Origin of the sequence: Rathayibacter sp. PhB179 (genome assembly GCF_004345345.1) — a bacterium.
In the GTDB taxonomy this organism is placed as follows: Bacteria; Actinomycetota; Actinomycetes; order Actinomycetales; family Microbacteriaceae; genus Rathayibacter; species Rathayibacter festucae.
In genome coordinates, this window is sequence record NZ_SLVD01000012.1 from 109928 (window position 1) to 150876 (window position 40949).

Consider the following 40949-nt stretch of genomic DNA (forward strand, 5'->3'; position numbering starts at 1 on the left):
GGTCGCCGAGACCGCCGACGGCGAGCGGATCGGCGCCTGCTGGTTCCGCCTCTTCAGCGCCGCCGCACCCGGCCGCGGGTTCGTCGCCGCGGGCGTGCCCGAGCTGACCCTCGGGGTGCGGCCGGTCTGGCGCGCGCAGGGCATCGGCCGCGGGCTGCTGCGCGCCGCTCTGGACCAGGCACGCACCGCCGGCTACGCGCGGGTCTCGCTCAACGTGTCGACGGACAACTTCGCCCGACGGCTCTACCGGAGCGAGGGCTTCAGCGCGGTGGCCGACCGCGGCGACGCGGAGACGATGGTCGCGACGCTGCGCTGACCGCACGAGGTCCGGGCCGCGCGGCCGCCGCCCCCCGGCGCGGGTCCGCGGCGATGACGGAGGCGGCGGGTACGGTGGCCCTATGGCGACGACTCCGAAGACGACCTCCCGCGCGAAGGCGAGCGCCCCCGCGCGCTCGAGCACTCCGCGCTCCGGCCGCGGCTCCGGGCGGGGATCGTCCGAGAAGAGCACGGTCGCGTTCAGCTCGACCCCGCGCACGAATCCGCTCGTCACCGTCTGGATGGCGCTGGCGCACCTGGCCGGCGGTGCCGCCCGCGCACTCGGTCCGGAGCGCCTGGCGAAGGAGGAGCGCCGCGACGGCGTCCCCTTCCTGCTCCTGCTGCTCGCGATCACCGGCGCGGTGGTGGAGTGGTTCCTCGCGACCGACCCGGTCGCCCTCGTGCTCGACGCCTGGAGCTTCGGCGGCCTGTTCGGCCGCGTCGCCTACGTCCTCCCCGTGGTGCTGCTGCTCTTCTCGCTCTGGCTGTTCCGTCACCCGCGCTCGGTCGACGACAACGGCCGCATCGGCGTCGGCCTCGCCGTCCTGCTGATCTCCTCCGCCGGGCTCTGCCACGCGCACCTCGGCGCGCCGCAGCCGGGCTCGGGCATCGACCAGATGGCCGCCGCCGGCGGTGTCCTCGGCTGGCTCGTCGGTGCGCCGCTCGTGGCGATCGCGACCGTGCCGGGCGCCACGGTGCTCCTCTCCCTGGTCGTCCTGCTCTCCCTCTTCATCATCACCAAGACCCCGCCGAACCGGATCGCCGCCCGCTCGCGCGAGCTCTACGGCTACCTCTTCGGCGCCCCCGTCCTCGACGACGAGGAGCGCGCGCGCCTCAAGGCGGAGAGGGCGGCGAGCAAGGCCGCCGCGAAGGCCGAGAGCGAGAAGGCCGAGGACGAGCAGGAGGACGGCGGCGAGCTGCCCTGGTGGCGCCGCACGGACTCCGGTCGCGAGGACGAGCCGACCGTCCAGGCCGAGCTGCCGATCGACGCGCTCGGCGACGACGACGAGGCGCCGAAGGGCCGGAAGGGCCGCGGCCGCGCGAAGGGCTTTGACACCGCGCTCGAGGAGCCGGCGTCCGCCGAGCGTGACGAGCCGGCCGACCCGCCCACCCGCTCCTACGCGACCGAGGTGATCTCCGAGGCCGAGTCGGCCGAGGCCGCCCTGGCCCGCCACGATCAGAGCGCGACCACCCGCATCCCGCTGGGCGTGGTGGACGACGACGCGACCGGCGTCATCGCGCTCGACGACCTCGACGTCGCCCCTGCGGTCCCGCTCCCGCCGGTGATCGAGACCGGTCCGATCGCGCCGATCGCCGCCGACCCCACCGCCGACTTCGACTCCTCCTTCGAGGAGGAGACCCCGTACCGCCTGCCGTCCGCCTCCGCCCTCTCCACCGGCACGCCGTCGAAGGCGCGCTCGGCGGCGAACGACGAGATGGTCCGTGCGCTCACCGAGGTGCTCCAGCAGTTCAACGTGGACGCGACGGTCACCGGCTTCTCCCGGGGCCCGACGGTCACCCGCTACGAGATCGAGCTCGGCCCGGGCGTCAAGGTCGAGCGCGTCACGGCGCTGAGCAAGAACCTCTCCTACGCGGTCGCCAGCAACGAGGTCCGGATCCTCTCGCCGATCCCGGGCAAGAGCGCGATCGGCGTCGAGATCCCGAACACCGACCGCGAGATCGTCTCGCTCGGCGACGTCCTGCGCTCCGCCGCGTCGACGACGTCGACCCACCCGATGACGATCGGCGTCGGCAAGGACGTCGAGGGCGGCTACGTCGTGGCCAACCTCGCCAAGATGCCGCACCTCCTCGTCGCCGGCTCCACCGGCTCCGGCAAGTCCAGCTTCGTGAACTCGATGATCACGAGCCTGCTGATGCGCGCGAGCCCGCAGGACGTCCGGATGGTGCTGATCGACCCCAAGCGCGTCGAGCTCACGATCTACGGCGGGGTCCCGCACCTGATCACGCCCATCATCACGAACCCCAAGAAGGCCGCCGAGGCGCTGCAGTGGGTCGTGAAGGAGATGGACATGCGGTACGACGACCTCGCGTCGTTCGGCTACCGGCACATCGACGACTTCAACGCGGCGGTGCGCAGCGGCGAGATCAAGCTCCCCGCGGGCAGCAACCGCGTCCTCCGGCCCTACCCCTACCTCCTGGTGGTCGTCGACGAGCTCGCCGACCTGATGATGGTCGCCCCGCGCGACGTCGAGGACTCGATCGTCCGCATCACCCAGCTCGCCCGGGCCTCCGGCATCCACCTCGTGCTCGCCACCCAGCGGCCGAGCGTCGACGTCGTCACCGGCCTGATCAAGGCCAACGTGCCCAGCCGCCTGGCCTTCGCCGTGACGAGCGTCACCGACTCGCGGGTCATCCTCGACCAGCCCGGCGCCGACAAGCTCATCGGCCAGGGCGACGGCCTGTTCCTGCCGATGGGCACGAACAAGCCGATGCGTGTCCAGGGCGCCTGGGTCCGCGAGGAGGAGATCGCCAAGGTCGTCGAGCACGTCACGCGGCAGGCCCAGCCGGAGTACCGCCAGGACATCACGGTCCAGGCGCAGCGCAAGGAGATCGACTCCGACATCGGCGACGACCTCGAGCTGCTGATGGCTGCGGCCGAGCTCGTGGTCAGCACGCAGTTCGGCTCGACCTCGATGCTGCAGCGCAAGCTCCGCGTCGGCTTCGCGAAGGCGGGCCGCCTGATGGACCTGCTCGAGTCCCGCGAGGTCGTCGGCCCCTCCGAGGGGTCGAAGGCGCGCGACGTGCTGGTGACCGCCGAGCAGCTGCCGGGGGTCCTCTCGCGGATGCGCGGCGAGGAGCCCGGCGAGCACTCCGCCGCGCCGTCGCCTACCGCACCCGACGCCTACGCCGATCCGCTGGCGGAGCCCTCGGGCCCGGTCGCGACCGACTACCACGACGACGACGAGGGCTCCGATGACGACGCCTGGGCGCTCACGGGGCGCGACTGAGCGATGACCACGCCGCCGAATCGACCGATCACGAGGAACGGCTCAGACCGATGACCAGCCCCACCGCGCACGCCGACGCCGCCCCGAGCAACTGGAACCTGCCCAACGCGATCACCGTGGTGCGCATCCTGCTCGCCCCGGTGTTCTTCTGGCTGCTCCTGGCCGACAACGGCGAGGACGGCGGCGTGCGCATCGCGGCCGCGCTGCTCTTCATCGTCGCGATCGCGACCGACGGGATCGACGGCCACATCGCGCGCAGCCGCGGGCTGGTCACCGACCTCGGCAAGCTGCTCGACCCGATCGCGGACAAGGTGCTCACCGGCGCCGCGCTGGTCGGCCTCTCGATCCTCGCCGAGCTGCCCTGGTGGGTCACGATCGTCATCCTCGTCCGCGAGATCGGCATCACCGTGTTCCGGATGGCCGTCCTCTCGGACCGGGTGATCCCCGCCTCCCGCGGCGGCAAGCTGAAGACGATCGTGCAGTCCGTCGCGATCTCGCTCGCGCTCCTTCCGCTCTGGACCTTCCTGGGCGAGTGGGTGCACTGGCTGAACGGCATCACGATGACGGCCGCGGTCGTCCTCACCGTCGTGACCGGCATCGACTACCTGGCCGACGCGGCGCGCCAGAGTCGCGCGGCCCGCGGGCGCCGATGAGCGCCGAGGAGCTGCTGCAGGCACTCGCGGAGCGCGGTCTCGCGCTGGCGGTCGCGGAGTCGCTGACGGGCGGGGCGCTGAGCTCCGCCCTGGTCGAGGTGCCCGGCGCCTCCGCCGTCTACCGCGGGGGAGTGGTGTCCTACGCCACTGATCTGAAGCACCGCCTGCTCGGGGTCGACGCGGACCTCCTGGCGCAGGAGGGACCCGTCCACCCCGTGGTCGCCGTGCAGATGGCGCGCGGCGCCGCCCGGCAGCTCGGCGAGGCAGGCGCGAGGACCGTCGGCGTCGCGACGACGGGGGTCGCGGGCCCGGAGCCGCAGGGCGGAGCGGCCGTCGGCACCGTGTTCGTCGCGGCGGTCCTGGGCGAGGCCGAGCTCGTGCGCGAGCACCGCTTCGACGGCGGGCGGCCCGAGATCCGCGCCGCGTCCGTCGCCGCGGCACTCGATCTGGCCGGCGAGCTCGCGGCCTCGGCCGTGTGACGTCCGAGAGTCCCCGAACCGCCTCGGAATCGTGGAATGCGCAGGGTTTCGGCCGGGTTACATCTGACGTCGCTCACACGCAAAGTCCAGTCATCCGGTATTAGAGTCGACTCACACGAGCCGGGTAGTGAACAGCTATCCGGCTCTCTCGTACACATCCCCTTCGAACCCGATGCTCCGGCATTCCTCGAAGCGGTGCGCGAGAAGCGGTTGACGTGGAGAAGGAGGGTCCAGTGGTTCTAGTTCGTCAGGAGATCGGCGATGTCCTCAGGGACTTTCGCCTGCAGAAAGGTCGCACCCTGCGCCAGGTGGCGAGCAAGGCGAGTGTCGCTCTCGGCTACCTCAGCGAGGTCGAGCGCGGTCAGAAGGAGGCGTCGTCCGAGATCCTCGCTTCGGTGGCCGATGCGCTCGACACTCCGATCTCGGTGATCATGCGCGAGGTCGGCGACCGTCTCGCGGTCATCGAGGGGATCGACACGATCCCCGACACCATCCCGGCCGACATGGTCGCCGGATTCGACGCGGACCTCGTCTCGCAGTAGCGGATCCGTCCTCTTCCCACCCACCGCACCGCACCTCGCGAAGGGCGCCCGAGCTCCGGCTCCGGCGCCCTTCATCGTTCCCGGAGACGCACCCGCCCGAACCCTCCAGGCTTCCGCCCCGGTTCGGCTTGTTACCGTGGACGCATGCGCCTGAGCGAGTTCCAGCAGCTGGTCGATGACGAGTTCGGCGACGCGTACGCGCGCGTCCTCGTCTCCGACCTCGTGCTGACCGAGCTCGGCGGGAGGACCGCGCAGAAGGCCCTCCGCGACGGCGCGGAGCCCCGAGAGGTCTGGATCGCGCTGTGCCGCGCCAACGACGTCCCCGAGGGCCGCTGGCACGGGATCGACCCGGCGAAGCGCCGGCACTGACGCCGGGCGGCTCGCGCTGTCGCCCGCCGCCCGAAGTCGTGTTCGACACGCCGGGCGCGCCACCATCGAATCCCTGTTCGAACGGGTCTAAGCTCCTCACCAGAAGCAGGATCGCCTCCGTCTCCACAGAAGCGGTCCGGCTCGGCGCCGATGTCGGTGGTCGGGCCTACCGTCGACATCAGTCACACGGACTGCTTCACCGCCTTGTCGCAACCGGCCGGGACCGCATTCAGGGGCACTCGCCCGCGAACGGCTCCGGTACGACACGACAGCCTGTAGGCGATACCACCACGACACGAGAGCGAGACGGCCATGCCCAGTTCCTCAGACCGCGAGAAGTCCCTCGAGACCGCACTCGCCCAGATCGACCGCCAGTTCGGCAAGGGCGCCGTCATGCGCCTCGGCAGCGACGACCGCGCCCCCGTCGAGGTGATCCAGACCGGCTCGATCGCGCTCGACGTCGCGCTCGGGATCGGCGGACTCCCGCGCGGCCGCATCGTCGAGATCTACGGCCCCGAGTCCTCGGGAAAGACCACGCTGACCCTGCACGCGATCGCCAACGCCCAGCGCAACGGCGGCATCGCGGCCTTCATCGATGCGGAGCACGCGCTCGACCCCGAGTACGCCAAGAAGCTCGGCGTCGACATCGACTCGCTCCTCGTCTCGCAGCCGGACACGGGCGAGCAGGCGCTCGAGATCGCCGACATGCTCGTGCGCTCCGGCTCCATCGACCTCATCGTCATCGACTCCGTCGCAGCGCTCGTGCCCCGCGCCGAGATCGAGGGCGAGATGGGCGACTCGCACGTCGGCCTCCAGGCCCGCCTGATGTCGCAGGCCCTCCGCAAGCTCACCGGTGGCCTGAACACCACGAACACCACGATGATCTTCATCAACCAGCTCCGCGAGAAGATCGGCGTCTTCTTCGGCAGCCCCGAGACCACCGCGGGCGGCAAGGCGCTGAAGTTCTACGCGTCGGTCCGCCTCGACATCCGCCGCATCGAGACGCTGAAGGACGGCACCGACGCGGTCGGAAACCGCACTCGCGTCAAGGTCGTCAAGAACAAGATGGCGCCGCCGTTCAAGCAGGCCGAGTTCGACATCCTCTACGGCATCGGTATCTCCCGCGAGGGCAGCCTGATCGACTTCGGTGTCGAGCACGAGATCGTCCGCAAGTCGGGCGCCTGGTACACCTACGACGGCGACCAGCTCGGCCAGGGCAAGGAGAAGGCGCGCCAGTTCCTCATCGACAACCCGGACATCGCGGCGGAGATCGAGAAGCGCATCCTGATCAAGCTCGGCGTCGTCGCCGACCCGAACGCCGTGGTCGACGCCGCCCCGGTCGCGATCGAGACGAAGCAGCCGGTCCGCGAGACCAAGCCGCCCGTCCGCAAGGGCGCCTAGCCCGTGGGGGAGAAGGCTGCGGAGGGGGCACAGGGTCGGCCCGTGGCCTTCCTCCCCTGGGTCAAGGACGACGGGGCGGCCGCCGAGGCGGTCGAGCCCGCCGTCGACGCGATCGCGGAGCTCTCGGCGCACGTCGCGCGGCGGGACGCCGCGCCCTCGAGGGCTCCGGGCCGGTCGTCCCGATCGGACGACTCCGCGGCGGACGTCGCAGAGGACGACTCCCCGGAGGAGGACTCCTTCGCGGAGGATCTCCCCGAGGAGCCCGACCCCGAGCAGATCGCCGACCGCATCGTCCGCGGCCTGTCGCGCAAGAGCCTCTCGGTCGCCGAGGTCGAGGCGCGCCTCTACACCGAGGGCGTCGCCGAGAAGGACGCGATCGACATCCTCGAGCGCTTCACCCGCTTCGGCTACCTCGACGACTACAAGATGGCGGAGTCGCTGGTGATCCAGCTGCGCGAGCGCAAGAAGCTCGGGCGCTCGTCGATCATGCAGGAGCTGCGCGCCCGCAAGCTCGACCCCGACGCGATCGCGACCGCGCTGGACGAGTTCGACGGCGACGACGAGTACCGCACGGCGATGGAGCTCGCGCGCAAGCGCCTGCCGAGCCTGCGGTCGCTCTCCGACGAGGTCGCGGAGCGCCGCCTCTCCGGGTTCCTCGCGCGTCGCGGCTACGCCGGCGCACTGGTCCAGCGCGTCGTCCGCGAGACGGTGCGCAAGCCCGGCTCGAGCGTCCGCTTCCGCTGAACGACCGCGCCGCCCGGTCGCCGAGAGGCGGCCGGAGCGGCGCGTAGAATCGCACACCATGAGCACGCTCGGTCCGGTGACCTCCCCCCTCGTCGATGCGCGGCCGAGGACCTACGAGGTCCGCACCTTCGGCTGCCAGATGAACGTCCACGACTCCGAGCGGCTCAGCGGCTCGCTCGAGGCGGCCGGCTACGTCTCGGCCGACGGCGCCGAGGCCGACATCGTCGTCATCAACACCTGCGCGGTCCGCGAGAACGCGGACAACAAGCTCTACGGCAACCTCGGCCACCTCGCCTCGGTCAAGCGCCGGCACGAGGGGATGCAGATCGCCGTCGGCGGCTGCCTCGCGCAGAAGGACAAGAACGTCATCCTCGAGAAGGCTCCGTGGGTCGACGTCGTCTTCGGGACGCACAACATGGGGGCGCTGCCGAGACTGCTCGAGCGGGCCCGGCACAACGACGAGGCCCAGCTCGAGATCCTCGAGTCGCTCGACGTCTTCCCCTCGACGCTGCCGACCAAGCGCGACTCGACGTACAGCGGCTGGGTCTCCATCTCCGTCGGCTGCAACAACACCTGCACCTTCTGCATCGTCCCCGCCCTGCGCGGCAAGGAGAAGGACCGCCGTCCCGGCGACGTGCTCGCCGAGATCCAGGCGCTCGTCGACGACGGCGCGATCGAGGTGACCCTCCTCGGCCAGAACGTGAACTCCTACGGCGTCGAGTTCGGCGACCGGCAGGCGTTCTCGAAGCTGCTCCGCGCCGCGGGCACGATCCAGGGCCTCGAGCGGATCCGCTTCACCAGCCCGCACCCGGCCGCCTTCACCGACGACGTCATCGACGCGATGGCCGAGACGCCGGCCGTCATGCCGCAGCTGCACATGCCGCTGCAGTCCGGCTCCGACCGCATCCTCAAGGCGATGCGCCGCTCCTACCGCTCCGAGCGCTTCCTCGGGATCCTCGACCGCGTCCGCGGCCGGATCCCGCACGCGGCGATCAGCACCGACATCATCGTCGGCTTCCCCGGTGAGACCGAGGCCGACTTCCAGGAGACCCTCCGTGTGGTCGAGGCGGCCCGCTTCGCCTCCGCCTTCACCTTCCAGTACTCCATCCGCCCGGGGACGCCCGCGGCGACGCTGCCCGACCAGATCCCGAAGGCGGTCGTCCAGGAGCGCTTCGAGCGCCTGGCCGCGCTGCAGGACTCGATCAGCGAGAGCGAGAACCGCACGGTCGTCGGGCGCCGGGTGGAGGTGCTCGTCGCGACCGGCGAAGGCCGCCGCGACAGCACGACGCACCGCCTCAGCGGCCGCGCCGAGGACAGCCGCCTGGTGCACTTCGATGTGCCCGCCGGCTCCGAGCAGCCGCGCCCGGGCGACGTCGTCAGCGTCGAGGTCACCCGCGCCGCACCCTTCTACCTGATCGCCGACTCGACCGACGGTGCTCCGCTGCAGGTCCGCCGCACTCGCGCCGGCGACGCCTGGGACCGCGCGCAGGCGGAGTCGTGCGGAGTCCCTGCGGCTCCGGGCGCCAGCGGCGCACCGAAGGTCTCGCTCGGCCTGCCGTCGCTCCGCCTCCGCCCGATCACGCCGGTCGCGCCGGAGACACTGACCACGCCGATCTACGACGTTCTCGATGGCGAGCGCTGAGCGGGCGGCGCCCGCCCTCCTCACCGTCGTCGGCGCCACGGGCACCGGCAAGTCCGACCTCTCGCTCGCCCTCGCCGGCTCGATCCGCGCGTCCGGCGGTGCCGCGGAGGTCGTCAACGCCGACGCGATGCAGCTCTACCGCGGCATGGACATCGGGACCGCGAAGCTCCCGCCGGAGGAACGCCAGGGCGTTCCGCACCACCTGCTCGACGTCCTCGACGTCACCGAGGACGCCTCCGTCGCCCGGTACCAGCGCGAGGCCCGCGCGGTGATCGACGGTGTCCTCGCGCGCGGCGCGACCCCGATCCTCGTCGGCGGGTCCGGTCTGTACGTCTCGAGCGTGATCTTCGAGTTCTCCTTCGCCGGCACCGACCCCGCGCTCCGGCGGTCCCTCGAGGAGACGGCCGAGCGCGAGGGGTCCGCGGTGCTCTTCGAGCGGCTCCGCGCCGTCGACGCCGAGGTCGCCGCCCGGATCGGCCCGCACAACGTCCGACGGATCGTGCGTGCTCTCGAGATCACCGAGCTCACCGGCTCGCCGAACAGCGCGCTGATGTCGGACACCCCCGTCCCGTGGCGCCCGAGCACGGTCCTCGCGCTGGCCGCGCCGCGGGACGTGCTCGTCGAGCGGCTCGACCGCCGCGTCGAGCGGATGTGGGCGGGCGGCATGCTCGACGAGGTCGAGCGCCTCGTGCCGCTCGGCATCGAGCGGGGCGTCACCGCCAGCCGCGCCATCGGCTACGCCCAGGCGCTCGCACAGCGCTCGGGGGAGCTGACCGAAGCGGAGGCCGTCGCCTCCACCCAGGCGCTCACCCGCCGCTACGCCCGCCGGCAGAACAGCTGGTTCCGCCGCTACCAGGCGGCGCACTGGCTCCCGTTCGACGCTCCGGACCTCCTCGAGCAGGCGCTCGCCCTCGCCCAGGTCGGGGCTCGAGCGCCTCGGTAGGCTGAGCGCCATGACGATCGAGCTGCACTTCACCAAGGGCCAGGGCACCGGCAACGACTTCGTGCTCTTCAGCGACCCGGACGGTGAGGTCGACCTCTCGCCCGCGCAGATCGCGATGATCTGCGACCGGCACTTCGGCGTCGGTGCCGACGGCATCATCCGCGCGGTCCGCTCCCGGTCCCTCGCCGACGGTGCCGCCGCCCTCGAGCAGGAGCCGGAGGCGGAGTGGTTCATGGACTACCGCAACGCCGACGGCTCGATCGCCGAGATGTGCGGCAACGGCATCCGCGTCTACGCGGCGTTCCTGCTCGCCGGCGGTCTCGCGGCCCTCGAGCAGGGCGACACCCTCCCCATCGGCACGCGCGCCGGGGTCCGCGACGTCACCCGCAGCGGCGCCGGCTTCCAGGTCGACCTCGGCCGCTGGGAGCTGGCCGGCGGCGAGCCGCTCGTGCGGGCCAAGGAGCTGAAGGTGCCGCGTCCCGGTCTCGGGCTCGACCTCGGCAACCCGCACATCGTCGTCGCGCTGAGCAACGACGAGGAGCTCGACGAGGCCGACCTCAGCTACATCCCGCAGATCGAGCCGGAGCCGGCCGACGGGGCGAACGTCGAGTTCGTCGTGCCGGGCGAGCCGCTGGTGCACGACGGCATCGGCCGGATCCGGATGCGCGTCCACGAGCGCGGCAGCGGCGAGACGCTCAGCTGCGGTACGGGCGCCGCCGCGGCGGCCCTCGCCGTGCGCTACTGGGCCGGAGCGCGCGCTCCGCAGTCCTGGCGCGTGGAGGTCCCCGGCGGCACGCTGGGCGTCACGATGTTCCCGACCGAGGAGGGCGAGCACGTCGGCCTGTCCGGCCCGGCCGACCTCGTCTACACCGGCACGATCCGGATCGACTAGCTCGGGATCGGCCGGTCGAGCGATCGATCGACCGGCGCGGCACCGATCCGTTCCGGCGCGCGCGGCCGACTCCTGCGATCAGGCGGTGCGCGTGGTGCGGATGACGCGGAAGCCCTTGGCCGAGGAGATCCGATCGACCTCGAGCCGGCCCTCGAACGTCTCGGTCAGCCAGGTCAGCAGCGAGTCGGCGCCGAGGTTGCGCTGCACGACGAGCCAGCCCTCCGCATCGGGCTCGAGGCGCGGCAGCCAGCGCTCGAGCAGCGCGTGCAGCTCGGCCTTGCCGACCCGGATCGGCGGGTTCGACCAGACGGCGGCGAAGCGGACGTCCTCGGGAACATCCTCGGGCAGCACGGCGTTGACGTTGGAGACACCGAGTTCTGCGCAGTTGCGGCGGACGAGCTCGAGCGCCCGCTGGTTGACGTCGACCGCCCACACCCGGGCGTCGGGGGAGCCGAGCGCCAGGGCGAGCGAGATCGGTCCCCAGCCGCAGCCGAGATCCAGGAGGTCCCCGCTCGCGGGGGCGTCGGGGACCGCGTCCAGCAGGACCCGGGTGCCGAGATCGACGTGGCCGGGGCTGAACACCCCGCCGGCGGTCGTGACCTCGAGGTCGCGGCCGGCGATCCGGGCGCTGATCCTCCGGGGTCGGAGGTCGCCGTCGGGAGTGCTGGTGAAGTAGTGCTCGGCGGCCATGAGAAGTGAACTTATCAACAGCTGAGGAGTTAGTGTTATCCGGATGACGGAAGACCTGAACGAGACCGACACGACCGAGGCCGTGGACGTCGTCTCGCGGGTCCTGGCGAACGCGCAGTCGCGCTCGTCGGGATATTCGCGGTTCGTCGCGGGCGGAGCCCAGGCGCTGCAGAGCGCCGGAGGCGACGTCGAGCGCGACGCCGAGCAGACCAGCGACGGCGATCAGTTCGATCGCGAGGACCGGCAGGCGCTGCGGCGCGTGGCCGGCCTCTCGACCGAGCTCGAGGACGTCACCGAGGTCGAGTACCGCCAGCTGCGCCTCGAGAACGTGGTGCTGATCGGCGTCTACTCGCAGGGCTCGATCGAGGACGCGGAGAACTCGCTGCACGAGCTCGCCGCCCTGGCCGAGACCGCGGGAGCGACCGTCCTCGACGGCCTGCTGCAGCGCCGGCCGCACCCCGACCCGAGCACCTACCTGGGCAAGGGCAAGGCGGAGGAGCTCGCCGGGCTCGTCGCCGCCCTCGGCGCCGACACGGTCGTCGCCGACACCGAGCTGGCTCCGAGCCAGCGCCGCTCGCTGGAGGACGTGGTGAAGGTCAAGGTCATCGACCGCACGGCCGTCATCCTCGACATCTTCAGCCAGCACGCCACGAGCCGCGAGGGCAAGGCGCAGGTCGAGCTCGCGCAGCTCGAGTACCTGCTGCCGCGCCTGCGCGGCTGGGGCGAGTCGATGTCCCGCCAGGCCGGCGGCCAGGTCGGCGCCGGCGCCGGCATGGGCTCGCGTGGCCCGGGTGAGACGAAGATCGAGCTCGACCGCCGCCGCATCCACACCCGCATGGCGCGCCTGCGCAAGCAGATCACCGCGATGAAGCCCGCCCGGGAGGCGAAGCGCGCCAACCGCAAGCGCAACGCGGTGCCGTCGGTCGCCATCGCCGGCTACACCAACGCCGGCAAGTCCAGCCTGCTCAACCGGATGACGCACGCGGGCGTGCTCGTCGAGAACTCGCTCTTCGCGACCCTCGACGCGACGATCCGCAAGTCCGAGACCCCGGACGGGCGCGGCTACACGCTCGCCGACACCGTCGGCTTCGTGCGCGCCCTGCCGCACCAGCTGGTGGAGGCGTTCCGCTCGACCCTGGAGGAGGTCACCGACTCGGACATCATCGTCCACGTCGTCGACGCCTCGCACCCGGACCCCGCGGGGCAGATCGCGACGGTCCGCGACGTCATCGGCGAGGTGGGCGCACGGAGCATCCCCGAGATCATCGCGTTCAACAAGTCCGATCTCGTCGACGAGGGCCAGCGGCTCGTGCTGCGGGGTCTCGCCCCCGGCGCCGTCTTCGTGTCGGCGCGCACCGGCGAGGGGATGGACGAGCTCCAGGCGAAGATCGCCGAGATCCTGCCGGAGCCGCAGATCGAGATCGACCTGCTCGTGCCCTACGACCGCGGCGACGTGGTCTCCGCGCTGCACCGCAACGGCCGGATCCTCTCGACGCAGTACGTCGAGGGCGGCACGCACGTCCACGCGCTCGTGCACGAGGACCTGGCCGGCTCGCTGGGTGAGTTCGCGGCCCCCGTCGCCGCCGTCGAGGCGTAGCGGCGGAGCCGGCACCCGCGCCCGAAGCGCCCGCGACCACGGATCACCTCCGCGGTCGCGGGCGCTTCGTCGTCACGCTGCGCGAGCTGCTCGCCGTGCGTCCCGGTGAATGCAGGAGGGGCGGACGGCTCGATGCCGTCCGCCCCTCCTGCGCGTGTGCGCCGCCGCGTCAGACGGAGCGGAGCACCGCGACGATCTTGCCGAGGACCTCGGCCTCGTCGCCGAGGATCGGCTCGAAGTTGGAGTTGCGGGGGAGCAGCCAGGTGTGGCCGTCGCGCTGGCGGAGGACCTTGACGGTCGCCTCGCCGTCGAGCATCGCGGCGACGATCTCGCCGTTCTCCGCGGTGCGCTGCGAGCGGACGACGACCCAGTCGCCGTCGCAGATGGCGGCGTCGATCATCGACTCGCCGACCACCTTGAGCATGAACAGCTCGCCCTTGCCGACCAGCTGGCGGGGGAGCGGGAAGACCTCGTCGATCTGCTGGTCCGCCATGATCGGCACGCCGGCCGCGATCCGGCCCACCAGCGGCACCATCGCCGCGTCGGCGACCGTCGCCGTCGACTCGAACGAGCCGTCGTCCTCGGTCGAGCTCGGCACGTCGATGAGGATCTCGAGCGCCCGGGGGCGGTTGGGATCGCGGCGCAGGTAGCCGCTCAGCTCGAGCTGGTTGAGCTGGTGGGTCACGCTGGAGAGCGAGGCGAGCCCGACGGCGTCGCCGATCTCGCGCATGCTCGGCGGATAGCCGCGGCTGGACACCGAGCGCTGGATGGCGTCGAGGATCGCGAGCTGCTTCGCGCTGAGGTTCTTCCGGCGGCGGCCCGCCGCGGGCTTCGCCGCCTTCGCCTTCGGCGCCGGAGTCGTCGTCCTGGCCGCCTTCGCCCCGGCCGTCTGCGCGTCGCTCACGATCGTCCCTCTCTCGGTGCGCACGCCGCGTGCGCGCCCTCTCCGTCCGCGTCGAGCACCGATGTCGGTGGTCGCTGCTGTACTGACTGCGGACTCTCGAAACTGTATCCGGCGGGGGTCCGCGTTCGAAACATTCGTTCGAGTGTGTCGCGCGATCCGGCAACGGATGCGACGCGACCGGGTCTTGCCCGGCGCGGTATTCGAAGATATATTCGGAACAGAGGTTCGGACCGGGTCCTCCCGGCCGAGGACCCGGCCCGAACCCCTGCTGAAAGGAGCGATCACCATGACCGCACAGCCCTCCACCATCGCGCAGCACCAGAGCTCCGCACAGCACGTCACCGCTGCCGAGCAGCCCGGTGCGCGCACCCGCTTGCGCCTGACCCGTCGTGGCCGCGCCGTCCTCGCGACGCTCGGCGCCCTGCCCCTCGTCGCGGGCGCCTTCGTCTTCGGACTCAACGGCGGCGGAGCCGTCGCCTCGGGCGAGAGCGCCGACGTCGAGTTCCAGTACGTCACCGTCCGCGCCGGCGAGTCCCTCTGGTCCCTCGCGGAGGAGCTCGCACCGGACTCCGACCCGCGCGACGTCGTCTACGACATCCAGTCGCTCAACCAGCTGGCGAACGCCGGCCTCGAGCCCGGGCAGCGCCTCGCGATCCCGGCGCAGTACGACCTCGCGGACTGATCGAGCGCATCGAGTGCCCCGGTACCATTCCGGGGTGACGACTCTCGACGATCTCCCCCTCCGCGACGGCCTGCGCGGTCAGCAGCCCTACGGCGCTCCGCAGGCCGTCGTGCCCGTGGCCCTCAACGTCAACGAGAACACCCACCCCGTTCCCGACGACGTCATCGCCGACATCGTCGAGCGGGTGTCCGTCGCCCTCCGCACGGTGAACCGCTACCCCGATCGCGAGTTCCGGGAGCTGCGCGACTCCCTGGCCGGCTACCTCGGCCACGGCCTGACCGCCGACTCGATCTGGGCCGCCAACGGCTCGAACGAGGTGCTCCAGCACATCCTGCAGGCCTTCGGCGGCCCCGGACGGTCGCTGCTCGGCTTCTCGCCGACCTACTCGATGTACTCGATCCTCGCCTCGGGCAGCGGCACGCGCTGGATCGGCGTCGAGCGCGAGGCCGACTTCCGCGTGTCGGCTTCGTACGCCGCCGCCGCGGTGCGCCGCGAGAGCCCCGACATCGTCTTCCTCTGCGCGCCGAACAACCCCACCGGAACCCCGCTCGACCTCGAGACGATCGCCGCCGTCTACGACGCGACCGACGGCATCGTCGTCGTCGACGAGGCCTACGCCGAGTTCGCCGGACGCGACGCGCCGACCGCCCTCAGCCTGCTCGAGGGCCGCCCGCGCCTGCTCGTCTCCCGCACGATGAGCAAGGCCTTCGCCTTCGCCGGCGTCCGCCTCGGCTACCTCGCCGCGGACCCCGCCGTCGTCGACGCTCTCCGCCTGGTGCGCCTGCCGTACCACCTCTCCGCGCTGACCCAGGCGGCCGCGACCGCGGCGCTCGCCCACGCGGACGAGATGCTCGCGATGGTCGGCGAGATCATCGTCCAGCGCGACCGGATGATCGACGGACTGCGCGAGCGCGGCTACACCCCGCACGAGACCGGCAGCAACTTCGTCCTCTTCGGCGGCGTCGCCGACCCCGGCGCGATGTTCGAGGCGCTCCTCGCCCGCGGCATCCTGATCCGCGACGTCGGCATCCCGAACCACCTGCGGGTGAGCGCGGGCACCGAGGCCGAGACAACCGCCTTCCTCGAGGCGGTCGCCGCGCTGCCCGCCCCGTCGGTGGACCCCGCGGTCGCCCTGGCCCGCGAGTAGCCGCCCGGAGGGTCGGCGGCCCCCGAATACACTGGAGACCATGACCTCCTCGAGCGCCGCTCCCGGGCGCACCGCCTCCCTCCGTCGTGCCACCAGCGAGTCGAGCATCGAGCTGTCGATCGACCTCGACGGCACCGGTGTCGCGGACCTCTCCACCGGCGTGCCCTTCTTCGACCACCTGCTGACGGCGTTCGCGAAGCACTCGCTGACCGACCTGACCGTCCGCGCCACCGGCGACATCGAGATCGACATCCACCACACCGCCGAGGACATCGGCATCGTGCTCGGCACCGCGATCAAGCAGGCGCTCGGCGACAAGGCCGGCATCTCCCGCTTCGGCGACGCCCTCGTGCCGCTCGACGAGGCGCTCGTCCAGGCCGTGGTCGACATCTCCGGCCGCCCCTACCTCGTGCACGGCGGCGAGCCGGAGGGCTTCGCGCTGCACCTGATCGGCGGCCACTTCACCGGATCGATGGTCCGCCACGTCTTCGAGGCGATCGCCTTCAACGCCGGCCTGACCGTGCACGTCACCGTGCTCGGCGGGCGCGACCCGCACCACATCGCCGAGGCCGAGTTCAAGGCGTTCGCGCGGGCGTTCCGCCAGGCCAAGGCCTTCGACCCGCTGGTCGCCGGGGTGCCGTCGACGAAGGGCGCGCTGTGAGCGGCGCCCGGCCGTCCGTCGTCGTCTACGACTACGGCTCCGGCAACGTCCACTCGGCCGTCAAGGCGCTCGAGCTCGCCGGCGCCGACGTCGAGCTGACCTCCGACCGCACCCGCGCCCTCGAGGCCGACGGCCTGCTGGTCCCGGGGGTCGGCGCGTTCAGTGCGGTGATGTCGGCGCTGACCGCGGCGCGCGGTGGCGAGATCATCGAGAAGCGCCTCGCCGGCGGTCGCCCGGTGCTCGGCATCTGCGTCGGGATGCAGGTGCTCTTCGAGCGCGGCGTCGAGCGCGGCGTCGAGAGCGAGGGCCTGGGGGAGTGGCCGGGGACGGTCGACCTGCTCCCCGCCGAGGTCGTGCCGCACATGGGCTGGAACACCGTCGCGGTGCCGACCGGCTCGCGGCTGTTCGACGGCATCGAGGACGAGCGCTTCTACTTCGTGCACTCGTACGGCGCCCGGGAGTGGACGCTGGACGTCATGCCGCCGTTCCCGCGTCCGGCCGTCACCTGGGCCGACCACGGCGGCCCCTTCATCGCCGCGGTGGAGAACGGCCCGCTCTCGGCGACGCAGTTCCACCCCGAGAAGTCCGGCGCCGCGGGCCTGCGCCTGCTCTCGAATTGGCTGGGCGGGCTCCGCACGAACTAGGATCGGCCGGTGGTCGGCGGCTCCGGTGGAGCCGCGGCCGCACCAGCTCCGAGACTGAGGATGACGATGAGCGAGTTCACCAAGGCCCCGGGCCTGGTCCTTCTCCCCGCGATCGACGTGGCCGGCGGCAAGGCCGTCCGCCTGACGCAGGGCGAGGCGGGTACCGAGACGAACTACGGCGACCCGATCGACGCGGCCGGCGACTGGGCCGACCAGGGCGCGGAGTGGATCCACCTCGTCGACCTCGACGCCGCCTTCGGCCGCGGTGACAACCACGGCATCATGAAGAAGGTCATCCGCCAGGTCAAGGGCGTCAACGTCGAGCTCTCCGGCGGCATCCGCGATGACCGCAGCCTGGAGTCCGCGCTCAACGCCGGGGCGAAGCGCATCAACCTCGGCACCGCCGCCCTGGAGAACCCGGAGTGGGCCGCCAGCGTCATCGCGCAGTACGGCGACCAGATCGCCGTCGGCCTCGACGTGCGCGGCACCACCCTCGCGGCCCGCGGCTGGACCAAGGAGGGCGGCGACCTCTGGCAGGTCCTCGAGCGCCTCGAGGAGGCCGGCTGCACCCGCTACGTCGTCACCGACGTCACCAAGGACGGCACCCTCAAGGGCCCGAACCTCGAGCTGCTCGAGCAGGTCATGGCGCGCACCCACCGCCCCGTCATCGCCTCGGGCGGCATCTCCAACCTCGACGACATCGCCGCGCTCCGCGACCTCGTGCCGCAGGGCCTCGAGGGCGCGATCGTCGGCAAGGCGCTCTACGCCGGAGCGTTCACGCTCGCCGAGGCGCTCGACGTCGCCTCCGAGTGACCGGATCGCCCTCGGGTGAGGGCCGGGCGCTCCCCGCGCACCTGACCGACTCGGCCGGGACCCCGTGGGCCGGCCGCCACTTCGAGCAGAGCGCCTCGACGGACGACGACGGCAGCGCGCCCGAGGCCCTGGTCCGGGCCCTTCGCTCGTTCGGCGCCGGCGACGCGGGCCCGGAGGAGGTGGTCGACGCGCTGCGCGTCTCGCGCCTGCTCATCCCGCTGGTCGCAAAGCTCGGCGAGGAGGCCGAGGGTGTCGACGGCCTGCGTGCCGACAAGTCGCAGGAGCTCTCGATCGTGACGGTCGCCGGTCCGGACGGCCGCACCGTGCTCCCGGTCTTCAGCGACGTCGAGGCGATGCGGCGCTGGGACCGCCTCGCACGCCCCGTCCCGGTCGACGGCCGGCGCGCGGCGCTGGCCGCAGTGGCGGAGGAGACCGAGCTGATGGTCCTCGACCCCGCCTCGCCGCACGAGTTCGCCGTCCGGCGCCCCGCGCTCTGGGCGATCGCCGAGGGCTCGCCGTGGCGGTCGAGCCCGGCCGATCCGGAGGTCCTCGCCGCGCTGCGGGCGAGCGCCGAGGGGGAGGACGCCGTCGTCTCGCTCGCCGTGCGGCCGGGCGACGCCCGTCAGCGGCTGACGGGACCGGAGCTCGTCATCGTGCTGGAGCTGCGGCCCGGCCTCGACCGCGCGGCGCTCGGCGAGCTGGTCGCGCGACTGGGCGAGCGCTGGGCCGCCGACGAGATCGTCGCCGCCCGAGTCGACTCGATGACCCTCCAGCTGGCGTCCGCTCCTCCGAGCTGACGCGGGGCCTCCCGACTCAGGTGACCGGGCCGGTCCACTTCTCGCCGGGGCCCTTGCCGATCGGGTCGGCGATCGGGGAGGCCTCGCGGAAGGCGAGCTGCAGCGTCCGGAGTCCGTCGCGCAGGCTGCGCGCGTGCATGTCGCTGATGTCGGGGGCACCGGCCGTGACCAGTCCGGCCAGGGCGTTGATCAGCTTGCGCGCCTCGTCGAGGTCGACCTGCGCGCCCGGCTCGTCGGCCAGACCGCACTTCACCGCGGCGGCGCTCATCAGGTGCACCGCGGCGGTCGTGATGATCTCGACCGCCGGCACCTCGGCGATGTCGCGGGCCGCCCCCACGTCGGAGTCGTCGCCGAACCGTCGGGCGTAGTCGTCGTCGTGCTGAGCCATGGGTCCCTCGTTCGGTGAGTCCGGCGCTCGCGAGGACCCCGAGGCGGTGCTCGAGGGGGCGCTCGCGGGGGAGGGCGAGTGGCGGGCGCCGCCCGCTGCCCTTCCGGCCGGAAGTCTGCTATGGTGATGCGGGCTCCGAGGCATGTCCTCGGTTCGAAAGTGGAGATTCTCCCACCCGCGCTTGACCGCTTCACTAGGTTACCGGGTCAGAAGCACTCCGCCTCCGGCAACGGGGGCAGGGCTGCGGTCCTCGAGACACGTCTCGGGGAGCGCGTCGTAGGGTGCAGCGCAGCGCAGTAGACGCGCTTCGCACAGGGAATCACCTCTCTCGGGATGCGCCGGACGAAGAATCCGGCCGCAGAGCAGCAACTCACCGAGATCAGAGGAGAAACGCAATCAGCGATCCCCGTACCAACGACCGAATCCGCGTCCCCGAGGTCCGCCTCGTGGGTCCCGCCGGAGAACAGGTCGGCGTCGTGAAAATCGAGGTCGCCCTGCGACTCGCGCAGGACGCAGACCTGGATCTGGTCGAGGTTGCTCCCAACTCCAAGCCTCCCGTCGCCAAGATCATGGACTACGGGAAGTTCAAGTACGAGCAGGCCCAGAAGCTCAAGGAAGCCCGTCGCAACCAGGCGAACACGATCCTCAAGGAGGTCCGTTTCCGCCTGAAGATCGACAAGCACGACTACGAGACCAAGCGCAAGCGCGCCGAGGGCTTCCTGAAGGCCGGTGACAAGGTCAAGGCCATGATCCTGTTCCGCGGTCGCGAGCAGTCCCGCCCCGAGATGGGCGTGCGGCTCCTGCAGCGCTTCGCGGAGGACGTGTCCGAGTTCGGCCAGGTCGAGTCCACCCCGACCATCGACGGTCGCAACATGGTGATGGTCATCGGCCCGCTGAAGAACAAGTCCGAGGCGAAGGCCGAGGCGAACGCCGTCCGCGCCGCTCGTCGCGAGGCCAACACCCCCGAAGAGGAATCGGCCGAGTCCGAATCCGTCTGATACTTCGCCGCCCCGTCCTCGGGGCCGGTGGACGCCCCGCTCGCGGGGCACCAGTTTCGCCCGCCGAGTGCGCGTGCGACGTCGACAAGGAGAGAACATGCCCAAGATGAAGACCCACTCGGGTGCCAAGAAGCGTTTCAAGGTCACGGGCTCCGGCAAGCTCATGAAGCAGCAGGCCGGCATGCGTCACAACCTGGAGTCGAAGTCCAGCGTGCGCACCCGCCGCCTGAACCAGGACCAGGTCCTCGCCCCGCAGGACGCCAAGGTCGCCAAGAAGCTTCTCGGCCTGTAGTCGACCACCGCGGCAGCCCGCTGCCGCCGTAGTCCTCGACAACCGACCCGGATCGTAAGGAAGAAAGAGAAATGGCAAGAGTCAAGAGGGCGGTCAACGCCCACAAGAAGCGTCGCGTCATCCTCGAGCGCGCCAAGGGCTACCGCGGCCAGCGCTCGCGTCTGTACCGCAAGGCCAAGGAGCAGGTCACCCACTCCCTCGTCTACTCGTACCGCGACCGCCGCGCGAAGAAGGGCGAGTTCCGCCGCCTCTGGATCCAGCGCATCAACGCCGCGTCCCGCGCCAACGGCCTGACCTACAACCGCTTCATCCAGGGCCTCGCCCTGGCCGGCATCCAGGTCGACCGCCGCATCCTCGCTGACCTCGCGATCACCGAGCCCGCGACCTTCACCGCCCTCGTGGCGAGCGCGAAGGCCGCACTGCCCGCCGACACCTCGGCCCCGAAGGCCGCGTAGTCCGCAGCACTTCCCCGGAGGGGGTCACGACGAGAGTCGTGGCCCCCTTCGTCGTTCCCGCAGGACCCGGTTCTCGCAGGACCGCGTTCCCGCGGGTCGGCCTTCCCCGCGGGCGACGTGTCGACCGGGCCCCGCGACGGTGCGCCGATAGGCTCGCCGCATGCTCGACAACCCCCGTTCTCCCCGTGTCCGCTCCGTCGCCAAGCTCACCCGGCGTCCGGCACGGCAGGAGTCGGGGCTCTTCCTCCTCGAGGGCCCGCAGGCGATGTCCGAGGCGCTGCGCTACCGGCCCGAGCTGCTGATGGAGTCGTTCGCGACGCCCACGGCGCTCGAGCGCCACCCCGAGATCGTCGCCGCGGCCGAGGAGGCCGAGGTCGAGATCGAGTACGTGACCGAGGACGTCCTCGACTCGATGGCCGACACCGTCACGCCGCAGGGCTTCGTGGCCGTCTGCCGGCAGTTCCCGACCTCGCTCAAGGACGTCGTCGCCTCCGAGCCGCGCCTCGTCGCCGTGCTGGAGGAGGTCCGCGACCCCGGGAACCTCGGCACGATCATCCGCGCGGCCGACGCCGCGGGCGCCGACGCCGTCGTGCTGACGGGCCGCTCGGTCGACCTCTACAACCCCAAGGTCGTCCGCTCGACCACGGGCTCGCTGTTCCACCTCCCCGTCGCGGTCGGCGCCGAGCTGCCCGACGTGCTGCAGCGGCTGCGCTCCGCGGGCCTTCGCGCCGTCGCCGCCGACGTCAAGGGCGAGGGCCTGCTCGACGTGCGCGCCCGGGGCGACCTCGCGCAGCCGACGGTCTGGGTGTTCGGCAACGAGGCCCGCGGCCTCGAGGACGAGTCGCTCGAGCTGATGGACGGCGTCGTGGCCGTGCCGATCTACGGCGCCGCGGAGTCGCTGAACCTCGCCACCGCCGCCTCGGTCTGCCTCTACGAGAGCGCCTTCGCGCTCCGCTCCTGACGACCCGACGCGCAGTCGACCTGAGACGTTTCACGCCAGAACTGAGAGAAGACCACCTCGGCATGGTATGAGGCTGGGAGCGAGCCTCGGTTGTTGCGCTCTGGTTAAGAATCCGCTCATGATTTGACCCACCCATGCCCGTGTGATTCTCTGACGGAATGGAAGCACCCTCCCAGGCCGGGCGATCGTCCGCTGCCGCCCGCGAGCCCCTCGTCGTCCTCGACGGGGTCCAGAAGCACTACGGCGAGTTCCAGGCGCTGAAGGACATCGATCTGGCGATCAACCGCGGTGAGGTGGTCGTGGTCCTCGGTCCCTCCGGGTCGGGCAAGTCCACGCTCTGCCGCACGATCAACCGCCTGGAGACCATCTCCGGCGGCACGATCTCGATCGACGGTCAGACGCTGCCGGAGGAGGGCAAGGGGCTCGCCGCCCTGCGCGCCGACGTCGGCATGGTCTTCCAGTCCTTCAACCTCTTCGCGCACAAGACGATCCTCGAGAACGTCACGCTCGGGCCGATCAAGGTCCGCAAGCTCTCGCGGAAGGCGGCCGAGGCGGAGGCGCAGGCGCTGCTCGACCGCGTCGGCGTCGGGCACCAGGCGGGCAAGACGCCCGCCCAGCTCTCCGGCGGTCAGCAGCAGCGCGTGGCCATCGCCCGCGCCCTCGCGATGAAGCCGAAGGTGATGCTCTTCGACGAGCCGACCTCGGCGCTCGACCCCGAGATGATCAACGAGGTCCTCGACGTCATGGTCGGCCTCGCCGAAGAGGGCATGACGATGATCGTCGTCACCCACGAGATGGGCTTCGCCCGGAAGGCCGCGCACCGGGTCGTCTTCATGTCCGACGGCGAGATCCTCGAGGACACCGACCCCGAGTCGTTCTTCACCGCCCCCCGGACCGACCGCGCCAAGGACTTCCTCTCGAAGCTGATCACCCACTAGGTCTCCGGCGCCGCGGACGGACTCCGCCTCGGCCGCCGTTCGACAGGTCGCCCCCCGAACCCCCGGGAGCGACCGGACATCGCCCGCTCCAGCGGGCCACACCCCAGGAAGGACGATCATGCGCACCAAGCTCATGTTCATGACCGCGGGACTCGCCGCAGCGGCCCTCACCCTCGCCGGCTGCGCCGGTGACTCCGGCACCGGCGGCGGCTCGGACTCCGGCTCCGAGGGGAGCGGAGCGGCCTACGAGGTCGCGACCGACGTCACCCTCGAGGGCAGCCCGACCTTCGACGCCATGACGGAGGACGGCACGGTCACCATCGGCGTCAAGGAGGACCAGCCCGGTCTGGGCTACCTCGACGCCGCGACCGGCGAGCGCTCCGGCTTCGACATCGAGATCGCGAAGTGGATCGCCGCCTCCCTCGGCTTCTCCGAGGACAAGATCGAGTACCAGCCGATCCCCTCGGCCAACCGCGAGGCGTCGATCGTGAACGGCGACATCGACTACTACGTCGGCACCTACTCGATCACCGACAAGCGCAAGGAGCAGGTCGGCTTCGCCGGACCGTACTTCGAGACCGGGCAGCAGCTGCTGGTCGCGGCGGACAACGACACCATCACGGGTCCGGACGACCTCTCGGCTGACACCACCGTGTGCTCCGCGACCGGCTCCACCCCGATCCAGAACATCCGCACCAACTACCCCGAGGTCCCGACCGAGGAGTTCGACACCTACTCGCAGTGCGTCGACGCCCTGGCCGACGGCCAGGTCGACGCGGTCACCACCGACGGCGCGATCCTGATCGGCTACGCCGCCCAGCGCCCGGACGACCTGAAGGTCGTCGGCGAGCCCTTCAGCACCGAGCTCTACGGCATCGGCCTCGCGAAGGACGACACCGCACTGCGCGGCTTCATCAACGAGATGCTGACCGACGGCGGTGACACCTGGAGCGCGATCTACGACGAGACCCTCGGCCAGTCCGGCACCACGGTCGAGCAGCCCGCAGTCGACGCGTACTAGGCCGACACCCCTGAGGAGTCCCGGGGCGGCGCGTCGCGCCTCGCCCCGGGACCTCCTCTGCCCCGCGCCGCACCGGCGACCGCTTCCACCTCCCCGATGAAAGGGCACGCAGCATGGATGTTCTCCTGAACAACCTCGACGTGTTCGTCCCCGCGTTCGGCAACACCCTGCTGCTGTTCGTCGTGTCGCTCGTCTTCGCCCTCCTCCTCGGCACCGTGGTCGGAGCGATGCGCGTCTCGCCCGTCCCGATCGCGCGAGCGGTCGGCACCGTCTACGTCAACACCATCCGGAACACGCCGCTGACGCTGCTGATGTTCTTCTTCGCCTTCGGCTACCCCAAGCTCGACCTGCCGGACGTCGAGTACACGAACCTCGCGATCGCCGCCCTGAGCATCTACACCGCGACCTACGTCGCCGAGGTGCTCCGCTCCGGGATCAACACCGTGCCGATCGGCCAGGCCGAGGCTGCTCGAGCGATCGGCCTCGACTTCGGACTCACGATGACCCAGGTGGTGCTGCCGCAGGCGTTCCGCTCGGTCATCCCACCGCTGATGAGCGTGCTGATCGCCCTCCTCAAGAACACCACCGTCGCCGCCGGCTTCTCGGTCGCCGAGGCCGGGACGATCGTCCGCGTGCTGAACGAGCGCGGCGAGAACAGCCTTATCGTCGTGCTCTGGGTCGCCCTGGTCTTCGTGGTCCTCGTCACCGCGCTCTCCCTCCTCCAACGTCAGCTCGAGAAGAAGTGGAGGGTCGCCCGATGAGCTCCGTCCTCTTCGACAACCCCGGACCCCGCGCGGTCGCCCGCAACCGCGTCATCGGCGCCGTCGTCGTCCTCGTCCTCGTGGCGCTGCTGGCCTTCGTGCTCTGGCGCTTCGCCGAGTCCGGCCAGTTCTCGCCGGCCAAGTGGCGGGCGTTCGGCTACCCGCTGGTCTGGCAGAGCATCGGCGCCGCTCTCGGGCAGACGCTCGCCGCCTTCGCCACCGCCGGCGTCGCGAGCATCGTGCTCGGCCTGCTGCTGGCGATCGGCCGCCTCTCCGACCGCCGCTGGATCAACATCCCGGTCACGCTCTTCATCGAGCTGTTCCGCGCCATCCCGGTCCTCATCCTGATGATGCTGATGTACTACGGGCTCCCGTTCGTCGGCCTCAAGCTGACGCCGTACCTCGCCGTGGTCATCGCGCTCACGCTCTACAACGGCTCCGTCTTCTCCGAGATCTTCCGCGCCGGCATCGAGGCCCTCCCGCGCGGCCAGAAGGAGGCGGGCTACGCGATCGGCCTGCGCAAGGCGGGCGTCATGCGCCTCATCCTCTTCCCGCAGGCGATCCGCTCGATGCTGCCCGTGATCATCGCCCAGCTCGTCGTCGCCCTCAAGGACACGGCGCTCGGCTCGATCATCACCTACAACGAGCTGCTCTACTACGCCCGCTACCTCGGCAACCAGCCGAGCCTGGACAGCCCGATCATCCCCGCCGCCATCGTCGTCGGCGCGATCTACATCGGCATCTGCCTGATCCTCTCCGGCATCGCCAAGTGGGTCGAGATCCGCACCAAGACCGGCGGCCGCAAGGGCACCGGCCACCCGGCCGCCCGCGCGACGACCGACACGGCACTGATCGCCGCCCAGGACTGAATCCGATGGTGGGGATCGCCTGCGGCGATCCCCACCGCGGTCGGCCACCGAGGCGGTCGCACTGGGAAGAGCGTCGTGCGTCCGGCTAGCGCGAATCGCTCGTACGCGATTCACACGTTCGCCTCGAGGGCGATCGGCGATCTGCAGGGTTCCTGCCCGGTGTCCGCACACATGCTGGTCGAGTAGCCCTGGAGGGGCGTATCGAGACCCACCGCTCCGCGAGGAGGACTGGCGGCAGCCCGTCCTTGTCGAGACGAATCTCCGAGGAACGATCACCTAGTCCGCAGAGGAAAGCCATGCTGATCGAGTAGCCCGCAAAGCGGGCGTATCGAGATCCATCATCGTCAAAAGACGAGTCTGCAGACCGCCCATGCTGGCAACGGCGGGTCTCGATACGCCCCTGCGGGGCTACTCGACCAACATGACGCGGCGCAGTTGCGTCCTTTCCCTCACCACCGAAACGCGAAGCGGCTTCCCCGCTCGATACGCCGGCCGCGCCGGCGAGCGAGCGCGTCCGCCCGCCGCAGCGAGCGGGCCGCGCGAGGCATCCCTACACTGGGGGATCGTGTCTGACAGCAACCCGATCACCGACGAGGCCGTCTCGGCGGCGACCGCGGAGGCGCTCACCGCGATCCGCGCGGCCGCCGATTCCGCCGCCCTGAAGGCGGCCCGCACCGCCCACCTCGGCGAGGGCTCGGCCCTCGCCCGACTGAACGCGCTGATGCGCTCCGTGCCGCCGGAGTTCAAGGCGGCGTCCGGCAAGCTCGTGGGCGGCGCCCGCAAGCATGTCGGCGACGCGTACGCCGAGCGCGAGGCGGAGCTGGTCGAGGCCGAGCAGGCCGCGGCACTCGATGCCGAGCGCGTCGACGTCACCGCCGGCGCGAGCTTCGTGCGCCAGGGCGCCCGCCACCCGCTCTCGCTCCTCCAGGAGTCGATCGCCGACGTCTTCGTCGGCATGGGCTGGGAGATCGCGGAGGGGCCGGAGCTCGAGAACGAGTGGTTCAACTTCGACGCGCTGAACTTCGACGAGGACCACCCGGCCCGCGCGATGCAGGACACCTTCTTCGTCGACCCGGTCGAGTCGCACCTCGTGCTGCGCACCCACACCTCGCCGGTGCAGATCCGCTCGATGCTCGAGCGCACCCCGCCGATCTACGTGATCGCGCCCGGCCGCGTCTACCGCACCGACGAGCTCGACGCCACGCACACCCCTGTCTTCACGCAGTTCGAGGGCCTCGCCGTCGACCGCGGCCTGACGATGGCGCACCTGCGCGGCACCCTCGAGCACGTCGCCCGCCTCCTGTTCGGCGACGAGGCGAAGATCCGCCTGCGCCCCAACTACTTCCCCTTCACCGAGCCGAGCGCCGAGCTCGACATCTGGCACCCGACCTTCGTCGGCGGTGCCCGCTGGATCGAGTGGGGCGGCTGCGGAATGGTGAACCCGAACGTCCTGCGCTCGGTCGGCATCGACCCGGACGAGTACTCCGGCTTCGCCTTCGGGATGGGGATCGAGCGGACCCTGATGTTCCGCAACGACGTGAAGGACATGCGCGACATGGTCGAGGGCGACGTCCGCTTCAGCAAGCAGTACGGGATGGTGATCTGATGCGCATCCCGCTGAGCTGGCTGGGTGAGTACGTCGACCTCGAGCAGGGCGTCACGACCGAGGCCGTGCACGCGGCCCTGGTGTCGGTCGGCCTGGAGGAGGAGGACGTCCACCGCTTCGAGGTGTCCGGCCCCGTCGTGGTGGGCGAGGTCCTCGACCTCGTGCCCGAGCCGCAGAAGAACGGCAAGACCATCAACTGGTGCACCGTCCGCGTCGCGCCCGAGGGGGAGCGCGCGGCCGACGGCGGCGACGACGTCCGCGGCATCGTCTGCGGAGCGCACAACTTCGCCGCCGGCGACAAGGTCGTGGTCTCGCTGCCCGGCGCCGTGCTGCCCGGCCCGTTCCCGATCTCGGCGCGGAAGACCTACGGTCACGTGTCCGACGGGATGATCGCGTCCACCCGCGAGCTCGGCCTCGGCGACGACCACGAGGGCATCCTCCGGTTGGCGAGCCTCGGCATCGACCCCGAGGTCGGCACCGACGCGATCGTGCTCCTCGGGCTGGACGACGCCGCCGTCGAGGTCAACGTGACCCCGGACCGCGGCTACGCCTTCTCGATCCGCGGCATCGCCCGCGAGTACGCCCACGCGACCGGCGCCGACTTCCGCGACCCCGCGCTGGCGATCACCGCGCCCGAGCGGCTCGACTCCGCCCCCGTCTTCCCCGTCGCGGTCGAGGACGAGGCGCCGATCCGCGGCCGCGTCGGCTCGTCCGTCTTCGTGACCCGCGTGGTGCGCGGCATCGACCCGTCGCTGCCGACCCCGCCGTGGATGATCGCGCGCCTGCGCCTGGCCGGCGTGCGCTCGATCTCGCTGGTCGTCGACATCACCAACTACGTCATGTTCGAGCTCGGGCAGCCGCTGCACGGCTACGACCTCGAGCGCCTGGAGGGCGGCATCGTCGTCCGCCGCGCTCGCGTCGGCGAGACGCTCGAGACGCTCGACGGCCAGACCCGCCGCCTGCACCACGAGGACCTCCTGATCACCGACGACGGCGGGCCGATCGGGCTCGCCGGCGTGATGGGCGGTGCCCGCACCGAGATCACGGACACCACCGCCGACGTCCTGATCGAGGCCGCGAACTTCGATCCGGTCTCGATCGCCCGCACGGCCCGCCGGCACAAGCTGCCGAGCGAGGCCTCGCGACGCTTCGAGCGCGGCGTGGACCCGCTGGTCGCACCGGTCGCCGCCGCGCGCGCGGTGCAGCTGCTGGTCGAGCTCGCGGGCGGCACCGCCGACGAGCTCGGCTCGGTCCTCGCTGACGCGGCCACGGCTGCGGCGATCGAGCTGCCCGACGGCTACATCTCCGGCCTGATCGGCCTCGAGTACACGCCCGAGGAGATCCGCGGCGCCCTGGTCGAGATCGGCGCGAGCGTCGAGGCCGGGGGAGCGGGCCTGCTCGTCACCCCGCCGAGCTGGCGGCCCGACCTGACCGACCGCTCGACCCTCGCGGAGGAGGTCGCCCGGATCACCGGGTACGACCGCATCCCGTCGATCCTCCCCGTCGCGCCTCCCGGTCGCGGCCTCACGCCCGGTCAGCGCCTGCGCCGGACGGTCGCGCAGTCGCTGGCGGCCGCCGGGCTCACCGAGGTGCTGTCCTACCCGTTCCTCTCCCGCTCGATCAACGACCGCTTCGGCTCCGTCGACGGCGCGCCGGTGCAGCAGGTCTCGCTGGCGAACCCGCTGGACGCGACGGCGGGACAGCTGCGGCTCTCCCTCCTCCCCGGACTCGTGCAGGTCGCGGCCCGCAACCGCTCGCGCGGTCTCGTCGACCTGGCCGTCTACGAGATGGGCTCGGTCTTCCTGCCGCAGAGCGGCGCTCCGTTCGGCTCCGAGGGGCTGCCCCTCGCCGGCGCGCGTCCGTCCGCGGAGATCGAGGCGGCGCTGAACGCGGGGATCCCGCGGCAGCCGCTGCACGTGGCCGCGCTGCTGACGGGCTCGGCGCTCGAGCGTCAGCCCGGAGTGGCCGCGCGCGACTTCGACTGGCGCGACGCGCTCGACGTCGTCCGCGACGTCGCGGCGGCCTCGGGCGTGCAGCTGGAGATCCGGCAGGGCTCGCACGCCGCCCTGCACCCGGGCCGCACGGCCGAGGTGCTGCTGGACGGCGCCGTGGTCGGCCACGCCGGCGAGCTGCTCCCGTCGCTCGCCGACGACCTCGACCTGCCGCACCGCGTGGCGGTGGTCGAGCTCGACCTCGATCCGCTGATCGCCCGCGCCGGCCGCCTCGTGGTGGCGCGCCCGGTCGGGGCGCTGCCCGCCGCGACGCAGGACCTCTCGCTGGTCGTGCCCGTGGCCGTGCCGGCGGCCGACCTGCAGGCCGCCGTCGCCGAGGGCGCCGGCGAGCTGCTCGAGGCGATCCGCCTGGTCGACGACTACCGCGGTGCGGGCGTCCCCGAGGGCTCGAAGTCGCTGACCTTCGCGCTGCGCTTCCGTGCCGCCGACCGGACGCTCACCGCCGCCGAGGCCAGCGCGGCGAAGGAGAGCGGCACCGCGCTCGCCGCCGAGCGCTTCGGCGCGAGCCCGCGCGAGTGAGCGGGCGGCCGCCGGCTCCGGTCGGCGGCCGCCCGCGGCGACCGGGCCAGGGCGGGTCCCGCCAGCGACTAGGCTCTCGGGCATGACTTTTTCCGTGGCGGTGGCCGGAGCGAGCGGGTACGCGGGCGGCGAGCTGCTCCGCCTGCTCGCCGATCACCCCGAGTTCGAGGTGCGCACGGTCACGGCGCACTCGAACGCCGGCCAGCCCCTCGCCGCGGTGCAGCCGCACCTGCGCTCACTGCGCCACCTCGAGCTCGTCGACACGACGACCGAGAACCTGGCGGGCCACGACGTCGTCTTCCTCGCCCTGCCGCACGGCAAGTCCGGCGAGATCACGGCGACGCTCCCCGACGACGTGCTCGTCGTCGACTGCGGCGCCGACCACCGGCTGACCGACGAGCAGGACTGGGCCGACTACTACGGCGGCGAGTTCGCCGGCGCCTGGCCCTACGGGCTGCCCGAGCTGATGCTGCCCGGCACCGGCAGGCAGCGCGACGTGCTCGCCGGGGCCCGCCGCATCGCGGTGCCCGGCTGCAACGTCACCGCGATCACGCTCGGCCTCGCGCCGGGGCTGCACGCCGGCGTGATCGAGGCCGCCGACCTGGTCTCGGTCCTCGCCGTCGGCCCGTCCGGGGCGGGCAAGAGCCTGCGGACCGATCTGCTCGCGAGCGAGCTGCTCGGCTCGGCGCACGCCTACGGCATCGGCGGCGGGCACCGCCACAACCCGGAGATCCGGCAGAACCTCGCGCTCGCCGGTGCCGGTCCCGTCTCGATCTCGTTCACCCCGATCCTGGTGCCGATGTCGCGGGGCATCCTCGCGACCTCGACCGCTCGGCTCACGCCGGGCGTGTCCGCGCGGGAGGTGCGCGCCGCGTGGGAGTCGGCCTACGCCGACGAGCCCTTCGTCCAGCTGCTGCCGGAGGGGACCTTCCCGCGCACGGCCGACACCGTCGGCGCGAACACGGCGCTGATCGGGGTCGCCGTGGACGAGCGCGCCCGCCGCGTCGTGGTGGTCACCGCGCTCGACAACCTGGTCAAGGGCACCGCCGGCGCCGCGATCCAGTCGACCAACATCGCCCTCGGTCTCCCGGAGACCCTCGGCCTGAGCACGAACGGAGTCGCGCCGTGAGCATCACCGCCGCAGCAGGATTCGCCGCGGCCGGCGTCGTCGCCGGTCTCAAGTCGACCGGCGCCCGCGACCTCGCCCTCGTGCACAACCTCGGCCCGCTGCAGAACGCCGCGACGGTCTTCACCAGCAACCGCTGCAAGGCGAACCCGGTGCTCTGGAGCGAGCAGGTCATGCGCGACGGCGTCGTCTCGGCGATCGTCCTCAACTCCGGCGGCGCCAACTGCTACACCGGCGCCGCGGGCTTCCAAGTCACCCACGCGACGGCCGAGGCCGTCGGCGGGAGCCTGGGCGTCTCAGCCGGCGATGTGCTCGTCTGCTCCACCGGTCTCATCGGCGATCAGCTCGACCTCGGCAAGCTGACGGCCGGGGTGACCGAGGCGTCGGCGGCTCTTCCGGGCGCGACCGGTCCGGAGGCGGGCGAGGACGCGGCCCGCGCGATCATGACGACCGACACCGTGCCCAAGCAGGCGACCGTCCGCTCCGAGCAGGGCTGGACCGTCGGCGGCATGGCCAAGGGCGCGGGGATGCTCGCTCCCGGGCTGGCGACGATGCTCGTCGTGATCACCACCGACGCGGTCCTCGACTCCTCCGAGCTCGACACCGCGCTGCGGGCGGCGACCCGGGTCACCTTCGACCGCCTCGACTCGGACGGCTGCATGTCGACGAACGACACCGTGGCGCTGCTGGCGAGCGGCGCGAGCGGGGTGCGCCCCGAGGCGGCCGACTTCACCGCCGCGCTCACCGACGTCTGCCGCGATCTCACCCTCCAGCTCCAGGCCGACGCCGAGGGCGCCGCGCACGACGTCGCGATCCGGGTGCTGAACGCGGCGACCGAGGACGAGGCCGTCGTCGTCGCCCGCGCGGTCTCGCGGAGCAACCTCTTCAAGGCCGCGATCTTCGGCAACGATCCGAACTGGGGCCGGGTGCTGGCCGCGGTCGGCACCACCGATGCGCAGTTCGACCCCTACGGCATCGACGTGGCGATGAACGGCGTGCAGGTCTGCCGGGCCGGCGAGCCCGACGCGAGCCGCGACCTGGTCGACCTCGCCCCGCGCAAGGTCTCGGTCGACATCGATCTGCACGCCGGCGACGCCACGGCGACGATCTGGACCAACGACCTCACCCACGACTACGTCCACGAGAACTCGGCGTACTCCAGCTGATGGCCGACGAGAATCCGAGGGGCTCCGAGAACCCGGTGAGCACCGGGAACCCCACCGAGGCCGAGGCGCTCGCGCTGCACGACGCCGTGGCCGTCAAGGCCGGCACCCTGATCGAGTCGCTGCCCTGGCTGCAGCGGTTCCACGGCAGGACGATGGTGATCAAGTTCGGCGGCAACGCCATGGTGTCGGAGGAGCTCCAGCGCGCCTTCGCGCAGGACATCGTCTACCTGCACTACGCGGGCATCCGCCCGGTCGTCGTGCACGGCGGCGGCCCGCAGATCTCCGCGATGCTCGACCGGCTCGGCATCGCCAGCGAGTTCCGCGGCGGCTACCGGGTGACCAGTCCCGAGGCGATGGACGTCGTGCGGATGGTGCTCACCGGCAGCATCAGCCGCGACATCGTCCGCCGCATCAACGAGTACGGGCCGCTGGCCGCCGGCATCTCCGGTGAGGACGCGGGCCTCTTCGTCGGTCGCCGCCGCGGCGTCGTCCTCGACGGGGTCGAGCACGACCTCGGCCTGGTCGGCGACGTGATCTCCGTGGATCCCGCGGCCGTCCTCGCCCAGCTCGACGCCGGCCGCATCCCGGTGGTCTCCTCGATCGCCCCTGACTCCGACGACCCGACGCAGTCGCTCAACGTGAACGCCGACGCCGCCGCGGCCGCGCTCGCCGTCGCCGTCGGCGCCGAGAAGCTCGTGATCCTCACCGACGTCCCGGGTCTCTACGCCGACTGGCCCGACCGCGGCTCGCTCGTCTCGCACATCGCGTCCGACGAGCTCGCGGCGCTCCTGCCGTCGCTCGAGTCGGGGATGATCCCCAAGATGACGGCCTGCCTCGACGCGGTCCGCGGCGGCGTGCCGAAGGCCGCGATCATCGACGGCCGCGTTCCGCACTCGATGCTGCTCGAGGTCTTCACCTCCGAGGGCGTCGGCACCGAGGTCGTCGCCTCGGCCGACCCCCGCGACCGGGAGCGAACGTCGGGCCGCTGACCACCAGCGGCCCCGGCTCCGAGCGCCGCCCCGACGGGGTGCGCGCACCGACGGCCCTCCCGGCCGGACCGCTTCTGCTCGAAAGGCTCGACATGTCCACCGATACCGCTCCCGGCGGCCCCGCGCCCGAGGTCCCCGCCTCCGATCCCGCACCCGTCTCCACCCGCACCGCCGAGGCCCGCGACCGCTACGCCGCCGCGATGATGCAGACCTTCGCCGCTCCGCTCGCCGTCCTCGAGCGCGGCGAGGGCTGCCGGGTCTGGGACGTCGACGGCCGCGAGTACCTCGACTTCCTCGGCGGGATCGCGGTGAACTCGCTCGGCCACGCGCACCCGGTCTTCGTCGAGGCCGTGAGCCGCCAGGCCGGCGCGCTCGCGCACGTCTCCAACTACTTCGCCACCGCTCCGCAGATCCGGCTGGCCGAGAAGCTCCGCGAGCTCACCGGCGCGGGCGAGGCGGGCCGCGTCTACTTCGCGAACTCCGGCACCGAGGCGAACGAGGCGGCCTTCAAGCTCGCCCGCCTGCACACGGCCGGCGGCCGGCACCGGATCCTGGCGCTGCAGAACGCCTTCCACGGTCGCACGATGGGCGCCCTCGCGATGACCGGCAAGGCCGCGATGCGCGCGCCGTTCGAGCCGATGCCCGGTGGAGTCGAGCACATCGAGGCGACGGTCGAGGCCCTCGAGGCCGCGATCGACGAGTCGGTCGCCGCGCTGATCGTCGAGCCGATCCAGGGTGAGGCGGGCGTGATCCCGCTGCCGGACGGCTTCCTCGAGCGGGCGCGGCAGCTGACCCGGGAGCGGGGCGCCCTGCTGATCGTCGACGAGATCCAGACCGGCATCGGCCGCACCGGCAGCTGGTTCGCCTACCAGCGGGCCGGCATCCTCCCCGACGCGATCACCCTCGCCAAGGGGCTCGGCGGCGGCTTCCCCGTCGGAGCCCTGGTCACCTTCGGCGCGGCCTCCGAGCTGCTGCAGAAGGGCCACCACGGCAGCACCTTCGGCGGCAACCCGCTCGCGACCGCGGTCGCCGGCGCGGTGATCGGCGAGATCGAGCGCGCCGACCTGCTCCGGAACGCCCGGGAGCGCGGGGCGCAGCTGACCGCGGGTGTGCTCGGCCTCGGCTCACCGCTGATCGCCGGCGTGCGTGGCGCCGGTCTCCTGCTCGGCATCGCGCTCAGCGAGCCCGTCGCCCCCCGGCTCGCCGCGGCCGCCATGGCGGAGGGACTCATCGTCAACGCGCCGAACGAGTCCAGCATCCGGATCGCTCCGCCCCTCATCATCACCGCCGCCGACGTCGACGAGTTCGTCGCCCGCTTCGGCCGCGCGGTGCAGGCGCTCGACGCCTGAACGACCCGACCTCCTTCCCCGATCGAAAGCGAACCGCAGCCGTGACCCGCCACTTCCTCCGCGACGACGACATCACCCCCGCCGAGCAGGCCGAGATCCTCGATCTCGCCCTGGAGCTCAAGCGCGACCGCTTCTCGCGGACGCCGCTCGCCGGCCCGCAGACCGTCGCGGTCATCTTCGACAAGTCCTCCACCCGCACCCGGGTGTCCTTCGCCGTCGGCATCGCCGATCTCGGCGGCAGCCCGCTGATCATCTCGACGGCGAGCAGCCAGCTCGGCGGCAAGGAGACCGCCTCCGACACCGCGCGCGTGCTCGAGCGCCAGGTCGCGGCCATCGTCTGGCGCACCTACGCGCAGTCCGGGCTGGAGGAGATGGCGGCGGGCACCCGCGTCCCCGTCGTCAACGCGCTCTCGGACGAGTTCCACCCGTGCCAGCTGCTCGCCGACCTGCTGACGATCCGCGAGCACCGCGGCCGCCTCGCCGGCCTCACGCTGACCTTCTTCGGCGACGGCGCGAGCAACATGGCGCACTCCTACCTGCTGGCCGGCGCGACGGCGGGGATGCACGTCCGGATCGTCTCGCCCGCGGACTACGCTCCCGCTCCGGCCGTGCTCGCGGACGCCCAGCGCATCGCCGCCACCACCGGCGGCTCGGCCACCACCACGACCGACCCGGCCGCGGGCGCCGCCGGCTCGGACATCGTGATCACCGACACCTGGGTGTCGATGGGCAAGGAGGAGGAGAAGGCCGCGCGGGTCGCCACCTTCCGCGACTACCGCGTCGACTCGGACACGATGGCGGCCGCCGCGTCCGACGCGCTCTTCCTGCACTGCCTCCCGGCCGACCGCGGCTACGAGGTGACCGCCGACGTGATCGACGGCCCGCAGAGCGTGATCTGGGACGAGGCGGAGAACCGCCTGCACGCCCAGAAGGCCCTGCTGGTCTGGCTCCTCGAGCGCGCCGGCACGCCCGACGCCGCTCAGTAGACTCGACAGCCGACCCCGAGGAGAACCATGACGGAACGACCCTCCGCCCGCGCGGGCGAGGCCGGCGCGCTCTGGGGAGGCCGGTTCGCCGGCGGCCCGTCGCCGGAGCTGGCCGCGCTCTCGAAGTCGACGCACTTCGACTGGCAGCTCGCCGAGTACGACATCGCCGGCTCCCGCGCGCACGCCCGGGCCCTCGCGACCGCCGGCTACCTCGACGACGCCGAGCTGACCGGGATGCTCGACGCGCTCGAGCGCCTGCGCTCGGCGGTGGTCGAGGGCCGCTTCACCGCGGACGACGCCGACGAGGACGTGCACGGCGCACTCGAGCGCGGCCTGATGCTCGAGGCGGGCCCGGAGCTCGGCGGCAAGCTGCGCGCCGGGCGCTCGCGCAACGACCAGATCGCGACCTTCGTGCGGATGTACCTCCGCGACCACGCCGCCGTCATCGCCGAGCTGGTGGTGCAGCTGATCGACGCGATCGCCGCCCAGGCCTCCGCCCACCCGGCGGCGATCATGCCCGGCCGCACGCATCTGCAGCACGCGCAGCCGGTGCTGCTCGCTCACCACCTCCTCGCGCACGCCTGGGCGCTGCTGCGCGACCTCGAGCGGCTGCGCGACTGGGCGGTCCGCGCCGACGTGTCGCCGTACGGCTCCGGTGCCCTCGCCGGCTCGACCCTCGGGCTCGACGCCGAGGCGGTCGCCCGCGAGCTCGGCTTCGCCGCGAGCGTGCCCAACTCGATCGACGGCACCGCGAGCCGCGATCTCGTCGCCGAGTTCGCCTTCGTCAGCGCGATGATCGGCATCGACGTCTCGCGGATCGCGGAGGAGATCATCCTCTGGAACACGCGCGAGTTCGCCTTCGTCACCCTCGACGACGGCTACTCGACCGGGTCGTCGATCATGCCGCAGAAGAAGAACCCCGACATCGCCGAGCTCGCGCGCGGCAAGGCGGGTCGGCTGCTCGGCAACCTGACGGGCCTGCTCGCGACGCTGAAGGCGCTCCCGCTCGCATACAACCGCGACCTGCAGGAGGACAAGGAGCCGGTCTTCGACTCGGTGACGACGCTCGAGGTGCTCCTCCCCGCCTTCAGCGGGATGATCGCGACGCTGACCTTCCACACCGACCGGATGGCCGAGCTCGCCCCGCAGGGGTTCTCGCTCGCGACCGACGTCGCGGAATGGCTGGTCAAGAAGCACGTGCCGTTCCGCGACGCGCACGAGATCACCGGAGAGCTGGTCAAGCTCGCCGAGACCCGGGGCCTCGGTCTCGAGGACCTCGACGACGAGGCGCTGCGCTCGGTGTCGCCGCTGCTGACGCCCGACGTCCGCTCGGTGCTCAGCATCGAGGGCTCGGTCGCCAGCCGCGACGGGGTCGGCGGCACCGCACCCGACCGGGTGGCGGAGCAGCTCGCGCAGCTGACCGAGCGCGTACGCGTCGTCCGGTCCGCCCTCCGCGGGGACGCGTCGTGACGCTCCAGGGCCCGCCCGGCGACGACGGCCGTCCGCCGCTGCCGCCGTGGCAGCAGCGGACCCTCGTCATCGTCGCGGGCGTCGTGATCATCGCGGTGATCATCGTCACCGTGGTCTCGGGCCAGAGCTTCTTCTAGGGATGCCGGAGCCGATCGACCTGTCGCGCTCGGCCGTCGAGGTCGCTCCCGATCTGCTCGGAGCGGTGCTGCTGCACCGCACCGACGAGGGCGTCGTCGGCGTCCGGCTGACCGAGGTCGAGGCCTACCTCGGACTCGGCGAGGACCCGGGTTCGCACGCGCATCGGCGCCGGTCGCCGCGGAACGCGCCGATGTTCGGGGAGCCGGGGACGGTCTACGCGTACTTCACCTACGGCATGCACACCTGCGTCAACCTGGTCTGCTCCCCGGCGGGCACGGCCTCCGCGGTGCTGCTCCGCGCGGGCGAGATCGTGGCGGGGGAGGAGCTGGCGCTGCTCCGACGCGGACCGGTCCGCCCGAGGGACCTCGCCCGCGGTCCGGCGCGGCTCGCCAAGGCGCTGGGGGTGACCCTCGCGGAGTCGGGCGATCCGATGGCTCTCTCCTTCGAGCTGCTGCCGCGCGAGTCGCCGGTGCCGATCGAGTCGTCCGCCCGGACCGGGGTCTCCGGCGAGGGCGGCGACGCCGCCTTCCCCTGGCGGTTCCTCATCGCCGGCGACCCGACCGTCTCGCCGTACCGGCGCGCGGTGGCGCGTCGTCGCCCAGAGACGGGCGGCGGTCAGCCCACCAGGTAGAGCCGCGCGAGGATCCCGAGCGCCGCGGACCAGGCGAGGCTGGCGAGCGTGCCGATGATGAAGCGCTCGCGTGCCTCCGGGGACGCCAGCTCACTGAAGCGGCCGACGCCCTTGACGGCGACGATCACGGCGACGCCCTCCGGCAGACCGCTGAGCAGGGCGCCCGCGGTGGCGATCCGCTCGAGCACGCCGATGGTGGTGCCGCCGCGCAGCACCTCGATCGGCTGGCCGATCGCGGTCGGAGCGACCCCGGGAGTCCCGGGACGCTGAGCGGCGGCGATCATGATGCCGCCGTGCGCGCCGCTGCGGGAGTCGGTGGTCGCGAGATCGAGGGTGAGCAGGACCACCGGCCCGCCGCCGAGGACCGCGAGTGCGAAGGCGAGCACCACGACGGCGAGAGCGAGTGCCGGGGGAGCGGAGGCGCCGGCCACGCCGGTCAGCAGGAAGGCGGCGGCCGCGGCGCCGATGCTGATCCAGCCGAGCGAGGGGCGGCGCAGGCGCACCGCGAGGACGGCGCCCGTCACTCCGGCGAGGAGCACCAGGAGCACGCCGGTCCAGGAGGCGGACTGCGCTGCGACGGCGAAGGTCTCGGGCAGTGCGGTGCGGAGTGCCGTCATCGGGGTGTCCTCTCGGAAGCGGAAGCGGAAGCGGAAGCGGAAGGGTCGCTGGTCTCCGTGGAGCCGTGCGCCGACGGGTCGGCGCTCGCCGCCGCGTCGGGGTCGAGCGTACGGTCGACCACCGTCAGCAGCCGGGCGAGGGCGTCCCGTGCCGGTCCGTCGGCGCGCGCGCTCGCGGTCCGCACCCGGAGGCTGACCGCCTGGGGGGAGACGGCGAGACGCTCGGCCGCCTCCTTCTGCGAGAGCCCCGCGTCCAGGAGGTCGACGATCTCCCAGCCGGCCGGGGTCCGCGAGTCCCGGAGGTGGAGCAGCGGATCGAACAGAGCCTGGGCGTCGCCGACCGAGGGGAAGGCGTCGTCGGGGGAGCCGTGGCCGGACGGATCGGAGCCGGAGGCATCGGGATCGAGGGAGAAGCGGGTCGCCCGTCCCTTCGCCGCCTCGACCGCGCGTCGCGCCGCGAAGTACGCCGCTCCGCGGGCGGCGCGGGTGGTCCGCGGCAGCGGCCGCTCGATCGCGCCGATTCCGAGGCCGATGCTCCAGTGCCCGGAGCGGTGGAGTGCGAGGACCACGGAGACGACGGCCTCGGCGCGGTCGAGCACGAACTGGAACTCGTCGCCCGCGGTGCGCTCGGGAGGGAGCACGAAGGACGACTCCTCCGATTCGAGCAGAGCGGCGATCGCCTGCTCGACCCGGTCGTCGTCGTGACGACTGTCGCGCTGATCGGCGGTGATGACGAACACGATGACCTCCTCGATCAAGTATCAGGGCTTGATGCCGTGCGATCAAGCTTCCGGACTTGATCAGGCGCCGGGCGAGCCGCCGGCCTCGCGCTACCCTGGACGGGTGACCGATCAGGACTCCCGCGGATCCGCGACCATGCCGTCGCTCGATCCCTCGTTCGAGAACGTCTGGGACGAGCTCCTCTGGCGTGGCGCGATCCACGTGTCGACCGACGCGGCAGCGCTGCGCGAGCTCCTCGCCGGAGACCCGATCACCTACTACTGCGGCTTCGACCCGACCGCGCCGAGCCTGCACCTGGGCAACCTGGTCCAGCTGATCGTCCTCCGCCGGCTCCAGCTCGCCGGGCACCGGCCCCTCGGTCTCGTCGGCGGATCGACCGGGCTCATCGGCGACCCGCGGCCGACGGCGGAGCGGACGCTCAACTCCCGCGAGACGGTGGTCGAGTGGGTGTCCCGCCTGCAGGCGCAGGTGTCGCGGTTCCTGTCGACCGAGGGGGAGAACCCGCTGCGGCTGGTGAACAACCTGGACTGGACGGCGCCGCTGTCGGCGATCGACTTCCTCCGGGAGATCGGCAAGCACTTCCGCGTGGGCACGATGCTCAAGAAGGACGCGGTCAGTGCCCGCCTGAACTCCGACGCGGGGATCAGCTACACCGAGTTCAGCTACCAGATCCTGCAGGGGCTGGACTACCTCGAGCTCTACCGCCAGTACGGCTGCGTCCTGCAGACGGGTGGCAGCGACCAGTGGGGCAACCTCACCAGCGGGACCGATCTGATCCACCGGACGGAGGGGGTCTCGGTGCACGCCATCGGGACGCCGCTGGTGATGAACTCCGACGGGACGAAGTTCGGCAAGAGCGAGGGCAACGCCGTGTGGCTCGACCCGTCGCTCACCAGCCCGTACGCGTTCTATCAGTTCTGGCTCAACACCGACGACCGCGACGTGGCGGCCCGGCTGAAGACCTTCACCTACCTGCCGCGCACGGAGATCGAGCGGCTCGAGCAGGCGAGTGTGGAAGCACCGTTCAAGCGCGAGGCGCAGCGCGCGCTCGCGAGCGAGGTCACCACCCTGGTGCACGGGGAGGCGGTGACGGCCTCGGTGATCGCGGCCTCCTCGGCGCTCTTCGGTCGCGGATCGCTGGAGGGCATCGACGCGGGGATCCTGCGGGGAGCGCTGCAGGCGGTGACGACGGTCGAGGCGACCGCGGCGACTCCGGTGGTGCAGGCCTTCGTGGAGGCCGGACTCGTCGCGAGTCTCGGCGAGGCCCGCCGGGCGATCGGCCAGGGCGGTCTCTCGGTGAACAACGCCGCGGTGTCGGACGACGCCGCCGTGCTCGGCGACCTCCCGCTGATCGACGGGATCGCCGTGCTGCGCCGCGGCAAGAAGAGCTTCGCCGGCGCCTTCGTCTCCTGACGCGGACGCGGTCCGCCCCGCGAGGAGCCCGGATCGCGACACGCCCGGGCGACGAGCGATTTGCAGGGCCGCGAAACCTCGACGTAATGTAACTCCTCGTCAGCCCAAAGGAGCGGACAGCGAGAGTCGGATGCAGAGCATCGTGACCCGCCGGCCCCCCTCAAGCGATGACCATCCCCTCGCTCTCAAGCCTGTTAGAGATTCGTCTCTTGATGGCGGCGGATCGCGAGCGTAAGATGCAAAGCCTCCGCGGGACCCAGGTCCTCGGCTTCGGTGCACGGCCTCGGCTGCGCACGATGACGGCGAGACGATCTCCGGATCCGACGCTGAGCATCACGAAGACGCCGACTTGACACGGCCTGCGGATGTGCTAAGTTAGTCGAGTTGCCACGGAGGCGATCGGGACTTCGGTTCTGATCAGCCTACCCGGTCTCGGCGACACGAACAAATCGAACGGCCCGCCTGAATCATGCCGGCTTTCGATACAACATCTTCGATCACTTCCGTTGTGAAGCACCTCTTCAGGTGTGGAGGCGGGATGTGTCCGATTCTTGAGAACTCAACAGCGTGCACTATGTTCAATGCCAAATTTATAACCCCGTCCGGGTCTTGTGATCCG

General features: G+C 71.8%; 42 protein-coding genes (1 of these 42 cut by a window edge). 37 read left to right on the top strand and 5 right to left on the bottom strand.

Features of this window, described 5'->3' with window-relative positions:
• The 11 genes from EDF43_RS20180 to dapF all read left to right on the top strand — a co-directional run.
• Window positions 1-316 carry the 3' portion of a GNAT family N-acetyltransferase gene (locus EDF43_RS20180; protein WP_123444536.1) on the top strand. Its footprint begins 173 nt before the window's first position, so 316 of the gene's 489 nt are visible here — the last part of the coding sequence; its start codon lies off the left edge, out of view; it ends in the stop codon at window positions 314-316.
• An 82-nt stretch (window positions 317-398) separates the two neighbouring features.
• Entirely contained in the window at window positions 399-3284 is a 2886-nt protein-coding gene (locus EDF43_RS20185) for a DNA translocase FtsK (RefSeq protein ID WP_132438249.1), read from the top strand.
• Window positions 3285-3334: 50 nt separating this feature from the next.
• Entirely contained in the window at window positions 3335-3937 is a 603-nt protein-coding gene (pgsA, locus tag EDF43_RS20190; RefSeq protein WP_123737189.1) for a CDP-diacylglycerol--glycerol-3-phosphate 3-phosphatidyltransferase, read from the top strand.
• Window positions 3934-4416: a CinA family protein gene (locus tag EDF43_RS20195; RefSeq protein WP_132438248.1), complete on the top strand. Its 483-nt coding sequence runs from the start codon at window positions 3934-3936 to the stop codon at window positions 4414-4416. The genes pgsA and EDF43_RS20195 overlap by 4 nt, the downstream gene beginning before the upstream one ends.
• A gap of 233 nt (window positions 4417-4649) precedes the next feature.
• Complete coding sequence (locus EDF43_RS20200) at window positions 4650-4958, top strand: helix-turn-helix transcriptional regulator (RefSeq protein WP_123704950.1); 309 nt, start codon at window positions 4650-4652, stop codon at window positions 4956-4958.
• Between the two features lie 144 nt (window positions 4959-5102).
• On the top strand, window positions 5103-5327 hold the full coding sequence (locus EDF43_RS20205) for a DUF3046 domain-containing protein (protein ID WP_123444531.1): 225 nt from the start codon (window positions 5103-5105) through the stop codon (window positions 5325-5327).
• 312 nt (window positions 5328-5639) lie between these two features.
• Window positions 5640-6728, top strand: coding sequence for a recombinase RecA (gene recA, locus EDF43_RS20210; protein WP_123444530.1), 1089 nt, complete (start codon window positions 5640-5642; stop codon window positions 6726-6728).
• 42 nt (window positions 6729-6770) lie between these two features.
• Window positions 6771-7472 (top strand): regulatory protein RecX, encoded by a 702-nt coding sequence (locus EDF43_RS20215; RefSeq protein ID WP_165909214.1) that lies wholly within the window; start codon window positions 6771-6773, stop codon window positions 7470-7472.
• A gap of 58 nt (window positions 7473-7530) precedes the next feature.
• The gene (miaB, locus tag EDF43_RS20220; RefSeq protein ID WP_132438247.1) at window positions 7531-9114 is read left to right on the top strand and encodes a tRNA (N6-isopentenyl adenosine(37)-C2)-methylthiotransferase MiaB; all 1584 of its coding nucleotides are present in this window, start codon (window positions 7531-7533) and stop codon (window positions 9112-9114) included.
• The gene (gene miaA / locus EDF43_RS20225) at window positions 9101-10057 is read left to right on the top strand and encodes a tRNA (adenosine(37)-N6)-dimethylallyltransferase MiaA (RefSeq protein WP_132438246.1); all 957 of its coding nucleotides are present in this window, start codon (window positions 9101-9103) and stop codon (window positions 10055-10057) included. The genes miaB and miaA overlap by 14 nt, the downstream gene beginning before the upstream one ends.
• 10 nt (window positions 10058-10067) lie before the next feature.
• Window positions 10068-10949, top strand: coding sequence for a diaminopimelate epimerase (gene dapF / locus EDF43_RS20230; RefSeq protein ID WP_123733937.1), 882 nt, complete (start codon window positions 10068-10070; stop codon window positions 10947-10949).
• A 78-nt stretch (window positions 10950-11027) separates the two neighbouring features.
• Here dapF and EDF43_RS20235 read toward each other — a convergent pair whose 3' ends face one another.
• On the bottom strand, window positions 11028-11639 hold the full coding sequence (locus tag EDF43_RS20235) for a methyltransferase (RefSeq protein ID WP_132438245.1): 612 nt from the start codon (window positions 11637-11639) through the stop codon (window positions 11028-11030).
• A gap of 43 nt (window positions 11640-11682) precedes the next feature.
• Here EDF43_RS20235 and hflX point away from each other — a divergent pair, with 43 nt between their 5' ends.
• Complete coding sequence (gene hflX, locus EDF43_RS20240) at window positions 11683-13236, top strand: GTPase HflX (RefSeq protein ID WP_132438244.1); 1554 nt, start codon at window positions 11683-11685, stop codon at window positions 13234-13236.
• Between the two features lie 169 nt (window positions 13237-13405).
• Here the strand turns inward: hflX and lexA are convergent, their stop codons facing one another.
• Window positions 13406-14140 carry a transcriptional repressor LexA gene (lexA, locus tag EDF43_RS20245; RefSeq protein WP_132438243.1) on the bottom strand — a complete coding sequence of 245 codons (735 nt, stop codon included), beginning with the start codon at window positions 14138-14140 and terminating at the stop codon, window positions 13406-13408.
• A 286-nt stretch (window positions 14141-14426) separates the two neighbouring features.
• Here lexA and EDF43_RS20250 point away from each other — a divergent pair, with 286 nt between their 5' ends.
• The 6 genes from EDF43_RS20250 (at window position 14427) to EDF43_RS20275 (ending at window position 18884) form a co-directional block, all read left to right on the top strand.
• A complete protein-coding gene (locus tag EDF43_RS20250; protein WP_132438242.1) occupies window positions 14427-14822 on the top strand; it encodes a LysM peptidoglycan-binding domain-containing protein in 396 nt (131 codons plus the stop codon).
• A gap of 34 nt (window positions 14823-14856) precedes the next feature.
• Window positions 14857-15969, top strand: coding sequence for a histidinol-phosphate transaminase (locus tag EDF43_RS20255; protein WP_132438241.1), 1113 nt, complete (start codon window positions 14857-14859; stop codon window positions 15967-15969).
• A 40-nt stretch (window positions 15970-16009) separates the two neighbouring features.
• The gene (gene hisB / locus EDF43_RS20260; RefSeq protein WP_123444522.1) at window positions 16010-16630 is read left to right on the top strand and encodes an imidazoleglycerol-phosphate dehydratase HisB; all 621 of its coding nucleotides are present in this window, start codon (window positions 16010-16012) and stop codon (window positions 16628-16630) included.
• Entirely contained in the window at window positions 16627-17274 is a 648-nt protein-coding gene (hisH, locus tag EDF43_RS20265) for an imidazole glycerol phosphate synthase subunit HisH (RefSeq protein WP_132438240.1), read from the top strand. Before hisB ends, hisH begins: the two co-directional genes overlap by 4 nt.
• A 66-nt stretch (window positions 17275-17340) precedes the next feature.
• Window positions 17341-18087, top strand: a complete 747-nt coding sequence (gene priA, locus EDF43_RS20270; protein WP_123705565.1) for a bifunctional 1-(5-phosphoribosyl)-5-((5-phosphoribosylamino)methylideneamino)imidazole-4-carboxamide isomerase/phosphoribosylanthranilate isomerase PriA — start codon at window positions 17341-17343, stop codon at window positions 18085-18087.
• A complete protein-coding gene (locus EDF43_RS20275) occupies window positions 18084-18884 on the top strand; it encodes an SseB family protein (RefSeq protein ID WP_243646378.1) in 801 nt (266 codons plus the stop codon). Before priA ends, EDF43_RS20275 begins: the two co-directional genes overlap by 4 nt.
• 16 nt (window positions 18885-18900) lie before the next feature.
• On the opposite strand, the gene EDF43_RS20280 is transcribed toward EDF43_RS20275, so the two are convergent.
• Window positions 18901-19272: a DUF1844 domain-containing protein gene (locus tag EDF43_RS20280; RefSeq protein ID WP_132438239.1), complete on the bottom strand. Its 372-nt coding sequence runs from the start codon at window positions 19270-19272 to the stop codon at window positions 18901-18903.
• A gap of 395 nt (window positions 19273-19667) precedes the next feature.
• Here EDF43_RS20280 and infC point away from each other — a divergent pair, with 395 nt between their 5' ends.
• The 18 genes from infC to EDF43_RS20365 all read left to right on the top strand — a co-directional run bounded on the left by infC (window position 19668) and on the right by EDF43_RS20365 (window position 37559).
• A complete protein-coding gene (gene infC, locus EDF43_RS20285) occupies window positions 19668-20270 on the top strand; it encodes a translation initiation factor IF-3 (protein ID WP_123444546.1) in 603 nt (200 codons plus the stop codon).
• Between the two features lie 97 nt (window positions 20271-20367).
• Window positions 20368-20562 (top strand): 50S ribosomal protein L35, encoded by a 195-nt coding sequence (rpmI, locus tag EDF43_RS20290; protein ID WP_056042364.1) that lies wholly within the window; start codon window positions 20368-20370, stop codon window positions 20560-20562.
• Between the two features lie 71 nt (window positions 20563-20633).
• The gene (rplT, locus tag EDF43_RS20295; RefSeq protein ID WP_123444519.1) at window positions 20634-21017 is read left to right on the top strand and encodes a 50S ribosomal protein L20; all 384 of its coding nucleotides are present in this window, start codon (window positions 20634-20636) and stop codon (window positions 21015-21017) included.
• A 160-nt stretch (window positions 21018-21177) separates the two neighbouring features.
• Window positions 21178-21978 (top strand): RNA methyltransferase, encoded by an 801-nt coding sequence (locus tag EDF43_RS20300; RefSeq protein ID WP_123444518.1) that lies wholly within the window; start codon window positions 21178-21180, stop codon window positions 21976-21978.
• 158 nt (window positions 21979-22136) lie between these two features.
• Window positions 22137-22916 (top strand): amino acid ABC transporter ATP-binding protein, encoded by a 780-nt coding sequence (locus EDF43_RS20305; protein WP_132438238.1) that lies wholly within the window; start codon window positions 22137-22139, stop codon window positions 22914-22916.
• A gap of 118 nt (window positions 22917-23034) precedes the next feature.
• Window positions 23035-23937, top strand: coding sequence for a glutamate ABC transporter substrate-binding protein (locus tag EDF43_RS20310; protein WP_132438237.1), 903 nt, complete (start codon window positions 23035-23037; stop codon window positions 23935-23937).
• 113 nt (window positions 23938-24050) lie between these two features.
• Complete coding sequence (locus EDF43_RS20315; RefSeq protein WP_123444515.1) at window positions 24051-24698, top strand: amino acid ABC transporter permease; 648 nt, start codon at window positions 24051-24053, stop codon at window positions 24696-24698.
• A complete protein-coding gene (locus EDF43_RS20320; RefSeq protein ID WP_132438236.1) occupies window positions 24695-25567 on the top strand; it encodes an amino acid ABC transporter permease in 873 nt (290 codons plus the stop codon). The genes EDF43_RS20315 and EDF43_RS20320 overlap by 4 nt, the downstream gene beginning before the upstream one ends.
• A gap of 565 nt (window positions 25568-26132) precedes the next feature.
• Window positions 26133-27173: a phenylalanine--tRNA ligase subunit alpha gene (gene pheS / locus EDF43_RS20325; RefSeq protein ID WP_132438235.1), complete on the top strand. Its 1041-nt coding sequence runs from the start codon at window positions 26133-26135 to the stop codon at window positions 27171-27173.
• Window positions 27173-29704: a phenylalanine--tRNA ligase subunit beta gene (pheT, locus tag EDF43_RS20330; RefSeq protein ID WP_132438234.1), complete on the top strand. Its 2532-nt coding sequence runs from the start codon at window positions 27173-27175 to the stop codon at window positions 29702-29704. Before pheS ends, pheT begins: the two co-directional genes overlap by 1 nt.
• Before the next feature lie 82 nt (window positions 29705-29786).
• Window positions 29787-30833, top strand: coding sequence for an N-acetyl-gamma-glutamyl-phosphate reductase (gene argC, locus EDF43_RS20335; RefSeq protein ID WP_132438233.1), 1047 nt, complete (start codon window positions 29787-29789; stop codon window positions 30831-30833).
• Window positions 30830-31996 carry a bifunctional glutamate N-acetyltransferase/amino-acid acetyltransferase ArgJ gene (gene argJ / locus EDF43_RS20340; protein WP_123737170.1) on the top strand — a complete coding sequence of 389 codons (1167 nt, stop codon included), beginning with the start codon at window positions 30830-30832 and terminating at the stop codon, window positions 31994-31996. The genes argC and argJ overlap by 4 nt, the downstream gene beginning before the upstream one ends.
• A gap of 35 nt (window positions 31997-32031) precedes the next feature.
• Complete coding sequence (gene argB, locus EDF43_RS20345) at window positions 32032-32985, top strand: acetylglutamate kinase (protein WP_243582383.1); 954 nt, start codon at window positions 32032-32034, stop codon at window positions 32983-32985.
• Between the two features lie 92 nt (window positions 32986-33077).
• Window positions 33078-34334 carry an acetylornithine transaminase gene (locus EDF43_RS20350; protein WP_132438231.1) on the top strand — a complete coding sequence of 419 codons (1257 nt, stop codon included), beginning with the start codon at window positions 33078-33080 and terminating at the stop codon, window positions 34332-34334.
• A 41-nt stretch (window positions 34335-34375) separates the two neighbouring features.
• A complete protein-coding gene (gene argF / locus EDF43_RS20355; RefSeq protein WP_127887041.1) occupies window positions 34376-35320 on the top strand; it encodes an ornithine carbamoyltransferase in 945 nt (314 codons plus the stop codon).
• Between the two features lie 27 nt (window positions 35321-35347).
• Window positions 35348-36790, top strand: a complete 1443-nt coding sequence (argH, locus tag EDF43_RS20360; protein WP_132438230.1) for an argininosuccinate lyase — start codon at window positions 35348-35350, stop codon at window positions 36788-36790.
• Window positions 36787-36927, top strand: coding sequence for a hypothetical protein (locus tag EDF43_RS22045; RefSeq protein WP_165909213.1), 141 nt, complete (start codon window positions 36787-36789; stop codon window positions 36925-36927). Before argH ends, EDF43_RS22045 begins: the two co-directional genes overlap by 4 nt.
• 2 nt (window positions 36928-36929) lie before the next feature.
• On the top strand, window positions 36930-37559 hold the full coding sequence (locus EDF43_RS20365; protein WP_132438229.1) for a DNA-3-methyladenine glycosylase: 630 nt from the start codon (window positions 36930-36932) through the stop codon (window positions 37557-37559).
• On the opposite strand, the gene EDF43_RS20370 is transcribed toward EDF43_RS20365, so the two are convergent.
• Both EDF43_RS20370 and EDF43_RS20375 read right to left on the bottom strand, forming a co-directional pair.
• Complete coding sequence (locus EDF43_RS20370; protein WP_243582384.1) at window positions 37544-38176, bottom strand: hypothetical protein; 633 nt, start codon at window positions 38174-38176, stop codon at window positions 37544-37546. The genes EDF43_RS20365 and EDF43_RS20370 overlap by 16 nt on opposite strands.
• A complete protein-coding gene (locus EDF43_RS20375; protein WP_207901884.1) occupies window positions 38173-38916 on the bottom strand; it encodes a DNA-binding protein in 744 nt (247 codons plus the stop codon). The genes EDF43_RS20370 and EDF43_RS20375 overlap by 4 nt, the downstream gene beginning before the upstream one ends.
• A gap of 136 nt (window positions 38917-39052) precedes the next feature.
• Here EDF43_RS20375 and tyrS point away from each other — a divergent pair, with 136 nt between their 5' ends.
• On the top strand, window positions 39053-40330 hold the full coding sequence (gene tyrS, locus EDF43_RS20380) for a tyrosine--tRNA ligase (protein WP_132438303.1): 1278 nt from the start codon (window positions 39053-39055) through the stop codon (window positions 40328-40330).
• The last annotated feature ends 619 nt before the right edge of the window (window positions 40331-40949 follow it).

Excerpts from the sequence above, each read along its gene's own strand:
- EDF43_RS20310 (WP_132438237.1), top strand. The coding sequence starts at position 23,035 with ATGCGCACCAAGCTCATGTTCATGACCGCGGGACTCGCCGCAGCGGCC.
- recA (WP_123444530.1), top strand. The coding sequence starts at position 5,640 with ATGCCCAGTTCCTCAGACCGCGAGAAGTCCCTCGAGACCGCACTCGCC.
- EDF43_RS20370 (WP_243582384.1), bottom strand. The coding sequence starts at position 38,176 with ATGACGGCACTCCGCACCGCACTGCCCGAGACCTTCGCCGTCGCAGCG.
- priA (WP_123705565.1), top strand. The coding sequence starts at position 17,341 with ATGAGCGAGTTCACCAAGGCCCCGGGCCTGGTCCTTCTCCCCGCGATC.
- rpmI (WP_056042364.1), top strand. The coding sequence starts at position 20,368 with ATGCCCAAGATGAAGACCCACTCGGGTGCCAAGAAGCGTTTCAAGGTC.
- EDF43_RS20320 (WP_132438236.1), top strand. The coding sequence starts at position 24,695 with ATGAGCTCCGTCCTCTTCGACAACCCCGGACCCCGCGCGGTCGCCCGC.
- EDF43_RS20315 (WP_123444515.1), top strand. The coding sequence starts at position 24,051 with ATGGATGTTCTCCTGAACAACCTCGACGTGTTCGTCCCCGCGTTCGGC.
- tyrS (WP_132438303.1), top strand. The coding sequence starts at position 39,053 with ATGCCGTCGCTCGATCCCTCGTTCGAGAACGTCTGGGACGAGCTCCTC.
- EDF43_RS20305 (WP_132438238.1), top strand. The coding sequence starts at position 22,137 with ATGGAAGCACCCTCCCAGGCCGGGCGATCGTCCGCTGCCGCCCGCGAG.
- EDF43_RS20195 (WP_132438248.1), top strand. The coding sequence starts at position 3,934 with ATGAGCGCCGAGGAGCTGCTGCAGGCACTCGCGGAGCGCGGTCTCGCG.
- EDF43_RS20365 (WP_132438229.1), top strand. The coding sequence starts at position 36,930 with ATGCCGGAGCCGATCGACCTGTCGCGCTCGGCCGTCGAGGTCGCTCCC.
- hisB (WP_123444522.1), top strand. The coding sequence starts at position 16,010 with ATGACCTCCTCGAGCGCCGCTCCCGGGCGCACCGCCTCCCTCCGTCGT.
- miaA (WP_132438246.1), top strand. The coding sequence starts at position 9,101 with ATGGCGAGCGCTGAGCGGGCGGCGCCCGCCCTCCTCACCGTCGTCGGC.
- EDF43_RS20185 (WP_132438249.1), top strand. The coding sequence starts at position 399 with ATGGCGACGACTCCGAAGACGACCTCCCGCGCGAAGGCGAGCGCCCCC.
- rplT (WP_123444519.1), top strand. The coding sequence starts at position 20,634 with ATGGCAAGAGTCAAGAGGGCGGTCAACGCCCACAAGAAGCGTCGCGTC.
- EDF43_RS20280 (WP_132438239.1), bottom strand. The coding sequence starts at position 19,272 with ATGGCTCAGCACGACGACGACTACGCCCGACGGTTCGGCGACGACTCC.
- EDF43_RS20235 (WP_132438245.1), bottom strand. The coding sequence starts at position 11,639 with ATGGCCGCCGAGCACTACTTCACCAGCACTCCCGACGGCGACCTCCGA.
- dapF (WP_123733937.1), top strand. The coding sequence starts at position 10,068 with ATGACGATCGAGCTGCACTTCACCAAGGGCCAGGGCACCGGCAACGAC.
- argC (WP_132438233.1), top strand. The coding sequence starts at position 29,787 with ATGACTTTTTCCGTGGCGGTGGCCGGAGCGAGCGGGTACGCGGGCGGC.
- argH (WP_132438230.1), top strand. The coding sequence starts at position 35,348 with ATGACGGAACGACCCTCCGCCCGCGCGGGCGAGGCCGGCGCGCTCTGG.
- EDF43_RS20300 (WP_123444518.1), top strand. The coding sequence starts at position 21,178 with ATGCTCGACAACCCCCGTTCTCCCCGTGTCCGCTCCGTCGCCAAGCTC.
- pgsA (WP_123737189.1), top strand. The coding sequence starts at position 3,335 with ATGACCAGCCCCACCGCGCACGCCGACGCCGCCCCGAGCAACTGGAAC.
- miaB (WP_132438247.1), top strand. The coding sequence starts at position 7,531 with ATGAGCACGCTCGGTCCGGTGACCTCCCCCCTCGTCGATGCGCGGCCG.
- EDF43_RS20350 (WP_132438231.1), top strand. The coding sequence starts at position 33,078 with ATGTCCACCGATACCGCTCCCGGCGGCCCCGCGCCCGAGGTCCCCGCC.
- EDF43_RS20250 (WP_132438242.1), top strand. The coding sequence starts at position 14,427 with ATGACCGCACAGCCCTCCACCATCGCGCAGCACCAGAGCTCCGCACAG.
- hflX (WP_132438244.1), top strand. The coding sequence starts at position 11,683 with ATGACGGAAGACCTGAACGAGACCGACACGACCGAGGCCGTGGACGTC.
- pheT (WP_132438234.1), top strand. The coding sequence starts at position 27,173 with ATGCGCATCCCGCTGAGCTGGCTGGGTGAGTACGTCGACCTCGAGCAG.
- EDF43_RS20205 (WP_123444531.1), top strand. The coding sequence starts at position 5,103 with ATGCGCCTGAGCGAGTTCCAGCAGCTGGTCGATGACGAGTTCGGCGAC.